Source organism: Rhizobium sp. BK619 (assembly GCF_014195245.1).
GTDB classification, from domain to species: domain Bacteria; phylum Pseudomonadota; class Alphaproteobacteria; order Rhizobiales; family Rhizobiaceae; genus Rhizobium; species Rhizobium acidisoli.
In genome coordinates this window covers 1-57,391 of sequence record NZ_JACIBH010000009.1, presented here as the reverse complement: position 1 = coordinate 57,391, position 57,391 = coordinate 1, and the positions used below count along the sequence as shown (strand labels likewise).

Here is a 57,391-nt window from a genome sequence, read left to right as displayed (position 1 = left end):
TGCCGGCTTTGCCGCCGTCGAATATCTCTTTCCCTACGAAGCTGCGCCGGAGGCAATCGCCGAACGGCTTGCCCGCAACAATCTGCAGCAGGCCTTGTTCAACCTGCCGCCGGGCGACTGGGCGGCCGGCGAGCGCGGGATCGCGGCGCTTCCCGGACGGTTCGATGCGCTGAAAGCGGATGTCGAGCGGGCACTCGACTATGCGGCTGCGACCGGCGTCAGGCGGTTGCACCTGATGGCAGGCATTGCCGACCCTCGTGACGAAGACGCCTCCTCATCATACCGGCGCTCCGTCGCTTATACTGCCGGGCGGCTTGCGGAAAAAGGCATCGATCTCGTGCTCGAGCCGATCAACGGGCGAAACATGCCGGGATATTTCCTCAACGACTTCGGCGCCGCCGAAAAGCTGATTGCCGAATCCGGCCTGGCCAACCTGAAACTCCAGTTCGACATCTATCATCGCCAGATCATCCATGGCGACGTCACGATGGCGTTGCGGCGCCTGCTGCCGATCACCGGTCATATCCAGATCGCCAGCGTGCCGTCTCGCAACGAGCCGGACGGGGAGGAACTGAACTATCCCTACCTTTTCGGCGAAATCGACCGCCTGGGTTACGACGGTTTCATCGGCTGCGAATACATCCCGCGCAGCCACACACTGGACGGCCTCGGCTGGTTCAGACCTTTTGCACGGAGCTAGACAATGGCCATTTTGCTCGGATCAATTGCCGACGACTATACGGGCGCGTCCGACCTCGCCAATACGCTGACGAAGAACGGTCTGCGCACGGTGCAGACGGTCGGCATCCCCGATCCGTCGCTCGCTTTGCCTGACGTGGACGCTGTCGTCGTCTCCCTGAAGATCCGCTCCCTCCCCCCTTCAGACGCCGTAACGGCCGCAACCAGCGCCGAGCGATGGTTGCGCCGGCGGGGCGCGAGCCACGTGCTCTACAAGATCTGTTCGACCTTCGATTCCACCGATGCCGGCAATATCGGGCCGGTCACCGAGGCATTGAGCGATGCGGCGGGCGGCGGCATCGTGCTGGTGACACCAGCCTTCCCGGAAACTGGCCGCACCGTCTATCTCGGCCATCTCTTCGTCGGCGGACAGCCGTTGAACGAAAGCCCGCTCAAGGACCACCCCCTCAACCCGATGCATGACGCCAATCTCGTGCGGGTTCTCACCCGGCAATCGCATGGCGCTGTCGGGCTGATCGATCTCACCGCCATCGCCGCCGGACCCGGCACCGTCAAAACGAGGCTCGAGGCCCTCAGCGCGGCCGGCGTCACCGCTGCCATCGCCGATGCGATTTTCGAGCGGGATCTTGAAACGCTTGGCGAGATCGCGCTCGAAACCCCGGTGTCCACCGGCGCCTCCGGGCTCGGCCTCGGCCTTGCCCGCGCGCTCGTCCGCTCCGGTCGGATATCGTCCGGCCGCGCAGCGCCGACGGATGCCATTCGCCCGGTCGGCGGACTTTCAGCGATCGTTGCCGGCAGTTGTTCCAAGGCAACGCTGCGCCAGCTCGAGGTCGCCGAACGGTCGATGCCCGTGCTGCGGCTCGACCCGGAACGACTGCTTGCCGGTCCGGATGAGATCGCCGCGGCGATTTCCTGGGCCGGAGACCGCATCGCCGCCGGCCCGGTCGTGATCGCCGCAAGCGCTGCACCCGAAACCGTGGCCCGGCTGCAATCCCTTTATGGACGGGAGGCCTCCGGCCACGCGATCGAGACCGCAACCTCGATCATCACAGCCGAACTGGTGGCAAGAGGCGTGCGGCGGCTCGTGGTCGCAGGCGGCGAAACGTCGGGCGCAGCGGTCGACAGGCTCGCCATTCCGGCATTTCTGATCGGACCGGAGATTGCCGCCGGCGTGCCGGTGCTACGCACGGTCGGCAATGCCCAGGGCGACATGCTCCTGGCATTGAAATCAGGCAACTTCGGAGGCGAGGATTTCTTTGCGGCAGCGCTGGCGATGATGCACTGACCTGTCGCCAGCCTGTGCCGGCGAAACGGACCCGCCGGCACCGCGGATCCCCCTTCAGCACGGCGCCAGAACGCGCGGGAGTCGACCTCGTCATCTACCGCCTTCGGCAACGGCGTCCTTGCCATGCGCTGCCGCGTGCCGCCTGGAAACGGCAGACATAATCATCGAGCCCGCCGGCCTCCGCTCCGAACAAAACATGAACAATACTGACCAGCGCGCGGGCGATGCAAGCCTCAGAATATCGCGAAACGGTCAGATTCGGTATTTTGTGCCGCCATATGACGCCTTTCAGGAGAATCCGGCGCGGTGCAGGTGACACACTACGGTCACTGAAGGGCTCGGATCCCGGCAAATACGAAGGCCTTCCATAGAAGAGCGGGACAATGATCCTGCCTGCGGGAACAGAATATTCTTCTTCACCGTGCTCCCACTGGGGCCGAACACTGGGGAATTCACGTGAGCAAGAGCCTTCCGGAATTCAAATATATGACATTCGATGTCGTCGGTACGCTCATCGACTTCGAGAGTGGCCTCAAGACCTGCTTCGCCGAGATCGCCGCCGAGGCAGGTACGACCGTCGACGGCGAGCAGGTGCTGAGCCTCTACCGAACAGCCCGCTATGCCGAGGATGCCGATCTCTTTCCCGACGATCTTGTGCGCGTTTACCTCGCGATTGCGCCGAAGCTTGGCCTGCCCGCCGATCAAAAATATGGCGAGCGGCTGCGGGACTCGGCGAAGAACTGGAAGGGTTTTGCAGACAGCGCCGCAGCGCTGGCCAGACTTGCGAAGGATTACCGCCTCGTCGCGATGACCAATGCCCGCCGCTGGGCATTCGATTTGTTCGAGAAGGAACTCGGCAATCCCTTTTATGCCACCTTCACGGCCGACGATACCGGCACCGAAAAACCCGATCCCGTATTCTTCCAGGCGGTCTTTGCCTATGTTGCCGCGCAAGGCCATTCGAAGGACGACATCCTGCATGTCGCCCAGAGCCAGTACCACGATATCGGGATTTCCAGGGAACTCGGGCTGGCCAATTGCTGGATCGAGCGGCGACATGCCCAGAAGGGTTACGGCGGCACGATCGAGCCGGCCGAGTTCACCAAACCCGATTACCATTTCACGTCCATGGCAGGCCTTACGGATGCCGTGGCTGCTGCACGCGCCTGATTTTAAAACCGGGTCGGGCCTGCCCGAAACGGGCAGCCCGCCACAGAAGAAAAGGGGAATGAGATGAACAGCAAGATTACCAACTGGACCAGCTCCGACGACGCCATGATCGAAACCGCCATCCGTCGTGGCGCGACCCGTCGCGAGCTGCTGCATATGATGCTGGCGGGCGGTGTGGCCATGTCCGCCGGCGGCCTTGTGCTCGGCCGCGCCGGCAAGGCGCTTGCGGCGACGCCGGTTTCCGGCGGTTCGCTCAAGGCAGCCGGCTGGTCGTCCTCGACGGCCGATACGCTCGACCCCGCCAAGGCTTCGCTCTCCACCGATTATGTCCGGTGCTGCTCCTTCTATAACCGCCTCACCATCCTCGACCAGAGCGGCAAGCCGCAGATGGAGCTTGCCGACGCGATCGAGTCCAAGGATGCGAAGACCTGGACGGTGAAGCTGAAGAGCGGCGTCACATTTCATGACGGCAAGCCGCTGACATCAGACGATGTGGTTTTCTCACTGAAGCGCCATCTCGACCCCGCGGTCGGCTCGAAGGTCGCCAAGATCGCCGCCCAGATGACCGGCTTCAAGGCAGTCGACAAACAGACCGTCGAGATCACGCTCGCCAGCGCAAACGCCGACTTGCCGACCATCCTGGCGATACACCACTTCATGATCGTCGCCGACGGGACGACCGATTTTTCGAAGGCGAACGGCACCGGTGCTTTCGTCAAGGAAGTCTTCGAACCCGGCGTGCGCTCGGTCGGCATCAAGAACAAGAACTACTGGAAATCAGGCCCGAACGTCGATTCCTTCGAATATTTCGCGATTAGCGACGACAATGCCCGCGTCAACGCGCTGCTTGCCGGCGATATCCACCTCGCCGCCTCGATCAATCCGCGCTCGATGCGCCTGATCGAAGCTCAGGGCGATGGGTTTACCTTGTCGAAGACGACCTCCGGCAACTATACCAACCTCAATATGCGGATGGATATGGAGCCCGGCAACAAGCGGGACTTCATCGAAGGCATGAAATACCTCGTCAACCGCGAACAGATCGTCAAGTCGGCGCTGCGCGGTCTCGGCGAGGTTGGCAACGACCAACCCATTTCACCGGCGAACTTCTATCATGATGCGGACTTGAAAGCGCGGAGCTTCGATCCCGAAAAGGCAAAGTTCCACTTCGAAAAGGCAGGCGTCCTCGGCCAATCGATTCCGATCATCGCTTCGGATGCGGCGAACTCGTCGATCGACATGGCCATGATCATCCAGGCCGCCGGCGCGGAAATCGGCATGAAACTCGATGTCCAGCGGGTACCGTCCGACGGCTACTGGGACAATTACTGGCTCAAAGCGCCGATCCACTTCGGTAATATCAACCCGCGGCCAACCCCTGACATCCTGTTTTCCCTGCTCTACTCCTCGGATGCTCCGTGGAACGAAAGCCAATACAAATCGGAGAAATTCGACAAGATGCTGATCGAGGCGCGCGGTATGCTCGACCAGGAGAAACGCAAGGCGATCTACAACGAGATGCAGGTTATGGTCGCTCAGGAAGCCGGCACCATCATTCCGGCCTATCTGTCGAATGTCGATGCCACCACGGCCAAGCTCAAGGGCTTGCTACCCAGCACGCTTGGCGGCCAGATGGGATACGCGTTTGCCGAATATGTCTGGCTCGAAGCCTGACAGGCATAGGGGCCGGGGCTGCAGTTGCGCCCCCGGCCCCTCCATTTAATTGGTCAAACTCAACTCGAACGCCAAAGGGAGCCGCGCGTGAACAACCAGGTCTTGTCCCTTGTGCTGAGCAGATTGCTCATCGCCTTGATCACCTTGGTGATTGTCTCCTTCGCCGTGTTCTTCGCGACAACGCTGCTGCCGGGAGACACGGCGGCGATCCTGCTTGGCCAGGCGGCGACGCCGGAAGCCGTCGCAGGTCTTCGCCAGGCCATGCATCTCGACGAGCCGGCGCTCTTTCGTTTCCTGCGCTGGTCCGTCGGGCTGCTGCAGGGCGACCTTGGCACGTCCTATGCCAACCAGATGCCGATCGCCGAGCTTATTGCCGGCCGCTTCGTCAACACGCTGAAACTCGCCGGCGTCACCGCACTCTTCTCCGTGCCAATTGCGCTGACGCTCGGGATCACCGCGGCGATGCTGCGCGGCACGCTTTACGACCGGATCGTCACGGTGATCACCATCGGCGTCATCTCCGTGCCAGAGTTCATGGTCGCAACCTCCGCCGCACTGATCTTCGCCGTCTATCTGAAATGGCTGCCGGCGCTGTCTTTCGCCAATGAAATCCACAGCCTGGCCGACATGTTGCGCGTCTATGCGATGCCGGTGATCACGCTCACCTTCGTCGTCTCGGCGCAGATGATCCGCATGACGCGCGCGGCCGTCATCGAGACGCTCAACACACCCTACGTCGAAATGGCCTTGCTAAAGGGTGCCTCCCGGCCGCGCATCGTCTTTCGCCATGCACTGCCTAATGCCCTGGGCCCGATCGTCAATGCGGTTGCGCTTTCCCTGTCCTATCTGCTCGGAGGCGTCATCATCGTCGAGACGATTTTCAATTATCCCGGCATCGCCAAGCTGATGTTGGATGCGGTCGCCACCCGCGACCTGCCGCTGATCCAGAGCTGCGCGATGATCTTCTGCCTGGGCTATCTCCTCCTGATCACCATCGCCGATATCATCGCCATCCTTTCCAATCCGAGGCTCCGATGACCATGAGCAGTTCCGAAACCACGTCCGGCCGGCTGTCCGGAACCTCGTTTGGCTATCGATTCAACATCGTCGGAGCGATCGGGCTTGCCGTCATCCTCTCCTGGGCTCTCGTCGCGATCTTCGCGCCGTTGATCATACCCTATCCCGTTGGCGAAATTGTCGATCTCGACTATTTCGGCCCGATGAGCCGGGAACTCTGGCTCGGCTCCGATTATCTCGGCCGCGACATGCTATCGCGGATTCTGATGGGCGCGCGCTACACGGTCGGCATCTCGCTGGCTGCGGTAACGATCGCCTGCTTCAGCGGCGTCGTGCTCGGCATGATCGCAGCGGTCGCCGGCGGCTGGCTGGACACGATTCTCAGCCGCTTCCTCGACGCCCTCAATTCCATCCCGAGCAAGCTGTTCGGTCTGGTGGTTGTCGCCGCCGTCGGTTCCTCGGTCCCGGTTCTGGTCCTGACGCTGTCGGTGATCTATATCCCGGGCGCCTACCGCTTCGCCCGGGCGCTCGCCGTCAACATCAATGCGATGGATTTCATTACGGTGGCGCGCATCCGCGGCGAAAGCACGTTCTATCTCATTCGCTCGGAAATCCTGCCCAATATCGTCGGGCCGGTGCTCGCCGATCTCGGCATCCGCTTCGTCTTCATCGTTTTGCTCCTTTCCGGGCTTTCCTTCCTGGGCCTTGGCGTCCAGCCGCCCTATGCAGACTGGGGTGCGCTGGTGCGCGAAAATATCGGCGGGCTGCCGTTCGGCGCGCCGGCCGTGATGTTTCCCTCGCTTGCGATTGCCAGCCTGACGATCAGCGTCAACCTGCTGATAGACAACCTGCCGCAGAAGATTCGCGACCGGAGCGTGTCATGAGCAATTTCATTGAAATCCGCGACCTGAAGATCGAGGCCACCACCGATTCCGGCCGGCGTCTCGAAATCATCAAGGGTGTCAGCCTCGACGTTGCCGAGGGCGAGATCGTCGCGCTGATCGGCGAAAGCGGCTCAGGCAAGACAACCATCGCCCTGACCCTGATGGGCCATACCCGTGCGGGCTGCCGCATCACCGGCGGCAGCGTTTCGGTCGGCGGCAAGGACATGGTCACGCTCACCGAGAAGCAGCGCGCCAAGGTGCGCGGCACCGAAGTCGCCTATGTCCCGCAATCAGCCGCCGCCGCCTTCAACCCGGCCACAACGATCATGGACCAGGTGATCGAAGTCACCCGTATCCATAAGCTGATGTCGCCGGAGGAGGCGCGCGCCCGGGCGGTCGAACTCTTCCGGGCGCTGTCGCTGCCGGAACCCGAGACGATCGGCAGCCGTTACCCGCATCAGGTTTCCGGCGGCCAGCTGCAGCGCCTGGCGGCGGCCATGGCGCTGATCGGCGACCCGACCCTCGTCATCTTCGACGAGCCGACGACGGCGCTCGATGTGACGACCCAGATCGAAGTGCTGCGCGCTTTCAAGTCGGTCATGAAGAAGGGCGGCATATCAGGCGTCTATGTCTCGCACGACCTCGCCGTCGTCGCGCAGATCGCCGACCGCATCGTCGTGCTGAAAGGCGGGGAGACCCAGGAAACCGGCACCACCAATGAAATCCTCAACAATGCGAAGCATCCCTATACCAGAGAGTTGCTCGCAGCCTTTGAGCCGAAATCGCGCGGTGCGGCAGGACTGGCCACAAGTGCGACGGCGCCGCTTCTGAAAATCGAAGATCTCGTCGCGGGTTACGGACAGCGCCAGGCGGATGGCTTGCCCCTCGTTCGGGCGGTCGAGCACGTCAGCCTGAAGGTGGAGAAAGGGCGAAATCTCGGCATTATCGGCGAATCCGGTTGCGGCAAGTCCACACTTGCCCGCACCATCGCCGGCATCCTGCCGGCGGCAATCGGCAAGATCGTCTTCGACGGCACGGAACTGCGCCGCAACGCCCGCGAGCGTTCGCGCGACCAGTTGCGCGAGATGCAGATCGTCTTTCAATATGCCGATACCGCGCTCAACCCGGCAAAATCGGTCGAGGACATTCTCGCCAGGCCCCTGGTTTTCTACCATCGCATGGATCGGCAGGCGCGAAATGCCCGGATCGATCAACTGCTCGAGATGGTGCGGCTACCCCGCAGCCTGCGCCATCGCCGGCCGGGGGAGCTCTCCGGCGGGCAGAAGCAGCGCGTCAATTTCGCCCGGGCGCTCGCCGCCGATCCGAAGCTGATCCTCTGCGACGAGATTACCTCGGCGCTCGACACGGTGGTTGCCGCCGCGGTCATCGACCTGCTCAAGGAATTGCAGCGCGAACTTGGCCTCTCCTACATCTTCATCAGCCACGACCTCTCGGTGGTTGAGGCGATCTGCGACGAAATCGTCGTGATGTATGGCGGCCGGAAGGTCGAGGAAATCACGCCCTCGACGGCGAAGGCGCCGACGCACCCCTATTCGCAACTGCTCTTCTCCTCGGTGCCGACACTTGATCCGGCCTGGCTCGACGGTCTCCAGCAGGATCCTGAACTGGTGCGGGCCTATTGTCGGCAATGAGGGTCGCCGTGGCGATCGTTTGTCCGGCAACGTTCCGCCCGGGAATCACGTAAAAATAAAATGTTAGAGAGGTTCTGCGCTTTGGTGAAAAGCTGAACCGCTCTAGAGGATGAAATGGAGACACCGCCATGCCTGCACCGCTCGACCGTGTCGATACGACGCCGGACCTCCCCGCTGCCGCCGATGCGGTGGTGATCGGCGGCGGCATCGTCGGCATTTTCGCGGCCTATTATCTTGCCCGGCGCGGATTGAAGGTTGCCCTCGTCGAGAAAGGCCTTGTCGGGGCGGAGCAATCGAGCCGCAACTGGGGCTGGTGCCGGCAGCAGAACCGCGACGCCCGTGAACTGCCGATGTCGACGAAGAGCCTCGATCTGTGGGAGCGCTTCGCTGCCGAGACTGGGGAGGATACCGGTTTTCGCCGCTGCGGCCTCTTCTATCTCAGCAATAGCGACGAGGAACTTGCCGGCTGGGCGCGCTGGCGGGATTTTGCGCGTTCGGTCGGCGTCACGACGCATATGCTGAGCGGCGCAGAGGCAACCGAACGCGGGCGCGCCACCGGCGCGTCGTGGAAAGGCGGGGTGTTTTCGCCGACCGACGGCACTGCCGATCCGGCACGCGCCGCGCCCGCCGTCGCGCGGGCGATCCTGAAGCTCGGGGGCACGGTGCATCAATCCTGTGCGGCCCGTGGCATCGACATCGAAGGCGGCAGGATCGCCGGCGTCGTCACCGAACACGGCACGATCCGGACAAAAATCGCGATCCTGGCTGGCGGCGCCTGGGCCTCCTCCTTCTGCCGCCAGCTCGGCATTCGATTTCCGCAGGCATCGATCCGCTCGTCGATCCTTTCCGTTTCGCCTGGAGCAAGCGGCCTGCCGGACGCGCTTCACACATCCGGTGTCTCCGTTACGCGTCGCAGCGATGGCGGCTACACGCTGGCGATCAGCGGCCGCGGCCGCGTCGATCCGACCGCGCAGCAGTTCCGCTTCGCCCGAGAGTTTCTGCCGATGTTCGCCCGGCGATGGCGCAGTCTCGCGCCCGGCGGATTGGAGGGATTTCGTTCCGGTCACGAGTCTCTTGCACGCTGGCGGCTCGACAGGCCGACGCCGATGGAACGGATGCGCATCCTCGACCCCGCGATCAATCGGGCGACCATCCGCCTCACGCATTCGCGCGCGCTCGAGCTTCTACCCGCCTTGAAGAAAACCGGCATCAGCGCGGCCTGGGCAGGCTATATCGACAGCACGCCCGACGGCGTGCCGGGGATCGGCGAGATCGCCTCCCTTCCAGGCTTCATCCTTGCTGCGGGCTTCAGCGGCCATGGCTTCGGCATCGGCCCGGGCGCCGGCCATCTGATTGCCGATATCGCCACGGGCGATGAGCCGATCGTCGATCCCCAGCCCTATCATCCGGACCGCTTCGGGACATCCGCCTGGGGCAAAGTGGCCGACTTTTGATTTCGGCTCGGCCGGAGGGACCTTGCATGAAAAACGCTCACAAATTCTATATCGGCGGTGAGTGGGTCGATCCCGAAAGGCTGAGAGAGCTTCACGTGATCGATCCGTCGACCGAACAATCCATCGGAACGATAGCGATCGGCAGTATCGCCGATGCCGAGCGGGCGATCAAAGCCGCCCGCGCGGCTTTTCCGATCTTCTCACAGACGACGAAGGCGGAGCGGCGGGCGCTCCTTGAGCGAGTTCTGATGATCCTGAAGCGCCGTCAGCACGAGATCGGCGACATCATCTCCCGCGAAATGGGTGCCCCGCTGGCCATGGCACGGGCGGACCAAGCGGGGATGGGTGCGGCGCATTTCGAAGAGACAATCCGGGCTTTCGATGCGTTCGACTTCGAATATATGCAGGGCTCGACCCAGATCGTTCACGAACCGGTCGGCATCGTGAGCATGATCACGCCATGGAACTGGCCGATCAATCAGATTGCCTGCAAGGTGGCTCCGGCGCTGGCGACGGGCTGCACGATGGTGCTCAAACCGTCTGAGATCGCGCCCTTCAACGCTCTCGTCTTTGCCGAAGTCATGCATGAGGCGGGTGTCCCGAAAGGCGTCTTCAACCTGGTTCAGGGTGACGGACCGACAGTCGGCGCGGCACTCGCCGGCGATTCCGATGTCGATATGGTCTCGTTTACCGGATCGACGCGGGCCGGGATCGCCGTCGCGCAGGCAGCGGCGCCGACCGTCAAGCGGGTGCATCAGGAACTCGGCGGAAAGTCGCCGAACATCCTATTGCGAAGCGCCGATCTTGGTTCGGCGGTCGCAGCCGGCCTACGCCGGTGCTTCGCCAATTCCGGCCAATCATGCAATGCGCCGACCCGGATGCTGGTGCCGGCCGAGCGCATGGATGAAGCGAGTGCCATCGCGGCAAGGGCGGCAGCATCGCTGACGGTCGGACCACCTCATGACCCGGGCACTGATCTTGGTCCGGTGGCGAGCGCTGCCCAATTCGCCAAGATCCAGGCGCTGATCGAGAAAGGCATTGCCGAGGGCGCGGAATTGGTGGCCGGCGGTCCCGGGCGCCCATCGAATTTGAACGCGGGCTATTACGTGCGTCCGACGGTATTTGCGTGCGTGAAGAATTCGATGACCATCGCACGGGAGGAGATTTTTGGCCCCGTACTCTCGATCATCGGCTACGACACCGAGGACGATGCTGTCGCGATCGCCAACGACACACCTTACGGTCTCGCCGCCTATATCCAAGGCGACCCGCAGGAGGCACGGACGCTCGCTCGTCGGCTTCGCACCGGCATCGTGCGCCTCAATCAATCTGCATGGGATAGCGCAGCTCCGTTCGGCGGCTATAAGCAGTCCGGCAACGGCCGCGAATACGGGAAGTTCGGATTGCAGGAATTCACCGAGATCAAGGGCATTGTCGGGCACGCAGATTAGGCATGCTCTGACGCGCCTGCCGGCTCGATATTCGATGCAAAATACGGCGAATGCGCTGCAACCAGTGCATTCTGCCGCACCCTTTCCTTGATACTGCCGGCTATCATTCACCTGAGGCCGCCATGTCCCCTTTAATCCACCACATCAGCAGCGATGAAACTCTACCCACGTCATCAGATGTCGTCATCATCGGGGGCGGGATTGTTGGCGCCAGCGCGGCCTACTTCTTGGCACGGCGCGGCCTATCGGTAGCGCTTGTCGAAAAGGGATATGTCGGCTGCGAACAGTCGAGCCGGAACTGGGGCTGGTGCCGTCGGCAGAACCGGGATGAACGTGAATTGCCGCTTGCCAATCTGGCGTTGCGCCTATGGGAAGAGCTGACCGTAGAGATCGGGCATGACCTTGGCTTTCGCCGTTGCGGGCTCCTCTATGCAACCGCTGATCCAAAGCAGCTCGGTGAATGGGAACGTTGGCGCGAGGTTGCCCGAAGGTTTGACGTCAATACGAGAATGCTGACGGCCAGCGAGGCCGCCGCCGCTGTTCCAGCGGCCGGCGGCCGTAAATGGCTGGGCGGTGTCCACGCGGTGGACGACGGCAAGGCTGAGCCCTGGCTCGCCGCTCCTCGGATAGCCGAGGGCGCGCGCAAACATGGCGCGACCGTTCATCAGAACTGCGCGGCGCGCGGCCTGGATATCACCAATGGCCAAGTAAGCGGCGTCGTCACCGAGAAAGGCCTTATCCGCACCAACAGGGTGCTATGTGCCGCCGGCGCCTGGGCTTCTGCTTTTCTGCGCATGCATGCGGTTTCCCTGCCGCAGGCTAGTGTCCGTCAGACCGCCTTGCGGACCGGTCCTGCACCCGATTTTGGAGGCGCAATCTATACTTCTGATTGCGCCCTGACGCGCCGGATCGATGGCAGCTACACCATAGCCGTCAGCGGCAGAGCGACGCTCGAGCTCACGCCGCAGAGCATCCGCTATGCTCGCCCGTTTCTGCCGATGTTCCTGAAACGACGGAAGGCCGTCGAGATCGGCATAGGCCGCTCTTTTTTCCAGGGTCCGGAAACACTCGGTCGCTGGCGTCTCGATAGGCCGACCCCCTTCGAACGCATTCGCGTACTCGATCCTGCTCCGGACATTCGGATGACGGCTACCATAATGGCGCGGATAAGAGCCTTGCTCCCCGCCGTTGCCGAGGCCGGCGTCACGTCTGCTTGGGGTGGATATGTCGACTCCACCCCGGACGCCATACCCGCGATTTCACCGGTGGACAGTATCGGCGGAGTGTTTGTCGCCGCAGGTTGTTCCGGACACGGCTTCGGCGCCGGCCCTGGCATTGGCCATCTGGCGGCGGATCTGGTCGCAGGCGATACGGCAATCGTCGATCCGACACCATTCCGCCTGTCGCGTTTCAGGGACAGATCGAAAATTGAAGTTGGCGCCATCTGACGCAATTCATTGGCGTGGAAGGACAGGCACAGAGCGATTGCGAGTTGGCGCATTTCTATGGGGTCAAAGCGCGATCTTGCCCGATCCGTAACCAGAGAAGGATCGCACACCGAGTTAACGTGACGAACTGCCGTACACTTCCCCCAATCAGATTCCAACACTCGGATGGAAAATCATATGTCAATTCAAACTGCCAGTGCCTCTGTCAGAAAGCTGGCTTTCATCCACACGGTGTCCGATCTTGTTTCGGAGTTTCGGGCCCTTGCTAAAGAACATTTGCCCGACTGGAAGCCGTTCGCGATCCTCGATGAGAGCCTGTTGAGAAATACCATCGAGCGCGGGTCGTTATCCCATCTGACGAAACGAAGGCTTGCCACCTACGTATGGTCGGCAGTCGATGCCGGGGCAGATGCGATTGTCGTCACATGCTCAACGCTTGGGCCGGCGGTCGATGCCATCGCGCCGCTTTGTCCTGTGCCGCTGTTCCGTATTGACGAAGGCATGGCCAAAGCCGCTGTCGAGCACGGAAACTGCATAGGCGTCCTGGCCACGTTATCTACAACGCTGGTGCCGACAGCAGATCTGCTGAGGCGCCAGGCATGCGAGGCGGGCAAAAATGTCGTGATCGACGATGTGCTGGTTCACGGAGCGTTTCAATTCCTCGCCGATGGGAACGTCGAAGCCCATGACGCGGAAATCCGCCGAGCGCTGGAAGAGCTGTCGCAGAAGGTCGACGTGATCGTTTTTGCGCAGGCCTCGATGGCTCGTGCAGTGCAGGGCATGGACCAAGGTCTTCCAGTTCTGACAAGCCCGGTACTTGGGATCGAAAACGTGAAACGGCGTTTGGTCGCGCCAAAGGACCAGGGCGGAACCTAACGGGGTCGGGGTGCGGTGTAGCGGAAAATGACACCTCGACGGTCAGCGTCGACGACGCCTGATCACCGTGCGGAAGGCCTCCGAGGGAATCCCTTTAGGAGACCGCGGCCATCCGCACGATGCCGGCAGGCGAAGTCCTGCGGCCGTCGGCGGTCTGAAAGTGGGAAATTCTTTCGTTCAATAGTTCCACCTGCTGGCGAAGCCTGTGAATTTCCGCGGTGTTTTCCTCCACCATGGCGGCGTTGTGCTGGGTGATATGCTCGACGTCGCGAACAGCGTTGTTCACCTCGTCAATGCCCTTGTATTGCGTGGTCGTGGAAGCAGAGATGACCTGCACCAGTCCGTTGATCGAGGTGAAGTGCTCCATGATGGCAGAAAGCGCATGGCCGGTTTCCTCGACGAGCGTGACGCCCGCGCCGACCTGCGATGCGCTGTTGGAGATGAGGTCCTTGATCTCGCGGGCAGCCTTAGCGCAGCGCTGGGCAAGCTCGCGCACCTCCTGCGCAACCACGGCAAAGCCTCTGCCGGCCTCTCCTGCGCGCGCCGCTTCCACGCCCGCATTGAGGGCAAGAAGATTGGTCTGGAAGGCGATCTCGTCGATCACGCCGATGATGCTGGTGACCTTCTCGGATGAACGGTTGATGGCGCCCATGGCATCGACGGCTTTCGCCACGACGGCTGCGGAATGCTCCGCCTGGCGGTGGGCTTCCGCGACCGAAAGCGACGTCTGCCGGGCGTTTTCAGCGGTCGTTCGCACGCTGTCGGTCAGTTCACCGAGCACCCGCGAGCTCTCCTCGAGTGCTGCGGCCTGCTGTTCCGTGCGCCGCGCCAGATCGTCGGCGGCTCCTGAAAGGTTGGTGCTGCCCTCGGCGATCTCGTAGGTCGTGTTGCGAACCTCGGTGAGCGTCAGGCGCAGCGCATCGATGGCATGATTGTAGGTTTGCGCCATGGCGACATAGTCTGCGGCCAGATCCTCGCTCATCTCGGCGGCGAGATTGCCATTGGCAAGCTTGCCCAGCATTTCCGACAGCGCTGTCAGAGCCTCGCTCTGTTCCGCCTCGATGCGTGCCTGCTCGGCGGCGCGGCGGGCCTGTTCCCGCTCGTCGCGCGCCCTGTTTGTCTCGGCCACCTCTTCGAGCCTGGTCTTCTCAAGCGCCTGATCGCGGAAAACGGTCACCGATCGGATCATGTCGCCGATCTCGTCGCCGCGCTTGCCGTCGCCGATGGCAACGTTCAGATCGCCGGCGGCAAGCCGCATCATCGTCTGGGTGATCCGCTTCAGCGGCCCGCGCAGAGTTTCGATCAGCATGAGGCCGCCGATGATCGCAAGCACGGTGCCCGCAATCATTGCCGCGAGCGACATCGTCGCCGAGCGCTGGCTGATTTCCTTTCCGCTCTCCTGCGCCGTGCTGACAAACTGTTCGAGCGTGTGGCTTGCGTCGGCCACAAGTGCGGTCGCCGCCGCCTTGTCCGCGCGCCACCGGTCGGCGATCGAGATCAGAAGCGACGTGTCTTTCTCGATCGTCGCAAGGGATGGCTCGATCTTCTTGGCAAGATCCTGCAGCGCGGCATTTTTACCGCTCAAGGGGACAAGCTTTGCAGCGCTTTCGCGCAATGCCTTAAGATCCGCGAGAACCGCATCCCGCGACTCTGCATCCACCCGCCTGTTCAGTTCGCTCAGGTGCAGGCGCAGATCGTCGATCGATTTGAAAGCGGCATTGACGATCGCCACCATCGAACGAAGCGTTGAGATGCTCGCATCCATGCCGGTAAAGCGCTCGATCGCCGTGTCCGCATTGCCGGAGGCGAGTTTTGCAAATTGGTCCTGCAGGCCCTGCAGATCTTGATCGACCGGAGCGTAAGCTTCGAGCGTCAAGCTGCTGTCCTTGGCCATGGGGGCGAGCTTGTCCAGGACCGGCTTCAGCGCAGCGATCTGGCTCTGGGCCTTGTCGGAGGCAAGAGCCCCGCTGTCTCCGACCTCTTTGACGAGCGGCGGCAGAAGGCTGCCTATGGCCTGGCCGAGCTTTTGAGGGTCGGCTGCCGCTGCGGTCGCCTTGCGCAGTTTGGCAATGCGTCCCGCGAGATTCTTATAGGCCGAAGCATCGAGAAGCAGCGCCCGGACGAAGGCCTCCTTGCCATTCGCTTGATCCTGGAGAACGTCGAGCTGTTTGCGCGCCGTCTGGCTTTCCTTAAACAGCCCGGCCACCGCGTCGTCGATCGCCTGTTCGGTATTGACGCGCTCCTGCGACACGGCCCAAAGCGCGTCGGCGCCGCCCTGCATCTTAGCCCCGAGTTCGCGCACCGCAGCGATCTGCTGCTTTTGCGCAGGATCGATCAACATGGCATCGAGCGTCGCCGCACCCTTCTGCTGATCGGAGATGCTGGCGATCAATCGATCGCGCGTGGCCGCTGTCGGAAGGTCGGTAAATGCCGTCAGCGAGGATCGCAGCTGCTGAAAACTGGAAAGCGTATCGATCGTCTGCCGCGTCAGTGTCATCTGGCCATTGAGCGTGCCGGCGGTGAAATAACCGAAAAGACCGATGCCGGCGATGAGAACGATCAGCGGCACGACGAAGAAGAGTACCTTCGTCACGATCCGCATCCGCTGCAACAGTCGGTCAATCAACGCCATAAGGAAGCCTCACCCCAGGAAATTGCCTGCTTCTCCGGCGCAACCAATCACATCGACAACAGCCTCAGCGGTCATGTCGAGGCGACCGCAATCGGCAGTCGTCGCACCAGCTTGTCACGATAGCCAGAACTCTTAAAAAAATGGTCAATGGTGTCGAGTTTTTCGAAGTATGCGAAACGGCGATCGAGGGCGCATATGCGCGCCCTCGTCTCGTTTTCTCAACCGATCGCCATAAGGCTGGCATTGCCGCCGGCTGCCGCGGTGTTGATCGATGTCGACACCTCCTCCAGCAGCCAGTTCAGGCAATAGGCCTCGGGATCGTTCGTCAATTCCTCGCTTGTCGCGGCCTGGACCAGCAGAAGCGGACCGGGCAGTGCAGCAATCTTCCGGTTGACGATCAGAACCCTGTCGCGATCCCCTTCGACCAGTGCACCCGAGAACGGCCCGTCCTTTTCCCAATCCGACGTCCAGGAAACCCGGCTGGCGACAGCCGCCGGCAGATCCGCCAGGGCCGATTTCGGCAGGGAACCGGCGTCGACGACGACGTGATTGCCTGTCGACAGCACTGCAGCGATCTGGCGATAAAGCCCGCTTTCGGTCTGCGGCACGGCAAGAATGCGGCCGCGGGGATGGAGCGCGTAGAGATTGAGTTCTCCGACCGGGCCCACCAGTTCCCGCTCGAGTCCGAGCGCCGAACGGCTCGCATATCCGCGCGCCGCCTCCCCTTCGGCCGGCAAGCCCTTCCTGTCGAGCCAGACGATATAATCGCGAAGGGCGAGGTCCGTATGGACGGAATCCTGCTGTGGCGGCACCGGTGCACGCTGCACCAGCCGCCCGATATAGAGCGGACCGCCGGCCTTCGGACCGGTGCCCGACAGGCCGCGGCCGCCGAAAGGTTGCACGCCGACGACGGCGCCGATGATGTTGCGGTTGACGTAGAGGTTGCCGGCCTTGATGCGGCTGGTCACATGCGCGATCGTTTCGTCAAGCCGGGTGTGAAGCCCGAATGTCAGGCCATAACCCGATGCGTTGATGTCGTCGATCAGGCGATCGAGGCCGTTTCGCTTGAAGCGGACGACATGCAGGACCGGCCCGAAGATCTCCCGCGTCAGGTCCGACAAGGCCTTGATCTCGATGATCGTCGGCGGAATGAAGGTCCCGGCCGCGGCACTTTCGGGCAGCGGCAGCTGATCGACCTTGCGGCCGGCGCCGCGCATCTGCTCGATATGCTGGTCGATCTCGGCCTTTGCGCCATCGTTGATGACAGGCCCGACATCGATGCTCAGCCGGTCGGTACGGCCGATCGTCAGCTCGCGGAAGGCGCCTTTCAGCATGTTGAGGGTCCGGTCGGCCACATCATCCTGCAGGCAGAGGACGCGGAGCGCCGAGCAGCGCTGGCCAGCGCTGTCGAAAGCCGAGGCGATGACGTCGGCCACCACCTGCTCGGCGAGCGCCGAGGAATCGACGATCATGCCGTTCTGGCCGCCGGTTTCGGCAATCAGCGGGATCGGCTTGCCTGATGAAGACAGCCGTTCGGCCAGCTGCGCCTGGATCATACGGGCGACTTCGGTCGAGCCGGTGAACATGACACCGGCTGTTTCCTTTGCACCCACCATGCCGGCGCCGAGGCGGCCGCTGCCGGGTACGAACTGCAAGGCGCCGACAGGCACGCCCGCCTCATGGAGGATCTTGACGCTTTCCGAAGCGATGATCGGCGTGACGCCGGCAGGCTTCGCCAGCACGGGATTGCCGGCCACCAGCGCCGCGGCCACCTGCCCGGTGAAAATTGCCAGCGGGAAATTCCACGGGCTGATGCAGACGATGGGGCCGAGAGGCGCATGAGACGGTCCGAGGGTCTTGCGCGCCTGTTCGGCGTAATAGCGCAGGAAGTCGATCGCCTCGCGCACTTCGCCGACGGCATTGGCCGCGGATTTGCCGGCTTCGCGCATGATGATGCCCATCAGCGTCTTGATGCGGGCCTGCATGATGTCGGCCGCCCGCTCCAGGCAAGCCGCCCGATCGGCCGGCGGCACCGCCGCCCATTGCGGCGCATAGTCGGCCGCCATCGCCACGATACGGGCGGCCTCTTCGACCTTCAGTTCGGTGACCGTGCCGACCACGTCGCGGTGATCGGCAGGATTGAGGACATCACGCGTCACCCCGTCCGTCGAGCCGTCGGCGAGGATCGGAAGCGCATGCCACGGGCTTGCAGCCGAGGAGGCGAGTGTCTGCGCCAGATCAGAAAGGGTCGTCTCGTTCGAGAGATCGAGACCGTCGGAATTGGCTCGGGCACTGCCGTAAAGCGCCTTCGGCAAGGCGATCTGCGCGTGGGCGGCGCCGATGACCGGCATGGCGGCAACGGTTTCGGCGGGATCGGCGATCAGCGCCTCGACCGAGACGTTCGGATCGGAGATGCGGTGCACGAAGGAGGAGTTGGCGCCATTTTCCAGGAGACGCCGCACCAAATAGGCGAGCAGCGTCTCATGCGTTCCCACAGGCGCGTAGATGCGGCAGGGCCGGTCGAGCTTTTCCTTGCCGACGACTTCGTCGTAGAGAGGTTCGCCCATGCCGTGCAGGCACTGGAACTCGTATTTGCCGACAGCGAAATCGGGACCGGCGAGATGATAGATCGTCGCCAGCGTCTGCGCATTATGGCTGGCAAACTGCGGGAAGACGGCATCGGGCGCGTTCAGCAGCTTGCGCGCGCAGGCGATGTAGGCGACGTCGGTGTAGATCTTGCGGGTATAGACCGGATAATCGTCGAGACCGTCGAGCTGGGTGCGCTTGATTTCGGCATCCCAATAGGCGCCCTTGACCAGACGCACCATGACTCGGCGGCCGGAGCGGCGGGCGAGATCGATGACATAGTCGAGCACGAAGGGGCAGCGCTTGCCATAGGCCTGCACCACGAAACCCAGCCCGTTCCAGTCGGCGAGATCAGGGGCAAAGCAAAGCTCTTCGAGCAGATCGAGCGAAAGCTCCAGCCGGTCGGCTTCCTCGGCGTCGATGTTGAGGCCGATATCGTAACCCTTGGCGAGGACGGCGAGCGCCTTGACCTTCGGCAACAGCTCTCCCATCACCCGGCCGGCCTGCGCCCTCACATAGCGGGGATGCAGGGCGGAAAGCTTGATCGAAATACCAGGGCCGTCATAGATGCCGCGTCCGTTGGAGGCCTTGCCGATGGCGTGGATCGCCTTTTCATAGTCCTTGAAATAACGTTCGGCGTCGGCAGCCGTCGTCGCGGCCTCGCCCAGCATGTCGTAGGAATAACGGAAGCCGCGCGCTTCGAGCGGCCGGGCGCGCTTCAACGCCTCCTCGATCGTTTCGCCGGTGACGAACTGCTCGCCCATCATGCGCATCGCCATATCGACGCCGCGGCGGATGACCGGCTCGCCGGCGCGCGCGATCAGCCGCGTCAGCGCCGCCGATAGGCTGCGGTCGTTGACCGTCGAGGTCAGCTTGCCGGTGACGACGAGGCCCCAGGTGGCGGCGTTGACGAACATCGATTTGCCGCCGCCGATATGCGAGGTCCAGTTGCCCTCGGCGATCTTGTCGCGGATCAGCGCATCGCGGGTGTCGGTATCGGGAATGCGCAGCAGTGCTTCGGCAAGGCACATCAGCGCCACGCCTTCCTGGCTGGAGAGCGAATATTCCTGCACCAGCCCCTCGACGCCAGTGCCCTTATGCTTGGCGCGCAGCGCCTCGATCAGCGTGCGGGCGGTGCTGCGAATGTCGTAGCGTTTCGCCTCGGAGACGCGCGCCGCGGCAACGAGCGGCGGCAGGCATTCGGTTTCCGGGCGGCGATAGGCCGCGGTGATGGCCTGGCGAAGCTCGGATTGCGGCCGGATCGGCGGGGCAAAGCCGGAGAACGGCGCCCCGTTGGCGGGATCATTGGAGGATACGGTGTCGATCGCTGCGTTCAACATGGGAGTCCCTATCAAATCTTTGTCAGGTCTAACGGATAAATGGGACACCGGGCTCGTCGTCCCAGGTGGCGTCATCCGTAAAAGCTGGGCCGGAATATTCCGTCTCGCGAAGCGGGCGCGCATCCGGCTTGTCACGCTTGAGGGTGAATGCCGCAGCCACGGCCCTTATCGCCACCGGCCTGTAGTGAGCGAGCAGGTCCGGCTTCTGATCGTCATCCGGTTCACTCCTGTGCATGCATGATCCCCTTTTTGAGCGCGGCGCCAATGCCGATCCGACAATATGCCGGGCAGCTGCGCCCTTCCTCCGATTGCCGCTGTGTAAGGTATCACACTCGCCAATCGTGATCTCACTTGATTTTTTCAGTTTATAGGCTGTATGAACTTATTTACTCATTCGCGAAAGTTCACATGGCTAGCGAAACTGAAATCTTTAGTGAATTAGACCAATTCGACAGGAAGATCCTCGCCGCGCTCGCCGAGGACGGCAGACTGTCGATCACCGATCTCGCAGCAAAAGTCGGACTGTCGAAGACGCCGTGCCAGATCCGCTTCAAACGGCTGATCAGCGACGGCTATATCGAAGGCTTCAAGGCCGTCCTCAACCCCGCGAAAATGCAGCTCGACCACATCGCCTTCGTCGAGGTGAAACTCTCCGACACCCGCGAGGATGCGCTGAAAAGCTTCAACGACGCCATCAAGAAAATCCGGGAAGTCGAGGAGTGCCATATGATCGCCGGTCGGTTCGACTATCTCCTGAAGATCCGCACCCGCGACATCGGCCGCTACCGCCGCGTCCTCGGCGAACGCATCTCGACACTGCCCCACGTTGCCAGCACCTCGACCAATGTCGCGATGGAGACGGTCAAGGAAGCCTGGGACAAGTTCGGGTCTAGTCTTTCGTGATCATGATCCGCAGCAGATTATAACTGCCGGCGATGACAACACAGATTACGAGCAACGAATTACAAATGACCGTGGCAGTTCATCCAGCATAGGCGAAATAAACCTTACCCCGACCCGGATCGACGATCGTGACGCTGCCGCCCTCTCCGTAGGAATAAAACGATCCACTTGACTGGATCGACCGGTCGGCTTCGGAAGCGCGGCGCTCTTCGATCGGGATCGTGAAGCCGTACTTTTCCAGATATTCAAATATTGTAGGAGGGTGGCGCTGAGGACGATCTATCGTCATCATCTGCGGATCATGGTCGTAGTGATGCCATTGGCTTATCGCGGCTTCGTCGCCCCTGTCGTCGACCGGTGTTTCATGCCACGCTCCTTTTGCTCCCGAAAGCATATTCCCCAGCTGGCTGCCCTGTTTCCGTGCCCAGTCTGCGCTGCCATTGGTCAGTCGATAGACAACGAAACCGGTCTCGTTGTCTCCGGGCATGAAACCGACACCCCAAGATTCTTCCAAGCGGTATTCGATCTCAGCCACTTCAAGTGGTTCGGGAACACGTGCGAGAACGTAGTTTCGCTCGCCAACTTTGTTGGCAACGTAGGGCAATGCGATAGCCCCGAGACCACAAGCTATGATGACGCTTCTTAGAACGAATTGGTTGGGCTGCGTCCGCCGCCAGATACGGCGCAGCCCAAGAAAGAAAATTGCTATGGCGGCTATGAACAGCAAGGCGCAAATGGCGAGCACGACTAGTGTAAAGACGATGAAGCTCATACGCACTCGCAGGTCGTCGAGGACATGATTCGGATTCTTAAGATACGTGCGGACATTGAAATTGAGTATGCCTAACAACGTTCTACAATGGAGGCAATGTCCGCTTGTAGGGCATCGCTGCCGAAACTGAGATGAGGATCGAGATGGATCACACCAGCAGCCCGCAAACATTGGCGAGCGAACAGAGGGAAGCGCGCAGACTGCAATATCTTCCCTGGGAACGTATTGCGTCGGACCTCGATCATCCCGCTCACCTCGCCCGCAAGGTGGAGCTTAGGCGGACCTGCGGTGCGGAGCTGGCCGAGACATCCTATATCGCCGAAAATGCCGCGATTTTCACCGAGAACCTGACGATGGGCGAGCGCTCCTGGATTGCGGGGCACGCGCTCGTTCGGGGCGATGTGATCCTTGGTGACGACTGCACGATCAATCCCTATGCCTGCGTGTCGGGCAAGGTGACGTGCGGCAATGGGGTGCGGATCGCTTCACATGCCTCGATCGTCGGCTTCAATCATGGTTTTGACGATCCCACTCGTCCCATCCACCGCCAGGGCGTCGTCAGCCTCGGCATCGTCATAGGCGACGATGTCTGGATCGGCGCCAATTGCGTGATCCTTGATGGCGTCACGATTGGAGATGGCGCGGTGATCGCCGCCGGAGCGGTGGTCACGCAGGACATTCCCGCCCTGTCGATTGCCGGTGGCGTACCGGCAAAAGTGCTGCGGAGCCGAGGCGCGCCGGCCAGGAAATCCGACACTGCGGAAACCGAGGACCGATTGCTCAAGCTTGGCCAGAAGGCGAAAGAGCAATGGCCTGACATTCTTGCACGGTGGAAAACGTCGGAAGCCTATGAATCACTGGAGGCGGAGGGCGTCAGGCGGCCGGCAGTCCGGCATCTGTGCGATGCGATCGAGATCGCGGCCGGATTCGGGCATCTGCCATCTGGGCTCGATCCGTCGCAGACCGTTGAGAGTCTCCAAGGCCTTCAGGATAGGGAGACCGGGCTTTTCCCGGAAGAGCATTCGCGCGTAGATGGCCGGGCGATGAGGGAGGATCCGAAGGCGCTCTACAATGTTCTTTCGGTCGGCTATGCGCTCGAACTGCTCGGCTCCGGGCCACGGCACCCGATCCAGGCGGTGCAGCTAAGTGCTGAAGAGCTGGAGGAATGGCTGAGCGGCCTGCCCTGGTCGAACCGAGCGTGGCACGCCGGCAGCGCGGTCGATGCCATCGGAACTGCGATGTACTTCAATGCGCGGTATTTCGGCATCAGAGGCCCACGCCAGGCGCTTTTCGAGTGGCTGAGCCGTAATGCCAACACCGTCTCGGGCCTATGGGGCGAACCGACGGCGCTGGAAGGATGGCTGCAGCCGGTGAACGGTTTTTATCGCCTGACCCGCGGCACCTACGCGCAGTTCGGCGTTCCGCTTCCCCATCCGCACGCCTCACTCGAAACGGTTCACCTCAACTGCCGCAATCACAAGGGTTTCGTCGGCGCGCAATACAATGCGTGCAACCTACTCGATACGATCCATCCGCTGCTGCTGATTGCCCGGCAAACCAATTACCGGCGGGCCGATGGCGAGGCGATCGCCCGCAATCTGATATCGAGGGCGCTCGATCGATGGCGGGATGGCGAGGGTTTTGCCTTCGCCGATGGCGGTGAACCGAGCTTGCAGGGAACGGAAATGTGGCTTTCGGTCATTCACCTGGCGGCCGATTTCCTGGATCTGTCGGATCGGTTCGCGTTCGTCCCGAAAGGCGTGCACCGAACGGCCACGCCTGGGCTCGGCTTGTGATCAACCGTGCAGCGATGCCGTCAGCCAGGCGGCGGCGAGGTCGCGGGCATTGCTTCGCTTGGCTTTGACGGGCACGATCACGTTGTAACGATCTTCCGCGGCGAGCTCACTTTCCTCGGCCGGCACCAGGGTTCCGTCCTCGAGAAAAGTGCCGATCAGCAGGCGCCAACCCAAGGCAATCCCCTGCCCGGCGCGCGCGGCGGCGATTGTCTCGGTATAATGGCTGAACCGAAGCGACGGCTTGACCGCGATATTGGCGCCTGTGAACGAAACCCATTGCGACCAGCTATACCAGGAACGGTCGACAACATCCGTTTCGATGAATTCGTCAGCCGAGCCGAGCGGCCCATCTCCCCGACGCCGGAGATAGTCCGGAGAGCAGACGGGGGAAATGACATCGCCGCGCGAGGCGATGACCGTTCCGTCGCTGAAGGGAGGCAGGCCGTAGCGGATCGCCACGTCGACCTCACCGCCGTCGAGCGCAATCGGGCTGTCCTGGGATATCACCCGCACCAGAATGCCTGGGTTGGCTCGGCGGAACTCAGCCAGCCGCGGCAGCAGCCAGAAGGACGAGAATGCGACGGTTGCGCCGATCGTTACCACGTCCTGACTGCGTGACTGGAGCGCTTCCACACTCTCGGCGATATCGGCAAAACTCTTCGCCAGTGTTGCGCCAAGGCTGATGCACGCCGCCGTCGGTTCGATCGCTCGATGCTTGCGCACGAAGAGGGACTGGCCGAACTCCTCCTCCAGCAACGCAATCTGCCTGCTGACCGCTGCCTGGGTGACGCCGAGTTCGGTCGCAGCCAGGGTGAAGCTTTTCCTACGCAGCACCGCCTCCAGGGTCACCAGTGCGGTCAGCGATGGAAGCCGTCTTCGAAATTGCATCTTGGAGGCCTTTTCACATGAGAAAAGATTATGCGAACGTGATTTTTTATGCCGTTGAAAGCCCCGCACTGCAAGATCAATCTAGGGAAACTCTCACATAAGAGGTTCTCATGCTAAACAGGCTCCCATCTACCATTTCGGCGCTGCTCGACTCCCGTTCTGAAGGCCATTCGCTGCCGGCCGGCCTCTATGTCAGAGAAGACGTGTTCGAAGCAGATATCGACGTCTTCTTCCACAAGCACTGGATCTGTGTCGGCCTCGACTGTGACGTTCCCGAAGCCGGCGACGCCACCGTCGTCGATATCGGCAAGACGAGCCTGATCCTTCTGCGCGACGACGACGGTGAAATCCGCGTCCTGCACAATGTCTGCCGCCATCGCGGCTCCCGCCTTCTCAATCCGGGCAAGACGATCGTTTCGAAGCTCGTCTGTCCCTATCACACCTGGACCTATGAGCTGACGGGCGAGCTCAGCTACGCCCCCCATATGGGCAAGGAATTCGACAAGGATTGTCACAGTCTCAAGCCCGTTACCTTCAAATCGATCGGCGGCCTGATTTACGTCTGCCTGTCCGACAATCCGCCCGAGGATATTGCCGGCCTCGAACAGGCGATGGTCGAGCGCCTTGCTCCCTACGATATCCGCAATGCCAAGATCGCCCACCAGACCGACGTCATCGAGGACGGCAACTGGAAGCTGACGATGGAGAACAATCGCGAGTGCTATCACTGCTCCGCCAACCACCCGGAACTCTGCGTCTCCTTCGTCGATCTCGACTTCGGCTTCGATCCGGAAACGCTGAGCCCCGAGGATCGTGAGCAGGCCGAGGAGCACTTCCGGATGTACGAGGAGCGCACGCAGGCATGGGAGGCCGACGGCTTCCCCTCGGCTGCCGTCGAGCAGCTCGCCGACTGCGCTACGAACTTCCGCACGCAGCGGCTGATCATATCAGGTGCCGGCGAATCCCAGACCCACGACGCCACCGCCGCATCCTCCAAGCTCCTCGGGCAGATGACCCGCAAGGATCTCGGCGACACGCATCTCTGGGGTCATAATAGCTGGAACCACTTCATGGGCGACCATGCCGTGGTCGCAACCGTCATCCCGCTCTCGGCCGGCAAGACCCTGGTCAGGACCAAGTGGCTGGTGCACAAGGACGCCGTCGAAGGGGTCGATTACGATCTCGACAAGCTGACGGATGTCTGGGTCGCCACGACCGATCAGGACGCCGATCTCGTTGCCCGTTCCCATGCCGGCGCTCTCGATCCCGCTTATCAACCGGGCCCCTATTCCCGCTTTTCCGAGACGAACCTCGACAAGTTCGCCAGCTGGTACATCGACCGGATGCGCGCTCATGGATACTAGGACCCCGCAAGTGCTGCTCGCAAAGGCCGCCCGTCACGACGTCTGGAACCCCGAGGAAGACGATGCGCTCGTCTGTCTCGACGTCCAGCAGGAGACCCATGACGTCAAGACCTTCACTTTCGCATCCCCTGACGGGAAGCGGTTCGCCTTCAAGGCCGGACAGTATTTTCTGTTCGACCTGGAGCACAACGGAGAGCCGGAAAGCCGGTGCTACAGCATCTCCTCTTCGCCGCATCGCACGAACGCCTTCTCCGTCACGGTGAAGCGCGTTCCGGGCGGCAAGATCTCCAACTGGCTTCACGACACGCTCGTTCCGGGAGCATCCGTCAAGGCGAACGGCCCGCTCGGCCATTTCGTCCGGCCTGAGGCATCGAAGCCGAAACTTCTGCTGCTCTCCGGCGGCTCCGGCATCACCCCTGTTATGTCGATTCTGCGTGAACTCGCCGACAGCTGCGATCCCGCCGACGTCGTCTTCATGCATGCCGCGCGCACGCCGCAGGATCTGATCTTCCGTGACGAGCTCGCCTGCATCGCCCGCAGGCTAAAGGGCCTTCGCCTGCACTTCCTGCCGGAGACCGTTGCCGGCGAGGCGTCCTGGCCCGGCCTCACCGGCCGTATTTCGGCGGACTATGTCAGGCTTGCAGTTCCGGATATTGCCGATCGGACCGTGATGTGTTGCGGCCCCGCCCCATTCATGGCGGCAGCACGCAGCATTTCCGCCGAGCTCGGCGTCCCCGCCTCGCATTATCTCGAGGAAAGCTTCGACGCCGCGGTCATTGACGAACCCGAGATCCCCGCGATCCAGGAAGCGAAGGCCAAGGTCTTTCAGGTCACTTTCTCGAAGCAGGCCCGCAGCATCGAGGTAACCGGCGACCAGAGCGTGCTCTCCTGTGCGAAGAAGACGGGCGTCAGGATTCCATCTTCCTGCGCCAACGGCGTTTGCGGCACCTGCAAGTCGAAGCTGACCTCAGGCACGGTTGACATGAACCACAATGGCGGCATCCGCCAGAGGGAAATCGACGCCGGCTTTTTCCTGCCCTGCTGCTCGAAGCCGCTCAGCGATCTCGTCATCGAACGCTGAGCGACACCGCATTACTTATCGACAATAGGGATCACCCGGATGTTGCGAGACGAAAACGAATCCGTCGAGCTGGCCGGCTCGACCGTCTTCAAGGACGAGCGGAAGCAGGCTTACCTCAATCCCGATGGAGCGGACCGGCCTCTCATCAGTCCTGTGCCGGCCACGACACTCGACCGCGCGCGCCGCTACCGGCTGGAGCGGCTGCGCATCAAGATGCGCGAATGGGATTGCGGCGCCCTGCTGCTCTACGATCCCGTCAACATCCGCTACGCCTTCGACTCGTCGAATATGAGCATCTGGACGATGCACAATCCGTCGCGCTACGCGCTGATCCTGGCCGACGGCCCGGCGATTATTTTCGAATTCGAAGGCGCCGAACACGTCAATTACGGACTGCCCGGCATCGACGAGATCCGGCCGTCGAAATCCTGGATCTTCTTCACCGCAGGCAACCTCGTGGAACCCCGCCTGAAGGCCTGGGCGGACGAGATCACCGACATCGTCAAGGGGAATGGCGCCAACAGGCGCATCGCCGTCGACAGGCTCGAACCATCAGGCGCGTTCGAACTCACGGAACGCGGATTTACCCTTCTCGACGGCCAGGAGCTGGCCGAACGGGCGCGGTCGATCAAAAGCGCTGAAGAAATCGAGCTGATGCGCTGGACGATCCGCGTCTGCGAAGCGGGAATGGCGCGGATGTACGAAGTATCCGAGCCGGGCCGCACCGAGCGGGAAATCTGGGCCGAGCTCCACTTCGAAAATGCGCGCAGCGGCGGCGAATGGCTGGAAACCAAACTGCTGACCGCAGGCCCCCGAACCAATCCCTGGTATCAGGAATGTTCGGACTACGTCATCAAGCGCGGCGAGATGATCTCCTTCGACACCGATATGATCGGCCCCTACGGCTATTGCGCCGACCTCTCGCGCTCGTGGACATCAGGCCATGTGGCGATGAACGCCAAGCAGAAGAAGCTTTACGCGGCAGCCAGGGACCAGATCGAACACAATCTCTCGGTCATCCGGCCGGGCATGACGTTCCTGGAGTTCAACGAACTGTCCTGGCAAATCCCGGAGAAATACCAGCCTTATCGCTATACGCTCGCTCTGCACGGCACCGGCATGGCCGACGAATGGCCGGGGGTGCTGCTGCACCCGGATTTCGATCCCGATTTCAGCGGCATCATCGAGGAGAACATGGTGCTCAACGTCGAGAGCCTGATCGCCGAAGCCGGCTCCGAGAGCATCAAACTGGAAACCCAGGCCCTGATCACATCAAAGGGCGCGGAGCGGCTGGATAGCTTTCCGTGGGAGGATATCTGAAACCTCTTCGCGCCAGGCGTCTCGGTCAGTGTGCTCTTAAAGCTGCCGCGCGATGCTGCGACGGGGTCTGCCCGAAGGTCCGCTTGAACGTTCGCGTGAACTGCGAGGCGTTTTCGAAACCGACATCGAGCGCGATCTCGATAAGCGGCGCCTTCGACTGGACCAGGATCGATTTTGCCCGCTCCATGCGGACCCGATTATAGGCCTTGGCGGGAGACATTCCCGTCTTGTCGATGAAAATTCTCTCCAGCTGCCGCCGTGACAGCCCAACCATGCCGGCAAGCTTCTGGATCGATATGCTGCCGTCGACGAACTGTTCCATCGTAATCATCGCCGCCTTGACGCGGGCGTCGTCATAGTCGTCATACAGCGGACGGCGGGGCTGGATGTCCGCCGGCGCCCGGGCCTTCTCGATCTGAAGCACCTCAAGCGCATTTCGCTCGGCATCCCGGCTGATATATTTCCTGACCAGCAGCGCCGCCATGTCGGCCGAACTGCTGCCGCCGGCGCAGGATCCGCGCTGGCGGTCGAGATTGAAAAGCCGGTCGGACCGAACGCCGAGGTCCGGAAACCGCTCGCGAAATTCCTTGTAATGCAGCCAGCTCACGCAGGACTCGTGCCGCTTCATCAGGTCCGCCGCCGCAAGAATGAACGACCCGGTGCAGACGCCGATCAGCGGCACCTTCTTGGCATCCGCCTGCCTGAGAAAATTGATGGTCTGCTGGTCGACAGGGTTTTCCACCGTCAGAAGCCCGCCGACGACGACGATATAGTCGAATTTCAGCGGATCGACGAAATCGGAGGTCGGAGCAACCTGGACCCCGCAGCTCGAGGTGATCAGATGCCGCGTGCTGCCGATGACCTGCCAGTCGGCAAGCACCCTTCCGGATCGATCCTGCTCGTCACTGGCAAGCCGCAGCGTGTCGACGAAGAGTGCGAAGGCCGACAGCGTAAATGACCGCGACAGCACGAACCCCACCTTGAGCCGGGAACTGGATTTCGCGGCGCTGTCTCCCTGTCGTTGCTGCTCCGGTCGCATTGTCATCTCCTTGCCGCCTCGCAAAACTCAGAAAACGCGCTCATCGAATTTGAAAACCGTGCGCCAGCGGATCGCGGTCGTCAACGAAAATGGTGTTGTGGCCGATGACCCGCGCCCAGCCGCCGATGCTGGGAAGAATCCCGCGATAGGGTCCGATCCTTGCCTCGGCTTCGACCCGGCCCTCGAAAATGGTTCCGATCAGGCTTTCATGGCGATATCTCGACCCGACGGCGAGCCGCCCCTTCCCGTGGAGCTGGGCCATGCGCGCCGAGGTGCCGGTGCCGCCCGGGGACCGGTCGATCGCCTTGTCGCCATAAAAGACCGCGCAGCGTCCGTCCGAGACGTCGTTCACCGGGCGGTCGCACCAGATCGCATGATGTACGCCGCGGATCCTGGCATCGTCGGGATGCACGGGATCGCAGACATCGGCAAGTGCTGATCTGAGCTTCTGGCTGCAGCCGACGATGTCGGAGGCGCTCATGCCGTCGAGCCCGCTCCAGTTCTCTTGCGGTTCGGCGACCGCATAATAATTGCCGCCATAGGAGATATCGACGCGCAGACGGCCCATACCAGGCACATCGACCTCGACATCCGCCTCATGCAGATAGCTCGCCACATTGTGGAGACGAACGGAATCGACATATCCGCCCTTCTCCTCATAGGTGACATCAACTCTGCCGGCCGGCGTTTCGATGGCGACCCGACCCGGCTCGCGCGGCTTGACCAGTCCCTCTTCGATCGCTGCGGTCACGGTGCCGATCGTGCCGGCGCCGCACATCGGCAGGCAGCCGCTGACCTCGATGAAAAGGACGGCGAAATCGCAGTCCTCCCGATACGGGGGATAGATGATCGAACCCGACATGATGTCATGCCCCCTCGGCTCGAACATCAGCGCCTTGCGGACCCAGTCGTGGTCGCGCACGAAGATCTCGCGGCGCTCGCCCATCGGCAGGTGCGGAAGCAGCGGGCTGCCGCCGGCAACGAGGCGGACGGGATTGCCGCAGGTATGTGCATCGATGCAGAAGAAACTGTTTCTCATCCTCGGATCCTCCTCATCTCGCCTTCGGCAGCCTGTCACGGTCGAGCAGGCCGCGCGACAGCCGGTCCAGCAGAAGGGCGACCGCGACGATCGCCAGGCCGGCCCTGAGACCAAGCCCCATCTCCATGCGCGTCAGCCCGCGCGTCACCTCGGCGCCGAGGCCGCCTGCGCCGACGAGGCCGGCCAGCACGACCATAGCCAGCGACAGAAGAATGCACTGGTTGAGCCCGACCAGCAGCGTCTGCTTGGCCAGCGGGATTTCGATCTTCCAGAGGATCGAGCGCGGCGGCGCGCCGATGGCGCTGCCGAGTTCGATGAAGACTTTCGGCACCTGGTTGAAGGCCAGCGTCGTCAGGCGCAGCATCGGCGGAATGCCGTAGACGATGGTGGCGATAATCGCCGGCACGCGCCCAAGGCTGAAAATCATCACCGCCGGAATGAGATAGACCCAGGGCGGCACGGTCTGCATCACGTCGAGAATTGGCCGAACCACCGCTTCCAGCGTCTTGTGCCGCGAGCACAGGACGCCGATCGGGAAGGCGATGAGCACCGAGATCACGACGGCGACGCTGACCAGCGCAAGGGTCTGCATCGATGCCGTCCACAGCCCGACAAGCAGGCAGAAGCCGAGGCAGAGGCCGGCAAGGATCGCGGCGCGCAGGCTGGCGGCAAAAAATGCCACGACGACGACGATCGCGATCAGCGCATAGGGCGGCACGAAGAGCAGTGCTGCCTCGATTGCCGAAAGCACCGTTTCCACCAGATAGCTGATGGCCGCAAACAGCGGGTGAAGATTGGTGTTGAGCCAATCGACTGATGGAGCCAGGAAGGCGCCGGGCGAAAACTGCAAGGTCGAAAGATTCATGCTTTCCTCCCTGTTCCCAAGCGAGCGGCATTCTGGGTGATCCGGTCAATCACCATGGTCAATACCACGATGGCGATCGCTCCATTGATAGAGGTGGCGATGTCCAGTGTCCTGATCGCGCCGTAGATCGTCTCTCCGAGCCCGCCGGAGCCGACGATGCCGGCGATGACCACCATGCCGAAGGCCATCATCAGGCTCTGGTTGATGCCCGCCATGATGCTCGGCAGGGCAAAGGGAAGACGAATCTTGAAGAACATCTTTGCCGGCGTCATCCCGAGCGCCTCCCCAAGTTCAATGAATTCCTTGGGGGTCATGCGGATGCCGAGCGAGGTCAGGCGGATTGCCGGCGGCACCGCGACGATCACGGTCGCGATCAGCGCGGTCGCCGGCCCGTAGCCGAGCAGGGCGATCGCCGGCAGCAGGTAGATATAGGGCGGAAGCGTCTGGATCAGATCGAGGCCCGGCTCCATGAAGCGATCGAGGGCGGTGAAGAAGCCGGCGGCGATGCCAATCGGGATGCCGATCGCCAAGGCGATCACAGTCGCGGTCAGAACCAGAGCCAGCGTGCTCATCGTCTCCGGCCAGAGCCCCATCGAAAAACAAAGCGCCAGCGCGACGCCGCTCAGGAGAGCGAACCAGACATTGACCAGCCGCCAGCCGATCAGCGCCACCACCAAGGCGATCACATAGAAGGGCGGAAGCTGCAGGAGCCAGAGGATGCCGTCATAAAGCCCTTCGAGAACCTGTCTGATATAGTCGAAGAGGGTTTCCCCGTTGTCGCTCACCCATTCGAGCGCCGAGTCCGTCCATTCGTCGAAAACATCGGTGAAGGCTGAACTATCCATGTCAATCACCTCCAGTTGGGGTCATGCCGCCGTGAGATCGGGGGCAGACGTTCCCTTGACGCCCATCAGCAGGCTGCGCGGCGTGACCACGCCGACGACCTGATCATTGTCGACGACGGCGATGGCGTCGCGTTCCGACTGCATCGTCAAAGAGATAAGCTCGTCGATATCGGCGTCCGGCGTCGTGCGCGCCAGCGACGCAATGTCGAAGTTCGGCGCGCTTTGCTGGAATTCGGCAACGCTGCGCATGACGGAATGCGCCTTGATCAGGTGAAGGCGAGAGATGCCCGCGACGAATTCGGCGACATAGGCATCCGCCGGGTTGAGGATGATTTCCTCCGCCGTGCCGGTCTGGATGATGACGCCGTCCTTCATGATCGCGATGCGATCGCCGATGCGGATCGCCTCGTCGAGATCATGGGTGATGAAGACGGCGGATTTGCCGAGTGCTTTGGTCAGCTGGCGGAATTCATCCTGAAGCTGACGCCGGATGAGCGGGTCGAGCGCGCTGAACGGCTCGTCCATCAGAATGATCTCGGGGTCGGAAGCGAGCGCGCGGGCAAGCCCGACGCGTTGCTGCATGCCGCCGGAAAGCTCGTTGGGATAGCGGCTCAGCCAGTCGGCGAGGCCGACCTTCTCGAGGGCGGCAGAAGCGGTCTTGTTTCGCTCCGCCTTCGCAATGCCCTGGACTTCGAGGCCGAAGGCCGCGTTTTCCAGGACCGTCCGATGCGGCAGCAGCGCGACGCTCTGGAACACCATGCCGATGTTCTTGGCGCGCATCTGCCTGAGATCGGCCGGCGACAGGCTAGCAAGGTCGCGTCCCTTGACGAGGACCTTGCCGGCGCTCGGCGTGATCAGCTTGTTGAGAAGGCGGATGAGCGTCGATTTTCCGCTTCCCGACAATCCCATGATGCAGAAGATTTCGCCGCGCCGGACCTGGATGCTCGCATCGGAGACGCCGACGACGCAGTTGAATTCCTTGAGAACCTCGTTCTTGCCGAGGCCGCGCTCCTTGATCGACTTCATCGCGGCAGCCGACTTGCCTCCGAAGACCTTCCAAAGGGATTGGCAGTCGATCAGGACATCCTTGGCATCGATATTGACAGCTTTCATAGCGATCCCCTTTGAGCCAATGGCGCTGGCTTCTTCCTTAGGTTTCAAGGTGGCCGCCCGGCGGTGCGGGCGGCCACGAGGTGCTTACTTCTTCTTGATGTTTTCCCAGCGCTTGATCAGGTCGGCATGGGCGCCAATCCAATCCTGCACGGCCTGATCCATGGTCTTGCCGTCCTTGACTTCACCGTTGATGGTGGTGATGTCGGCGATCGGCACGTAGACGCTGGCCATGACTTCGCGGGCGTGCGGGTTCTCTTCGGAGAAGCCCTTATGGCCGATCCAGTAGTAGCTCTGCGGCGGCGGGAAGACGCCCTTCGGATCCTTCAGGTACTTGACCTCGTACTTCTGGACCATCCATGACGGCTCCCAGATCGTCACCGCGATCCACTCCTTGCGATCGTAGGCGGATTTCAGCGCCGCCGTCATCGCAGCCGTGCTGCCTTCGACGAGCTGGAGCTTGAGGCCGTAATCCTTGACCGCATTCGCCGTATCGCGCATCAGGCCGGCGCCCGGTTCGATGCCGATGATCTTGCCGCCGAATTTATCGGCATTTTCATTGAGCTGTTCCAGCGAATCGATCGGAACATATTTCGGAACGGCGACGCCCTGATAGAGGCCGTGCGAAACCGGTGAAATCTTTTCGAGACGGTTCTTGTTCTTGTCCCAATAGTCCTGGGCGACGTAGTCGGTCTGCGAGGTGAGAGCCTGGATGTCACCCTTGGCGAGAGCGGCATAGGCGATACCCCATTCGGAGAACTCGGTCACCTTGACGGTGTAACCGGCGTCTTCCAGAACCTTCTTGGTGATGCCGGTGATGGGCGTCAGGTCTTCCCACGACATCGTGCCCAGATTGATCGTCTTTTCCTCAGCGCGGGCGGGAAGGATACTGATCCCGATCACCGCAGCGGCGCAAAGCGCCTTCCACAAAGTCTTCATTTTTCTTACTCCTGGTTTTCGTTCCCATTCTCATTGAAGTCTGCGGGCGGCAGTCTTCATATTGCGCGGCCGAGGGATCATCCCTCGCGGCCTGCACGCAATTCCTGAAAGCGGATGACCGAGTTGACGCCGAGCCACGCGATGGGCTCGGGCGGCAACCTGGTCGGTTCCGGCTGATTGCTGTATCGGTCGAGTTCGGGGCTGCGGGCGCCTGTCGCGAGATCCGCGGCCATCATGCCCGCAAGCGTGCTCTTGACGGTGCCGAGGCCATTTTCGCAGCAGGCCGAAAAAAGCCCGTCTTCGACCTCGCCGAATGCCGGCACATGATTTCTGCTGAGGCAGAGCGCACCTGCCCAGCTATATTCCAGCGGCAGGTTTTCCAGCCCGGGAAAACGGGCGTCGAACGACCGCCGCTGCTCGGCGGCAATGCCGGCGACACGCTTTTCCGACACCTTGAGGCCCGGATCGTAGGTGAACCTCGTCCTGACGACGATCCTCGAACGGCTATCGGTGGTGACCTTTCTGAGCGTCGCTCCCATCGGGTCGGCCGGCAGCAGTGCCCAGCGATCCGCCCCGGTCACGTCGCCGCCGAACTCGTTCTGGGAAAAGGCCGCTGTCATCGACGCATAGGTGAAAATGTGCATCAGCCGTCCGCGGAAATGACCGAAGCTTTGAATATGGCCGTTCACCCCCAGAATGACCTTCGACGCCGAAACGGAGCCGCGACCGGTCTTCGCCTTCCATGTCTTGCCTTCGCGCGAAAGCTCCAGCACCGGCGAGTGCTCGTGGATGGCGACTTTGGAGGAAAGTCCGCGCGCTAGGCCGCGAATATAGTCGGCAGGCTGGATCATCACCGCGCCCGGCGTGTAAAGGCCGCCGCGATAATAGTGCGAGCCGGTCATCTCCCGCATCTGGTCGGCATCGAGAACGCGATGCTCCTCGCCGATCTTCTCGAGCGATTTCCGGTAATTGTCGTTGAGCCCCATTCCCCGATCGGAAGCTGCGGCATTCACCTTGCCCGAGGGGTCGAATGTTTCCCGGGACAGGCCGTATTCGGCCGCGGCATCGGCTGCGAAAGAGATCGCCAGACGGTTCTGCCGGATCTCGTCCTTGGTCGCTTCCTCGTCGGCCACCGAATACTCGCCCGAGGACAGATTGTGCGGCACGTCGATCATGAAGCCGGAATTCCTTCCGGCCGGACCCTTGGCGAGTTCGCGGGCCTCCAGGACGACGATCTTGTCCTGAGGCCGCGACTGTGAGAGGCGGCGCGCCGCCGACAGACCGGCAAAGCCGCCGCCGATGATCAGCCAGTCGGCAGTAATGTCGTGTTCAAGCGCCGTTACGGGAAAGGCGCGTTCGCTGGTCGCCTCCCATCCCGAAACGCCGGTATCGGTCGGCAGGTGCTTGATCACATGACGGGTCATCGGATCGTCTCGTCCACCGACCGCTCCGAGATATCGATCCAGATGGTCTTGAGCTCGCAGTAATTGTCGTGGGCGAAGACCGACTTGTCGCGGCCGCCGAAACCGGACTCCTTGTAGCCGCCGAACGGCGTGGTGGCGTCACCCTCGCCGAAACAGTTGACGGTGATCAGGCCGGCTCGGATGTCGCGGGAGAGCCGGATCGCGTTGCGCAGACTGCCGGTATAGATCGACGCGGTCAGGCCGTAATTGGTATCGTTGGCAAGTGCGGTGGCCTCGGCCAGGTTTTCGAAGGTGGTGACCGAAAGGATGGGGCCAAAAATTTCCTCCTGGAACAGCCGGCTCTTCGGCGTGACGCCGTCGACCACCGTCGGTTCGATGAAGGCCCCTTCAAAAGTTTCGCCGCCATGGGCAAGCGAGAGTTTTTCGGTCTTCACATCATCGAGGAAAGATTTCACCTTCTCGAAATGGCTCTTGCTGACCAGTGCACCGATGCGGTTTTCCGGGTTCAGCGGGTCACCCGTCTTCCATTCGCGCATATAGGCGCCGATACGCTGCAGCAATTCGTCCTTGATGCTGGCATGGACGATCAGGCGCGACGTGGCCGAGCAGTTCTCGCCCATGTTCCAGAAGGCGCCGTTGACCACCTGCTCGGCGACGAGATCGAGGTCTTCGGCATCCGCCAGCACTACCGCCGGATTCTTGCCGCCGCATTCGAGCACGACCTTCTTGAGGTTCGAGTCCGCGGCGTAACGCAGGAAGCGGCGGCCGGTCGGCGTCGACCCGGTGAAGGCCACCATATCGACGTCCATGTGCAGGCCGATCGGTTCGCCCACCTCCCGGCCGGAACCGGTGACGACGTTGAACACACCAGCAGGAATACCGGCCTCATGGGCAAGCTCAGCGACGCGCAGCGTCGTGAGCGTCGTTTCCTGCGCCGGCTTGACGATGACCGAGCAGCCGGCGGCGAGCGCCGGGCCGATCTTCCAGGCCAGCATCAGCAGCGGGAAGTTCCACGGCAAAACACAGCCAACGACGCCGATCGGCTCGCGCACCACCATGGCCAACGCATTGGCGCCGACATTGTTTGTGTTGTCGTAGATTTTGTCGATGAGCTCGGCATGCCAGCGGATCGTATGAATGGTATCGGGAACATCTACCGTCTGGCATTCGCGCACCGGCTTGCCGCTGTCGAGGCTTTCCAGGACGGCGAGTTCGTGCCTGTTCTGCTCCATCAGCTTAGCGAGCTTCAGCAGCACTTCCTTGCGCTCGCCCGGCGAGCGCAGCCGCCAGCGTCCGTCGTCGAACGCGTCCTTCGCCTTCTGCACCGCGTAGTCGACGTCGCTGGAATCGCAGGCTGCGATTTCGGCAAGGACCTCACCTGTCGCAGGGTTCGTGGTGGTGAAAGTCTTGCCGGAATTTGCCGGACGAAATGCGCCGTCGATGAAGGCGTTGGTCGGAAACTGCAGTTCGGCGGCAATCGCCTTGTATTCGGCTGCGGTCAAGGGTTCATGCATGATTGGCTCCCGACGTGATCTGGGCGACCGTGCGCTTCAAGGTGGCGACAACGGTCTCAAGGGTTCTTTTCTCTTCAGAGTTCAGTCCGCGCAGCGGCGCCCGCACCGGGCCGGCTTTGAGGCCGACGATCTCGCAGCCGTGCTTGATCGATTGGACGAATTTGCCGCATTCGAGGAAATCCATCAGCGGCAGCATCGCGCTCATGATCGCGCGGCCCTTGTCGAAGTTCTTCTCGAGGACGCAGGCCTCGTAGAGGGCGACATGCTCGCGCGGCAGGAAATTGGAGCCGGCGCAGACCCAGCTCTTCGCGCCCCAGGCGAAGAATTCGAGCGCCTGGTCATCCCAGCCGCAGGACAGGGCAATGTGCGGAAACTTCCGGGCGAGCCGGTGAAGATTGCCCATGTCGCCGGAGCTTTCCTTGATGGCGATCACGTTCTTCGACTTGCCGACGCGGGAGAAATACTCCTCGCCCATCACCACGCCCATACGGGCGGGATAGTTGTAGAGCATGATCGGCAGGTTGGCGGCGCGATCGACCGTCAGGGCGTGAACCGCATTCTCGCGTTCGGTCGGCAAAGCGTAGGGCGGCGACGACACCAGGATCGCATCCGCGCCGATTTCCTTCGCCGCCTTGGCGTATTCGACCGAATCTTCGGTCCGCGTGGCGCCGGTGCCGATAATCAGGGGCAGCCGTGTGCCGATGACTTCCTTCGCATAGGCCGCGAGTTCGTGACGTTCCTGGCTGCTTTGGGCGTAGTATTCGCCCGTCGAGCCGCCGACGATGATGCCGTGGACGCCCGCCTCGATCAGCGACTCGAGCACGGCGGCAAATCCGGCCCGGTCGATCTGACCATTCTTGTCAAGCGGCGTCACCGCCGGCGTATAGATCCCCTCAAACTTCACGATGACTTCTCCAATACTTGCGTGGCCGGACCGCCGAGGAAGGCGTCCGCTTTCAGGCCTTGCGGGGCGATGAACATCTCCATGTTCTCGCGGGACAATTCCCAGTGTTCGAAAACGAGATCGACGACGGCATCCTCGTCGTGAGCGCCGAGCGCTGCGATGAAGCTGTCATGGTGGTCGACCGCCACCTGCAGCCGCCGCCGCATGTCCTCGTTCCTCGGCCGGAAGAACGTGTGACCGATGCGCGCGTGATCGATGAGCAGCCGGCCGAGGCTCGGCTGCAGATAGACGTTGCCCGACATCTCGCCGAAGATTTCGTGAAAGCGATTGTTCTCAAGAACCATCGCCAATGCGTCCATGTTCTTGCTGGCAGCACGGAACCGCTCCTGCGTCTGCTTCAGGTCCGACAGCTGAGCAGGCTTGAAGTTCTGCACAGCGAGACGGCCGATCGCCGCATAGATCATCGGGGCGACGAGAAAGAAATTGCGAAGCGTGGAGTGGTTCATCGGGATGACCCGCGCACCCCTGTTCTCGCGGATGTCGATATAACCCTCGCCGGCGAGGCGGCGGAATATGTCGCGCACCGGCGTCCGGGAAAGCCCGTATTTCTCGCTCAAACTGGCCTCGTCCAGATCGGCGTCCGGGTCCAGTTCCATCGTCAAAATCTGGCGCTTCAGGTCTTCGTAGAGATTGCTCTTCGGTGTCTTCGCCATCGTCGATCTCCGGCCAATTGTTGCTCTACGTCCTTAAGATGGCATGCCTTTTGGGAGGAGTCAATTATTGTGTACTTTGCGTACACAATAATTATTCTCAGGATACACAATAATCCGCAGCTGCGAGAGGCGAGCGGCTCTCCTGAAGGCAGGAGACTTGATGCGGCTGATGGTGTGAACACACATCCACAGCGGAAAGCTCCGCGGCCACATCTCCGGTTTCTTTCCGGGCGGGTAATCGTGGCAGGTCGGGAGAATTCTCTTCAACCGACATCGATGCGCTCTTTGCATTCATCGATCATTAGGCGTCCGAGTCTGGCCGCCGGCAAGCCGGCGGTGCGCGGCCATCGCGGGGCTATATCGATATCCGGACAGCGGCGGGGGTCGGGGAGCGCCGAGGTCTGCGCTCCCCTATGGATTACGAGGCGAGAACGCCGCTCTTCTTGGCGGTCCAGGTGGCGATATAGTCCATCAGGCCAGGGTTGAGGCAATCGTACGGCTCGATCCCGGATGCCTTCAACTGCGCTCCGACGGCGTCCATTTTCGCAGGATCAAAGCCGCTTTCGATGATCGACGACACGACGGCGGCAAAACCGGGCTTCGCCCAGCCGCTTTCCTGGAAGCGCTCCGGAGGTGTCCAGCAGGTGGTTTTCGTGGACATGGGGAACCAGTTCCTCGCGTTAAGCCGCGGCAGAAAGCAAGAGCGTGACACTTACTACTTCGGCCTCGCTGTGAACGACAGATCGATCGTCATGGGCCTTGCCACCGCGGGGCCCCGAACCCGGAAGGCCGACCGTTCAACTTTCTGAACCCTTGGAGAAACCATGGCGAATCGTCGAGTGCCGCAACGTCAATGGCCGCCTTACTGAAGGCGCTGGGCGTCGCCGCCGACAAGACCGAGATCGCGAAGGAAGAAATGCGGCAGAAAGGAATTTGTATGCCAAAATATATCACGATCGGCTATGGCGATCAGATCGGTTATGACCGTACCGCGCCAGCCATCCGCGATGCAGCAGCGGACATGGCTGGTTTGGATTTCATCGCAGTCAGACCACTATTTGCTTTTGGTCTCACCGCTCTACCTCAATCGACAGAGACAGCGGAGGAAGTAGCAGTGCGGAAGCCGATCATACTCTTTGCCATAGGCGCGTTCGCCTTGCCCGCAAATGCGATGGCGCAGTCGCCTGAGCTCGAGGATACCTGCAAATCCGTCGCAAAGAGCTTCTTCATGACGGATCAGCTCACTATCGGCACCGTGCAATCCTTTCCCGAGTTGAAGCCGCCGGGCGTCCGCATGTCGTATTCAACGCGGCAGGGAACGCCGCCGGCCGAAATGACCGACATATTCGAATGCGAGTTCGACAAGGCGGACAAGCCGCACAACCTGGCGCGCTTCTGCGTATCGAGCACGTGCTATTCACCGAACGGCGATGACGGTGACCGCAAGCGGCGCTTCGATGAAATGCGAATTCTTCTCAACCGCGCTGAAAAATAGGATCGCGCCGTGCTCGGGCCGAATGCCGATCACACCGGCTGAACATTGGCCTTCGCTTCGGAGCGACGCCGGTAGGATGCGGTCGGCGGCAGCCTGGTCGAAACGGGTTCGCTCTCGCGTCCGGAACAAGGCCGTCTTCAGCCGTTCGAAATGCACGGCGTCGCTCAGGCCCCTGTAACCTTCGGCGATGCGGTCGTCGGGGGGCGAAGTGTCCCTTGCTATGGTGCACAGCCGCCCCTACCCGGTGACCGCTGACGGCAGGTCGACATCAGTTGGAACGTTGGCAATCTATGGATTTCTTCGGCCGGTCTCCTCTCAGGATTTTCCGAGCGAAATCCTGCCGAAGCCACTCCGGCAGCAGGTCGCTGCAGTCGCAAAATGCACTACACTGTGCTTGCAGCGTCACGGCATCGGCCGCTTGCTGGATGTCGACGGCGACAGGCCGGCGAAGAAGAAGTTCAAGAGCTACCCGATCGGCTACTCCACATCGACATTGCCGAGGTGCGCACTGAACAAGGCAAGCTGCATATGTTCGTTGCCATCGATCGCACCAAAGTTTGCCTTCGTCGAACTGCACGAGAAGGCCACCACCTCCATCTCGCGCGAGTTCCTCCTGCGCTTGATTGCAGCCGTCCCCTACAAGATCCACACCGTGTTCACCGACAACGGGATCCAGTTCACTACGCCCGGCGCTGGAGGGTCCGCTGTGCCGCTGATCAAGAAGCGATCGCCAATGGCGAACGTATCTGGGTCCATGCTTTCGAATACACCTGCGCCACCAATGATATCGAACACCGAGGGGCAGTTGGGCGAAACACCAGAGTTGCAGCGCATCATGCGGCAGGAACTGCGATCGCTCTGGGCCGATCGATCCAACCGGTTTAGGTCCCGCGCGTTCCGCACCATTCTAGCTTTCATATAAAGAGCCGCACCAAGGATTCCTCGTCCTTCACCCCATGTCGAAATGACTGGATAATCCGGCTCGCCAATTCCTCACGCTCGGCGTCTCTCGTAACACGTTTCAGGGAGCTAACACGGTCAAATACGCGCTGACAGAGAGCTAACTCGACTTCATCAAATACGTGTTGCGCGGTCTGAAATGGAGCCACCGTCGCCCTCTTTCCGCGAGGTAATTATTAAAGATCAGCGGCCACCCAACGCACAGGAGAAGTAAATGCTTAGGGTTTAGCAGATCGCTGAGCGGCCGATACAGTAATATCAGAAATTGAATGACCACCGTCTGGTGGTACGAAACCGCACCCTTTCTTCATAAGCACTTGGGCAGATATATATTTTAGCCATCCCTAATTATTGCAAAATGAGGAAAGATCGGTCAAAATGGAGGTTGCGTCGCCACAGGCGCAGCGAAGAAACCACCCCCCTCACTATCCCCGCTCAGGCGGGGTCTTCCTCTGGCGAGCATGGAGCGGTCGTTGCTCCAAAACCGCAGACGCACGCCATTTCGCGCCGCCCGTAAGCCCCCGGGTTCGCCGACAGCTACTTGCTAGTCGCGGCGTCAAGGGCCCACCAACGCTCGCGCGACCAAGCGAGTGCAGTCTGGCGCGCCTGATCCCAAGGTTCTGCCCGAACTTCATCCAGCCTCCGATCCTGCCCGAAGTGAGTCCCAAGATCGCCAGTCGGACCTAAGTCCATCTTTCCCCCCGCGCGATCCCGCTTAGATTTTCCTAATCCTCGTTCAAAGGACACCAGGGAGGGTTTAGCAATGTTGCTGTCTCCAGTCAGAACCTCCCTGGTGAAGCTTTATCAATCGATGTCGGGCGTCGCTCGAAGCGCTGGTCGGATACCGAAAGCACCCTGGCCGTATGTCGTCCAATCATCTGCAAATGGGCAAAAGCGCGTTGGAGGTCGTTCGGCGCTCGCTGGCTGCAAATCCCCAACTCCCTCTATGCGGTTCGAAGTGCAATGGATGCCACTCATAATTTGCGTTTTGGGAATTCCGACAGAGTCAAAGAACTTACTTTTCACTCGTGGCGATGCAGTCAATTTTCCGGACCGACCCAATTTTCGTGCTTCTGCTTGTTCTCCAGAAGGGTTTGCGCCGGCTACGACATTGTCTTGGTCGCGGGATGACGGCGGCGAAAGTTGAAGATCCGCGGCGAATGAATAGGTCGAAAACCGGCTATCAAATCGCTGCTTCGGTTCTGGATCACTCGAAGGCGACGCCAAGGTTGCGACGTCGCTTGACGCGGCTGGCTGAAGTGGATGCAAGTCTTATTCAACAGTTGGTCCCGAGCGAACGGAACCTGACGCGAAGGAGGGTGGAACGATAGAGGCATCGCGGACTCGGCAGCGGGCCCGCGAAGCTTTCAAGGTTATTTGATGACTTCAATTACAGCGCGGGTCTTCGGATTGACGAGAACACGCTTTTTGTTGACCACCACATAACCGTAATCAGGTTGATCGGGGATGGTGTGGATCTCGACCGTGTCAGGAAGCGCCGTACCGACTGCGACGTCGCCTTCAAAGGTGACGGATGGCGTGTCCTGTTTTTCGACATAGGTTTTGACCTCGCCAGGAACCACGACCGTCGTGGTCTGAGCTACCGCCGCTCCTCCGAGGGACAGAAGTAGGAATGCGCCAGAGATGACCAGTATTTTCATATTTTCCTCCCAGGATCATGAGTGTTCCGGCTAAACGTTGCCGATAAGCCATAGTTCCTCCGCTGCACGGACTGCATGTCGCTTCCAACGGGCAGACCATCAAGATCTACGATCACGAATCTACCTCTTTGGTACGAAAGCGCGCGGGACCTAGGTCCGGGCTTACACGCGCTCACCAACTGGCATAGCGTCTGGTGTCCACCCCCTGATGGACGATGGAAGGAAGGCGCAGCTGGATATGTTATCGGTTCCTTCTGAGCCTTCCTTTCCCGGAAGGCTATTTTGGCAAACTGAAAGTCATACAGTTTGGCTGCCCGTGCGGGCCGTTGGTCCGCGACCGCTGTTAAGAGATGGCATTTACGTTACCAGCTCAGAACTCGGCACATTTGGCAAAGGATGACGCCCCATCCCTCCGGCTGCTTATCGAACCCTTGAAAAAAGATATTGCGCGTGGGAACTCTGATCGTAAAGGCAAGTTAAAGCGCGAGGAAGCGCTGGGTCCGTTCCCATTAACTTGGGGCAACCACCTTTCTATGCACGCTACTAACTAGCCCCGCAAATAGCGGGGCTTTTTTTAGTGCGCCCAGCATGGGCGCACCCTTGTGGGTGGAAGTCCCACCGTAAGCTGGTCATGGCGAACGAAGAGAAGCGCAACTGCGAGAGGGTGACCGATCGTGGGGAGGAAGCGTGGATCGCAACTGCGGGCCGATGGACAAGAATCGGATATGAGGCGGTGCCGACCAGGGCGAGCGGGCTAAAAACCGCGAAGCTCTTGTGACCAAGGGGCGGTGGCGTAAATCCGGCGGTCGTGCAGTGAAGAAGTGCGTTCTTGCCTGGTGAGATCTCGCCTTGTGCCTGAAAGGGCGACGGTGTCGAGCCGGAGCGAGAAGTCAGCAGAGGCCGTAGTAGGGAGCGCCTTGGTGCGAACGAAGGGCCGAACGAGAGAGAGTGAAGTTCCTACCGAGGATGAGCAAGGCCATGCGTCAGATGCCGGGAATGTCCTGGAGATCGGAGAGGCCGTCGGGTGATGCCTGCCGGTGCTGCGATCTTGACGAAGCCGCGCCCCGCCGCGATCCGGGAATGACACAGGTCAGGGCTGCTTGAGGCGGCCCTGATGCGAGAGAACCTTCTGCGGGCCTGGAAGCAGGTGCGAGCCAACAAGGGTGCTGCGGGTGTGGACGGCCTGGACGTTGGCAACGGCGCTCTTGACCTCGTTCACCGTCAGGTGAAAGCCGGCCATAAAGGCGCCGCAGCAGAGCCATCATGCGGGAAATTCCCGTCGCTGGTGGCGCAACAGCGCCAAAGTCCTCAACACCGTCCTCACGATCAAATGGGCCGACCAACTTGGAATGCCCAGACTCGCATAAACCTCAATCTCTCGAACCGCTCGGTGCGGACCCGCGTGCCGGGTGGTGTGGCAGGGGTGCGATCACATCGATCGCCCCCTATGCCGATCTGTGTTAAGGCGCGCTATTCCAAGCATTTCGAAATCAGCGAGGAAGCGGTTAGCTGGCTCGCGGAGAAAACCTCGTTATTACTTGAGCTGGTCAAGGTTGTGTGTTCCGAACATCTGGCTAGGCTCAAGGGAAACGAGGGATAGCGGCATGGCCCGCGATCTCCCTCAATTTCAGTTTCAGCGATGCGCGTCATACCGGCCTAGAGCCGGTAGCGGGCACCTCGATCTCGATAAGCAGGCCGTCATCCAACCAGGTTTTCTCGAACTGCCCCTTCAGTTGCTTTTCCACCATTGCGCCGACGATCACCGTGCCAAAGCCTCGTTTGGTTGACTTGGGCGGCGGGCCAGAACCGACCTCTTTCCATCTCAGCCTGAAGCCGTCATCCGACTGTCCGGGCGCCCAGTCAATCGATAGCTTTCCGAGCGGCTTGGCAAGCGCACCATGACGGGCCGCGTTGACGGCGAGTTCGTGAAGCACGAGCGCGACCGGTTGGACAACTGTCGCCGGCAGCCTGATATCAGGCCCGTTCAAAGCAACGCGGGTGGCTGCGAACGGCGTCACCTGTAGCCGAACGAGTTCCTCGACCGAGATATTCGCCCACCCTCGCTCGGCCAGCAAATTATGTGCTCGGGCTAGCGCCTGCACGCGATGCTGGATAGCAGCGGCATAAAGGGCCGCATCGTCGGCGTTGCTGAGGCGAACGATGCTGTCAACGATGGCGAGGACATTCTTCGACCGGTGGTCGACCTCCATGAGGAGGCGATGCTCGGAAGCCTCAAGCGCCTCAACCCGCCGGTACTCCGTCATGTCGATTTGCGATCCAAAGACATACAGGATCCTTCCGTCATCCCCATGGATGGGACTCAAGTGCAGGCGGTTCCAGAATGGCTCTCCACTTTTCTTATAGTTGAGGATCTCGACGCTGACGTCACGCTCCTCGGCGATGCTGGCGCGAATTTCGGCAACAGCAATCGGTGAGGTCGCAGGCCCTTGCAGAAATCGGCAATTGCGACCCACCACCTCGTCGGCTGCATACCCTGTCAGATCGAGAAATGATTTGTTTGCCAGAACGATCGGTAAATCGGGTTTGCGTGCGTCCGTGACAACCATGGGCATCCGTGTGCGTTCGAACGCGACCGCCGCTAATTCTTTCCGATCGGCCAAGGCTGTTTTTGACGATGCCGAAGGCTCCCCGTGTAGTTTCTTTGTCGAGTGAGTCGTCATGCTTCTACGCTTCATCAGTCATCGGCTGATAACGTCGCCCGCGTTCCTTTGTTTCCCGACGATCGCCTACTTGCCTTACTTCAGAGGCTTTGCGGACACCGTGCCGCATAAGCATCACGCGCGATGGCAATACGGCAGCGTCAGGTATAGGATTGGAGGTAAGTCCATTCTCATGTGATCTGAACAATCAGGCGCGGAACAAGAACATGAACCGCTTTTCGCATCCCAGTCGGGCTCGGGAGCGCTTTCTCGAAGCCATCCTCCAGAGTGCCATCGAATATGCGATCATTGCCGTGGATCTCGAAGGTCTCGTCACCACGTGGAATGAAGGGGCACGCCGGATCTTCGGTTGGGAAGACCCCGAAATTATCGGTCGGCCCGTGGCCGTGATTTTCACGGAGAACGACCGTGAGGCCGGGGCCCCTCAACGGGAAATGACCGCCGCTTTGACGGACGGCCATGGAGACGACGAACGCTGGCACGTGCGAAAGGATGGCTCGTTATTCTGGGCGTCGGGCCAGATGATGGCGTTGAGATCGGATGATGGCGAACTGGAAGGCTTCCTGAAGATCCTCAGGGATCGAACCGAGCAGAGAGAAAATGAGGAGCGCCAGCGCGTCCTGATGCACGAGCTCTCCCATCGCATCAAGAACACGCTGGCCGTCGTTCAGGCGATCATTAGCCAGTCCTTTCGAAGTGCGAGCAGCATGGCGGAAGCCGAGCAGTCAATCTCGGCGCGCATCAATGCCTATGCAAACGCCCATGATATTTTACTGCAGAAGAACTGGCTATCGGCGACCATGGATACGATTGTCGAGGCGACAGCAACCAATCTCGGACTTGAGCCGGACCGTATCGAGGCAAGTGGTCCCGACGTTCATCTGAACCCCCAGGCGGCGCTTTCATTCTCCCTCGTGCTGCACGAATTGGTCACGAACGCGACGAAATACGGGGCTTTGTCGGTGAATACCGGATCTGTCAGAATCGAATGGTCGGTGCTGCAAAACGCCGGCGACGATCGCTTTCACCTGCTTTGGCAGGAACGCGGCGGACCGGTTGTTGAAAGCCCCAAGAAAAAGGGCTTCGGCTCGCGGCTCGTTAGAGCGAGTCTCGCCGCGTTCGGAGATGTCTCTCTCGATTATGCTGCAACGGGTATCGCCATCAGACTCGACGCGTCGCTTCAGAAGCTGCAAGCCAAAGGTTGTTCCGGCTCCCAGCCGTAAATATGGGGTGGGCGGGTCGTTCGAATCGGCGCGATACCGAGGGCTTTGTACGACTTAGCATGCGGCACGAGCGGGGTGCGGCCACCGTTCCAACGCGGACGGGCGCTGAAGACGTCACGACGCTCGAACGCCTATCACGTTAGTCCGTCCAACTGCCTGGCATCTGCTTTGATGACTTTGGTGGCAGAATCTTGGACGAGGTCCCGTTTTGCGGGTGTCCCGGTTCCCTTTCGCCTGCGCTGATGTCTGACGCACCCCCTGCCCTCCCGGGCTGTGGCGCAAAAAGTTTTTATGGAACACACAAACCCACCGGGAACAAAGCTGGAAGATCGAGGTTCGGCGCCCACAAAAGGATCGGATCCAGGGAGGCTCTCGATGATAAATGATTTTTCCGCTCCGGCAGGAGAACGCAGTCCGTCTGCGAATGTCCCACCAATCACTGATCTCAAAAACAAGCTCAGCGAAGATGTCGACTCGACGAGGGAGATGATCAAGGAGAGCTCCGGCGCCGTCATCAAGAAGGTCGACGAGGTTGTTTCCGACCAGACGCACTATGCCGCCCATCAGGTGAGGGGCGTGGCGAAAGCTCTCGAGAAGGTCGGGGCAGAATTAGAGGGCGCTGATCAGCCACAGGTTGGCCGCTACGCGCGCGAAATCGGCCAGAGCATCGCAAATGTTGCCAGAAGGATTGAAGGCAAGGACCTCGGTGAAATGGCAACTTTGGCCGAGGATTTCGGGCGCAGGCAGCCAATGGCATTTCTTGGAATCGCAGCACTCGCGGGCCTAACTGCAAGTCGTTTCCTGATCGCCTCTGCAAAAAGGAACGATCAAACCCGACCGACCGGGCCATCGCAAGCGGTGAGATCAGTTTCCGGAAGCGAGGGCAATTTAAATGACTAAGATCTCGGAAAACACGCCGCTGTCCGAATTGATCAGCGGACTTCTGCGCGACGTCACTGGTCTCTTGCGAAAAGAAATCGACCTGGCCAAAACCGAAGCGGCCGAGAAGCTATCGGATGCTTTGGGCGGTGTCGAAATCCTCCTGATCGGCCTGGTTCTGGCGATCGGTGCGGTCGGCGTCCTGTTGAGTGCCATCGTCAGCGGTGTCGCCGCATTCCTCGTGGCTCAAGGGTTTGCCGAGCCGACTGCCAATGCGCTGGCGTCCGCAGCCGTCGGCGTCGTCATCGGGCTGATTGCATGGATCATGATCGCGCGTGGTCTCGCGGTCTTCCGACGCAACAACCTGACGCTCGAACGAACCACCACTTCGCTTGGCCGCGATGTGCAAACCGTGAAGGATAAACTCTGATGGAAACCTCGACAGACAAAACATCGGCCGAGCTGCAGCGAGAAATCGAGCGAGATCGGCAACGGCTTGGAGATCGATTAGACGCTATCCAGGAGCGAATGTCGCCGGGCCAGCTGGTGGACGAGGTTCTTGCTTACGCGAGGAATAGCGGGGGCAGCGAGTTCGTCGGAAACCTTGCGCGAACCCTTAAAGAAAATCCCCTGCCGGTGGCGCTGATGGGCGTCAGTCTGGCCTGGCTGATGGCCAAAGGTTCCCCTTCGACGACTGCACCCGATTCTCGGGAGCCGGAATATGATCTCTACCCTGTTCAGGGGCCGGTCCGTCGACTTGGTCCGCCCACATCGATCGGGGGCGTGCGATACAGTCACTTCAGCGATGGCTCTGGCAGGCAACTGAAAGCACTCACCGACGAAACGGGACGCCGCGCCGGCCATTTTATGGACGACACAGGTAAGACCTATCGCGGTTTCGTCGATGCCAGCGGAAAACAGGTCAATCAAATCCTCGACGAGACGGGGGCGATCTTCGACGCGGCATCCGGCTGGGCTGCGGAAAAATGGGAGCAAGTTAAGACGACAGCGCACGATATAGCAGAGAGCGCGGCGGGGACGGCAAGCTCGCTGACCAGCCGAACGACATCTGCTGCGACAAATCTGCAGGAACAGGCCACGGACCTCAACACCTTGATCCTTACCCAGTTTCGCGATCAGCCGCTGGTTGGAGGCGCGCTGGCATTTGCTGTCGGAGCTGCTATTGGCGCAGCCCTTCCTAGCACGGAGACGGAAGACGAATTGGCAGGAGAGGCCTCAGACGCCGCCAAGGACGCGTTGGGCGCTCAGAGCTCCGAGCTTATCGATCGAGGGAAAGCTGTTGCAGCTGACGTCCTTGAACGTGCTGTTGGAGTGGCATCGGACGCACACGACGAGATCAAAGATCGCCTATCTGAGGAGGTTGATGCATTGAAGAGCGGCGCAGCAACTGGACGAAACATCGCGACTCCGAGCTGACGATATCTTTGACGCTAAAACGTGCACCTGGCGAAATATGTGGTTCCGATTTAGCGATCCAGAGGCTCTCGTCCGATCCAGACCAGACTGCCGCGTGACAGCAGCTCTGCTGCGCTGCGGACGCGCTTGGCGACCTCCGCTTTTCGCCAAGCGAACGACTCTTCCCGATAGCCTCGATCTGTTGGCCGCTCGTCCTCCTGCTCGGCGGGCAACACATTCCTCATAGGATGGGTTGCCCATCCTTGGCGAGGATAGCCACCTTTCTCGCCAGGGAGGCGGGGCGCTAGCCTACCGATTAAGAGAGATTGGCGGCGGAGGTCGCGATCTCAAAGGCTTAGCGACGGCCGATTTCCGCTTCGACCTTCTTGCGCGAATTGCCTGCGCTCTTCACAGCCGTCTTAACGGTGTCCTTTGAAACGCCTTCCTTCTTCGCCTCGTAGCGGACTTCGTGATCCTGTCCGCCGGCGACCTTTGCGCGATCCTGAGCGCGGCCTCGGGAAGTGGTTGCCATGATATTGCCTCCTGTTGGTTTCCGATCGTCGCAAAACGCACGTCGATTCAAGAAGTTCCCGGTTTTGAGGGAGTCAGGTATTTGCACTCCCGGGCAATCCGATCGACCAGCCGGCGCGCGAACTCCGTCACGAGCGGACGCCGGCCGCCACGAAAAGCGACAGCTACTTGTTTTCGGACGCAAGCTCCCCCGGCTTGACACTACCGGGTTCGTTCGCCGAGGAAGGTTCCGAAGCGCCGGGCCCTCGGAAGGCGGATTGACACCGCCTCCATGATCGGACGACCACGTTTGGGGAACGCCGGTTGATTTCGACCGGACTTCTTCCTCGGCCTCCCGCCAGTGGCGCTCGTGCTGCCCTTTCGGATGCCCTTCGTCTTCCCATCGCTTGTAAGCGGCCTTGCGAATTTCGTCGTCCATGTGATCTCCTTGCGTTTAAAGCTGCTGCGCCTGATCTTGCGCCTGCAACCGGGCCTTCCGCAGCCGCTCGGTCTTAGCCTCGCGTCGAAGTCGCTCTTCGGCGAGCGTCTCGCGGGCCGCGGCGTTCGTCCGCTCCATGACTGAAAGTCGTTCGGCACTCGTCGTGGAATTCCTGGTCCTGACATCGTCGCTCATGGTAGCGTCCTCCTTTAGAAGAAACGCGCGCAATGCCGTAAACGTCAGTACGCTTGCGGACCAACGGATGATCGCCGATGCTTTTTCTTGCCAAGCTGGTCTTCGACCTTCCTGCAAAAATTAGCGGGGGCTAGAAGGCCTTCTTGACCACGTGCTTCGACACGCCCTACTTAGCCCGAATTTGGCCTCATGATCCTGACCGCCAGCCGCCTTCGCACGGTCCTCATGCTCGGCCTCGTCGCGTCGTCGCCATGTGTTCCTCGTCCGTCGCGACGCCATTCTTCTTCATAAGGGGTCCTGCCGTCGGTCTCGGAGGCAAGCCATCGGTCGATGCGCTTTCGGGCCGTCGTGCGGGGGACTATCCAGCCCTGCACGCAATCGCCATCCATTGGAAAGGTCTCGTGAAACAGCGCGGGGGTCATTGTGTCGAACAGACGGCGCGCCACCTGGAATGCTTGTCGGTTATCGATGGAAAATGATCTGTTGTTTGCTCTGTTGCACCTAAAGCAGCGACTTCTTTAGGAAAGATAGCGCCTTCTGCGCGCCGGAGGTGGAAATCGTGTGTCCTGTCCCCCGTTCGACCTCCAGTTCGGCCTTGAAGCCGGCCGTTGAGAGCTGCGCAGCGGCGAGCCGTGAGGCCAACGGCGGGATGGTCCTATCGTTCTCGCCATGGACGAGAAGAACGGGCGTGTTCTTACTCGCTCGCGAAACCGGTTGCGGCGGAAGGAGGCCGGAGAATCCGACGAGCGCCCCGATCTGCCAGCGTCCGGAGGCAACAGCCTCAAGCGCAACAACCGCTCCCTGGGAGACGCCCACGAACGCGATCTGGTCATGGGCGTTCTCAAAGCCTTCCCGCCGGGCAACGGCGATGATCACCTTGTCAAATGCTTCCCTGACAGCGACAATGCGTTCCGGGGCAAGCGGATTGCCCTCGACGCTGAACCACTGATGACCGTAGCGGTGATGAAAGGGAGCGTCGGGTGCCGCGAAGCGGGCGTTCGGGAGGCTTGCGCGCCAGGAAGAAGCCAATGGCGCAAGCTGGGCCCCGACGCGCCGATGCCGTGGAGGAAGATGATCAACGAGTGTTCGCTCAATTGCCCTCGCTCACGGTTGCCAGACAAGCGAGGGCGCTCGAACCCACATGGCAGAGCACCCTCGTTCACCCACACGGCCGGAGCCGCGCGAAATCATTTGCGGCGGCAGCTTGTCGTTGGTTCGCGTGGTAATCCTTCAATGATGTTTCAGGTGTCAAGATCAGAGCGTCTTCGCTGTCGTCTCCATCCAGGACCTATGCTTCTCCTCGTCCTGATGAGCCTTCATGAAGAAGGCTTTCGAGGCTGGGATCGCATCCTCGTGGCGGACAGCCCGCTCGTAGGCGGTCACCGTGTCGTCTTCGTTCGTCTTCATTGCTTTCAGGATCGCGGCGTCGCCCATGAGGTCGGCCAGTGCGATCTTGCCCGTCGTCAGCATCTGCTTCATATCGCCTTCTGTTGGAGCTTCGATACCGAGTTCCCGTGCCATTGCAGTCAGGACCTGGACGTGCTGCAGATGGTCTTCCTTGAAGACCGAAATCTGGCCGGCGAGTTCCCGGCTGTCGAGACGCTCAATGCAGGAGTCGTACGCGGCGATCGCGTCGTGCTCGAGGTAGAGCAGGTTCTTGACGAGATCCTTTATGTCCGCCTCGTTACCTACCATCGTGACCATGTCTTTCTCCTTAGGGTTAGGGAGATCGGGGAACGGGGTGCGCGACGTCTTGTTCCAGCCATAGGCAGAGCGTCCAGTACCGTACAGTCATATCCGTCATGGGGTGGCCTTCACGCTGGAACTTCGACCGTTCGGATGGGTTTCGGACGCGACGTTCCCGTCAAAACTTCAGCTAAAAAATGGAGAGATCATGACCCTCGAAGGCAAGAAGATCGCTGTCCTGATCGCCCCGCGCGGCACGGAAGAAGCAGAATTCACAAAGCCTAAGGAGGCCGTCGAGGCTGCCGGCGCGGACGTGACAGTCGTCGGCATCGAGGTCGGCGAGGCTAAGACCAACAATGGGGACCTCGATCCGGGCGGCAGCTACGACGTCGACAAGGCCAGCCTGAACCAATCGTCGATACGGTCCGGGCGCGGAGTGATCCGCGCCCGTTGAGCACACTCGGATGAAGGATAGGAAAGTTACTTCGAGTTCTTGTGGCTCTGCTCGCCTGCCTTGACGTGCTGCTCGTGCGAACCGCCCTGCTTGCCCGACGAGGTGCCTGTCTTTGCCGACGAAGCGCCCTTGGCTGCGCCCGACTTCGAGCCGCCTTTGGAATGCGATGTATCTGCTCCAGTGGATGCCATGATTGTATTCCTCCTTGAGAGATCTTGATGATCTCGGGGACTGAACTTTGATTTGAGGATCAAGTTCCGAATAAACGTCCACTAGACGCGAGTTAGTCGCCGACGTTGCTAATCAGGAGCCGCCGCCGAGGTGAAAGTCGTTCGCCCCACCCCTTTTTTCTTCCGCCGTGGAATTTCGGCCGAGGCATGTTGTTACCGCGGCGACGTCGGCGGCCTGCCTCCTGCTGTTGGCGACTAGTGATCTGGCCCTCGAGGCGGCCTCCGTCCTTTCAGGTCTTCTAAGCGCGTCAGCGGGGTCCTCGGGCCCGTCTGGTGGAAATGACGCTGGCGAAGGTTCCCGGCTTGGCAGAGCCCGCGGAAATTGGACGCGGCCTACCGGATTTTTTCTGTGCCCGCCGGCGTCGTAACCTGTGTCGGGCCACCACCGTTACCGCTCGGGCTCGGAGACCGGTCGGTGGCCTCGGGCGGACGGCTGCTGCCGTCGGCAGCATTATTGTCAAACGTACCCGGCCCGGAAGGCTGCGCGTTGATCGGATCGGGCGTCGTAGAAGCGGTCGGTTTCTCATCTCGATCGATGCTCTCGCCCCATATTTCGACACCTCCCCACGCCAGCAACGCGAGTAGAATCCCGCAGACAAGAACGGCAAACACAGGTTTCCCGTAGCTCGCTTGCCTTGCCTCGGTCGCGGTTTCGGTGACCCTCGGCTCGCCGGGGTCGTTGCGGTTGGTGACCATGTTATATCTCCTCAAGATACGGCCCTGGACGTGTCGATCTCCTCGAGAACGAGCCTGATTTCTCGGATGGGGTTGCGTTGTGCGTCGAAGACTTCAACGCACAGCATGTTGTATTCGGTGGATGGAAGACCGTCGGCCGCCATTTCGGACAGGGCCGTTCGCGCCTCTTTGATCGCTGCTTCGGTTGAATCGAACTCGTACGCCATTTCCGTGGGACGAACGCCTTCATGATCGAACAGTTGGAAATAGAACATCGCCATCGCCGGCCTCAATATCCGCCGACGATCGGCAAAATCTCGCCGGTGATGTAGCTCGACATCTGCGGGGAGGCGAGGAAGACGTACGCGGGCGCAATCTCCTCGGGCTGCGCCGCACGCTTCATTGTTGTCTGACTGCCGAATTTGGCAACGTCATCGGCCTGCTTGTCCGAAGGATTCAACGGCGTCCAGACAGGCCCCGGCGCGACAGCGTTGACGCGGATGCCCTTTGGAACGAGTTGGCTTGAAAGAGCCTTGGTGAAAGCATGGATACCACCCTTCGTCATCGAGTAGTCCAGCAGTTCCTTCGAGCCTTCCAGTCCGGTGACCGATCCTGTGTTGATGATCGCCGATCCGTTCGTCAGGTAAGGTATTGCCGCCTTCGCCATGTAAAAGTAACCGTAGAGGTTGGTTTTCAGCGTCTCATCGAAGTGCTCGTCGGTCAGGTCCTCGATGTCAGCGGTGTGGACCTGGAACGCTGCATTGTTTACAAGTACATCAAGGCGCGAGAAATGCTCGGTAGTCCTTTGAACAGCTTCCCGGCAGAACTTCGGATCCTTGACGTCGCCCTTGATGACGAGGCATTGGCGGCCCTCCTTTTCGATAGCCGCCTTCGTGTCCGCCGCATCCTGATCCTCGTCGAGATGAACAATGGCGATATCGGCACCCTCCCTTGCGAACAGGATCGCAACGGAGCGACCGATGCCGGAATCGCCACCTGTTATGAGGGCAATCTTGTCCCTTAGCTTTCCCGAGCCCTCGTAGAAGGGTGCGTCACACATCGGGGCGAGCGGAAGATCGGCTTCGGAGCCGGGCTTGTCTTGATGAACTTTCGGGAATGGTGGTTCAGGATAATGCCGAGCGCCAGCCTGCATGGCGCCGGTCGCCTTCAATTTCGCTTTCTTGTCGGCCTTTTCGACCTGAGCCTGGATATCGCGCTGCTTCACGGCGGTGGCTTTCGATGACATCTTGCTCTCCTCGTTTCGTAGGATGACAACGTTAACGATGCAAAAAGGTCCCCGCGGCGGCAGCAAAAAGACCCGCAGCGGCCGCGAGCCCTCCGACGGCTTTTTGCCATGCAAACTCACATGGTCGAAGTCACAACAGGCTTAACAAGGGTTCAGGGATCGAAGACCGTCCGGAGTGGGCTCGGCTTCCAAAACCATCTAACAAGCCGGTTGAAGCGGCGGTTGCGATCCGAAGAACGCCGACGAGGACGATTCCGATGAACTGGCGAAGGCGTTCGCCCGTCCCGAGCATGGCACCGCGTGATTACCCGCATGGACTGCAAAAAACATTCCGCGCACAAACTCAATGGGTCGAGCTGATCCAATTCAATCGTGGGAGACTGTCGGCGACGGGACTGAAAGCGATCACTGAGGCGAAAGCCGCCGGCTGCGGATATGCGGGAGCTCCGCGCGTGCGACGGATGGGAATCCAACGGTGGGAGAAGGTTGCGATAACGTCCAACGGCGCATCGAGCGTTTTCGTAATTCCGCTTACCCACTCAGGAAGCCAACGATGGCTTTCGCAAGATCGCCCGGGTTCTCTTCGGCCACATGATGTCCGCTGTCGATGCCGTAGCCACGCACGTCAATCGCCCAGTTCCTCCAGATCGCAACCGGGTCGCCATAGATTTGTTCGAGATCGTCCTGCAACGACCACAGACATAGCATCGGACAGCCGACTTTCCGACCGGCGTCGCGATCCGCCCTGTCATGGACGTGGTCGATCCGAATCCCGGCGCGGTAGTCCTCTATCATACCGTGGACCGTCTCGGGTCGATGAATGGCCGCACGAATGTCCTCATAGGCTTCCTCGCCCATGAGGCTTGGCGAAAGCTTGTCGTACCATCCTTCCGGATCGGCAGAGATCACGCGTTCGGGCTTGTCGGGCTGGGCGAAGAAGAACCAGTGATACCAGTCTCGAGCAAACTTCCAATCGGCCCGCTCAAGATGTTCGAGTACAGGCAGACAATCGACCAGGATCAATTTGCGAACAGCCTGACGATGGTTTATTGCCATGCGAAAAGCCGTCAGGCTTCCTCGATCGTGGCCGACTAGGAAGAATTCATCATGGCCCAACCTGTTCATGAGCTCCATCATCGCCGCTGCTTTCGCATCTTTCGACGAGTGGCGACTATCGGAGGAATCGGGGGGTACGTAGGACTCCCCGAAACCAGGGAGATCCGGACAGACAACCGTAAACGACGGCGCCAGCCGATCTGCCACCCTGCCCCAGGTCATGTGCGTGCGCGGGTGGCCGTGTAGGAGGAGAACAGGCGGCCCGCGTCCTCCAACGCGAACTCGAATGTGACCAGCGTCCACATCTATCATTCGTAATTCGAAACCATGGAAAGACATCTAATTGCCTTTGTTCGGACGAAAGACCACCCTCGCGCGTCCGTCGGACGTGTCTTGGACGTCTTTCGACGCGCCGGGTCAGCTCTGGTGACAACGAAGGACGGATCGGTTTCGCCTTCGACGATATCATAATCGCTTCGAGATACTGCCGCACGGAGATGCGCCTTTAACCCAAAGACGTCGGGATCGTTCCGGTCACAGGCTTCAAACAGCTAGAGCGCGAGTTCAGAATTCCCGCACGCGGGCGCTGCCGGCGAGCAGCTCGCACGCCGTTTAGCGCTGGCAGGCAGGCTCGCCCACCCCTCCCCTGCGGTAGTCCTTGATCAGGCTGTGGTCAGAGAGCGCAGCCCAGGCCCGACCGTACGGGGCGCGTTCAGCCCGCCAAGCCGTGGAGGCGGGCAAAGTGCTTGGATCCGGATCAGCGGAGAATTCTTCAACGGCTCCGTAGGAGCTGCACGGCATAGCTGACGATCCATCACATACTGGGGTTTGGTCCGATATCGTACTGCAACGAAGATCATTGATGCCGCTTTCCTTCTTATCACAGGAGGGAAACATGAAGTCCTCATTCCCAACAAGCACCGCATCTGACTGCAGGAAACCGTCGGCCATCGAAATGGAAATCGTTCAGTTGACACCGGCGTTACGCGCCTTTGCTCGAAGGTTCCTGCGCAGCGAAGACGACATCGATGACCTCGTGCAGGAAACCCTGGTGAAGGCACTGCACTCTCTGCACCTCTACCAGCCCGGCACCTCTCTTAAGTCCTGGTTGTTCACAATACTCAAAAACACTTTTTGCACGATCTACCGCCGACAGAAACGTGAGCCAACGGCAGTGGAGGCGGCTTTGGAAAAAGTCGCAATTGCGCCGAGCCAGGAATGGGCACTGCGCGAGCGCGAGCTGCAGCAAGCTTTGACGAAACTTCCCGACGACAGACGCCGCGCATTGATATTGGTGGCGAGCGGCACAAGCTATGAGGACGCTGCAAGGCTGTGCGGCTGCCGGCTCGGCACCCTGAAAAGCCGGGTCAACCGGGCACGCGGATCCTTGCTGTCGATGCTCGGAAACAATTTGGTCGACTGATCCCATCTGCCGTGATCAGCCGAAAAGTGATATGGACGTCTGATATTGAGAGACCGGCGCCCGACCGGTCGAAAGCAACCCTGCATGTTGCTCAGTCAATGGACGCTCACACTTAAGTTTCCCGCCTCAAATGCCGCGAAGCTATCGCATGGAACAGTTGGGCTCTGTCGGAGTTCGGCGTGACGGAGCGTCGGTCAGATTTTCTTCGCAGGACGTGTCGAGAGGCGAAAATGTCAGCCAGAGCGAAAAATCACCCCAAAATCGGTAAGGGCAGCCATGCAGCAGGCGGATGGGGCGCCGCGAGATCGACTGGAGAAATTCTTCTGCGCGAGCATGTGCCGCGATCGGGACCCTCGCTGCTTGCCCATCAAAACAAGGCCGACGGCTATATGTGCGTCAGCTGCGCCTGGGCCAAGCCTGCCAAACCTCACCCCATGGAATTCTGCGAGAACGGCGCAAAGGCGACCGCCTGGGAAAT

At 60.8% G+C, this 57,391-nt stretch carries 49 protein-coding genes and 7 pseudogenes (1 of these 56 cut by a window edge); 27 read left to right on the top strand and 29 right to left on the bottom strand.

Annotated features, from left to right (window positions below):
• The 11 genes from otnI to FHX14_RS17980 form a co-directional block, all read left to right on the top strand.
• A protein-coding gene (otnI, locus tag FHX14_RS18030) for a 2-oxo-tetronate isomerase (RefSeq protein ID WP_184377966.1) crosses the window boundary here: on the top strand, positions 1-700 show its 3' portion. The gene continues 77 nt to the left of window position 1, outside the view; only the last 700 of its 777 coding nucleotides appear in the window; its start codon lies beyond the left edge, outside the window; it ends in the stop codon at positions 698-700.
• A 3-nt stretch (positions 701-703) separates the two neighbouring features.
• Positions 704-1,984, top strand: a complete 1,281-nt coding sequence (gene otnK / locus FHX14_RS18025) for a 3-oxo-tetronate kinase (protein ID WP_184377965.1) — start codon at positions 704-706, stop codon at positions 1,982-1,984.
• A 456-nt stretch (positions 1,985-2,440) separates the two neighbouring features.
• Entirely contained in the window at positions 2,441-3,154 is a 714-nt protein-coding gene (locus FHX14_RS18020; protein WP_184377964.1) for an HAD-IA family hydrolase, read from the top strand.
• A gap of 63 nt (positions 3,155-3,217) precedes the next feature.
• Entirely contained in the window at positions 3,218-4,828 is a 1,611-nt protein-coding gene (locus tag FHX14_RS18015) for an ABC transporter substrate-binding protein (protein ID WP_183692265.1), read from the top strand.
• An 87-nt stretch (positions 4,829-4,915) separates the two neighbouring features.
• Positions 4,916-5,866: an ABC transporter permease gene (locus FHX14_RS18010; RefSeq protein ID WP_184377963.1), complete on the top strand. Its 951-nt coding sequence runs from the start codon at positions 4,916-4,918 to the stop codon at positions 5,864-5,866.
• Positions 5,863-6,729: an ABC transporter permease gene (locus FHX14_RS18005; RefSeq protein WP_184377962.1), complete on the top strand. Its 867-nt coding sequence runs from the start codon at positions 5,863-5,865 to the stop codon at positions 6,727-6,729. Before FHX14_RS18010 ends, FHX14_RS18005 begins: the two co-directional genes overlap by 4 nt.
• A complete protein-coding gene (locus FHX14_RS18000) occupies positions 6,726-8,381 on the top strand; it encodes an ABC transporter ATP-binding protein (protein ID WP_184377961.1) in 1,656 nt (551 codons plus the stop codon). Before FHX14_RS18005 ends, FHX14_RS18000 begins: the two co-directional genes overlap by 4 nt.
• A 128-nt stretch (positions 8,382-8,509) precedes the next feature.
• Entirely contained in the window at positions 8,510-9,835 is a 1,326-nt protein-coding gene (locus tag FHX14_RS17995; protein WP_184377960.1) for an FAD-binding oxidoreductase, read from the top strand.
• Positions 9,836-9,861: 26 nt separating this feature from the next.
• Positions 9,862-11,286, top strand: coding sequence for an aldehyde dehydrogenase family protein (locus tag FHX14_RS17990; protein ID WP_184377959.1), 1,425 nt, complete (start codon positions 9,862-9,864; stop codon positions 11,284-11,286).
• Positions 11,287-11,408: 122 nt separating this feature from the next.
• On the top strand, positions 11,409-12,734 hold the full coding sequence (locus tag FHX14_RS17985) for an FAD-binding oxidoreductase (RefSeq protein ID WP_184377958.1): 1,326 nt from the start codon (positions 11,409-11,411) through the stop codon (positions 12,732-12,734).
• Positions 12,735-12,911: 177 nt separating this feature from the next.
• Positions 12,912-13,610: an aspartate/glutamate racemase family protein gene (locus FHX14_RS17980; protein ID WP_184377957.1), complete on the top strand. Its 699-nt coding sequence runs from the start codon at positions 12,912-12,914 to the stop codon at positions 13,608-13,610.
• 94 nt (positions 13,611-13,704) lie between these two features.
• Here FHX14_RS17980 and FHX14_RS17975 read toward each other — a convergent pair whose 3' ends face one another.
• From FHX14_RS17975 to FHX14_RS17965, 3 genes are all read right to left on the bottom strand, one after another.
• Positions 13,705-16,242 carry a methyl-accepting chemotaxis protein gene (locus FHX14_RS17975; protein WP_184377956.1) on the bottom strand — a complete coding sequence of 846 codons (2,538 nt, stop codon included), beginning with the start codon at positions 16,240-16,242 and terminating at the stop codon, positions 13,705-13,707.
• A gap of 218 nt (positions 16,243-16,460) precedes the next feature.
• Entirely contained in the window at positions 16,461-20,168 is a 3,708-nt protein-coding gene (gene putA / locus FHX14_RS17970) for a trifunctional transcriptional regulator/proline dehydrogenase/L-glutamate gamma-semialdehyde dehydrogenase (protein WP_184377955.1), read from the bottom strand.
• Between the two features lie 28 nt (positions 20,169-20,196).
• Positions 20,197-20,403 (bottom strand): hypothetical protein, encoded by a 207-nt coding sequence (locus FHX14_RS17965; protein ID WP_012556127.1) that lies wholly within the window; start codon positions 20,401-20,403, stop codon positions 20,197-20,199.
• Between the two features lie 173 nt (positions 20,404-20,576).
• Between FHX14_RS17965 and FHX14_RS17960 the strand changes: the two genes are divergently transcribed.
• Positions 20,577-21,071: an Lrp/AsnC ligand binding domain-containing protein gene (locus FHX14_RS17960; protein WP_012556126.1), complete on the top strand. Its 495-nt coding sequence runs from the start codon at positions 20,577-20,579 to the stop codon at positions 21,069-21,071.
• A 79-nt stretch (positions 21,072-21,150) separates the two neighbouring features.
• Here the strand turns inward: FHX14_RS17960 and FHX14_RS17955 are convergent, their stop codons facing one another.
• Entirely contained in the window at positions 21,151-21,843 is a 693-nt protein-coding gene (locus tag FHX14_RS17955) for a hypothetical protein (protein WP_184377954.1), read from the bottom strand.
• Between the two features lie 143 nt (positions 21,844-21,986).
• Here FHX14_RS17955 and FHX14_RS17950 point away from each other — a divergent pair, with 143 nt between their 5' ends.
• A complete protein-coding gene (locus tag FHX14_RS17950) occupies positions 21,987-23,639 on the top strand; it encodes an acyltransferase (RefSeq protein ID WP_184377953.1) in 1,653 nt (550 codons plus the stop codon).
• Here FHX14_RS17950 and FHX14_RS17945 read toward each other — a convergent pair whose 3' ends face one another.
• Positions 23,640-24,527 (bottom strand): LysR substrate-binding domain-containing protein, encoded by an 888-nt coding sequence (locus FHX14_RS17945; protein ID WP_184377952.1) that lies wholly within the window; start codon positions 24,525-24,527, stop codon positions 23,640-23,642. It abuts the gene before it with no gap.
• Positions 24,528-24,637: 110 nt separating this feature from the next.
• Between FHX14_RS17945 and FHX14_RS17940 the strand changes: the two genes are divergently transcribed.
• The 3 genes from FHX14_RS17940 to FHX14_RS17930 are packed head-to-tail and all read left to right on the top strand — an operon-like array spanning position 24,638 to position 28,292.
• Entirely contained in the window at positions 24,638-25,891 is a 1,254-nt protein-coding gene (locus tag FHX14_RS17940) for an aromatic ring-hydroxylating dioxygenase subunit alpha (RefSeq protein WP_003591107.1), read from the top strand.
• Positions 25,881-26,972 carry a hybrid-cluster NAD(P)-dependent oxidoreductase gene (locus tag FHX14_RS17935; RefSeq protein WP_184377951.1) on the top strand — a complete coding sequence of 364 codons (1,092 nt, stop codon included), beginning with the start codon at positions 25,881-25,883 and terminating at the stop codon, positions 26,970-26,972. The genes FHX14_RS17940 and FHX14_RS17935 overlap by 11 nt, the downstream gene beginning before the upstream one ends.
• A gap of 39 nt (positions 26,973-27,011) precedes the next feature.
• Positions 27,012-28,292: a Xaa-Pro peptidase family protein gene (locus FHX14_RS17930; protein WP_184377950.1), complete on the top strand. Its 1,281-nt coding sequence runs from the start codon at positions 27,012-27,014 to the stop codon at positions 28,290-28,292.
• A 25-nt stretch (positions 28,293-28,317) separates the two neighbouring features.
• Here FHX14_RS17930 and FHX14_RS17925 read toward each other — a convergent pair whose 3' ends face one another.
• The 11 genes and pseudogenes from FHX14_RS17925 to FHX14_RS17875 form a co-directional block, all read right to left on the bottom strand.
• Positions 28,318-29,331, bottom strand: a complete 1,014-nt coding sequence (locus FHX14_RS17925; protein ID WP_184377949.1) for a GlxA family transcriptional regulator — start codon at positions 29,329-29,331, stop codon at positions 28,318-28,320.
• 40 nt (positions 29,332-29,371) lie between these two features.
• A complete protein-coding gene (locus tag FHX14_RS17920; protein WP_184377948.1) occupies positions 29,372-30,370 on the bottom strand; it encodes a 4-hydroxyproline epimerase in 999 nt (332 codons plus the stop codon).
• A 13-nt stretch (positions 30,371-30,383) separates the two neighbouring features.
• Positions 30,384-31,235, bottom strand: coding sequence for an ABC transporter permease subunit (locus tag FHX14_RS17915; protein WP_184377947.1), 852 nt, complete (start codon positions 31,233-31,235; stop codon positions 30,384-30,386).
• Positions 31,232-32,080: a proline/glycine betaine ABC transporter permease gene (locus FHX14_RS17910; RefSeq protein WP_184377946.1), complete on the bottom strand. Its 849-nt coding sequence runs from the start codon at positions 32,078-32,080 to the stop codon at positions 31,232-31,234. The genes FHX14_RS17915 and FHX14_RS17910 overlap by 4 nt, the downstream gene beginning before the upstream one ends.
• 21 nt (positions 32,081-32,101) lie before the next feature.
• Positions 32,102-33,193, bottom strand: coding sequence for a glycine betaine/L-proline ABC transporter ATP-binding protein (locus tag FHX14_RS17905; RefSeq protein ID WP_184377945.1), 1,092 nt, complete (start codon positions 33,191-33,193; stop codon positions 32,102-32,104).
• A gap of 84 nt (positions 33,194-33,277) precedes the next feature.
• Positions 33,278-34,129, bottom strand: a complete 852-nt coding sequence (locus FHX14_RS17900) for a glycine betaine ABC transporter substrate-binding protein (protein ID WP_184377944.1) — start codon at positions 34,127-34,129, stop codon at positions 33,278-33,280.
• A gap of 77 nt (positions 34,130-34,206) precedes the next feature.
• A complete protein-coding gene (locus FHX14_RS17895) occupies positions 34,207-35,553 on the bottom strand; it encodes an FAD-binding oxidoreductase (protein ID WP_184377943.1) in 1,347 nt (448 codons plus the stop codon).
• Positions 35,550-37,067: an aldehyde dehydrogenase gene (locus FHX14_RS17890; RefSeq protein WP_184377942.1), complete on the bottom strand. Its 1,518-nt coding sequence runs from the start codon at positions 37,065-37,067 to the stop codon at positions 35,550-35,552. Before FHX14_RS17890 ends, FHX14_RS17895 begins: the two co-directional genes overlap by 4 nt.
• On the bottom strand, positions 37,060-37,971 hold the full coding sequence (locus FHX14_RS17885; RefSeq protein ID WP_184377941.1) for a dihydrodipicolinate synthase family protein: 912 nt from the start codon (positions 37,969-37,971) through the stop codon (positions 37,060-37,062). Before FHX14_RS17885 ends, FHX14_RS17890 begins: the two co-directional genes overlap by 8 nt.
• On the bottom strand, positions 37,968-38,684 hold the full coding sequence (locus FHX14_RS17880; protein ID WP_003591088.1) for a GntR family transcriptional regulator: 717 nt from the start codon (positions 38,682-38,684) through the stop codon (positions 37,968-37,970). Before FHX14_RS17880 ends, FHX14_RS17885 begins: the two co-directional genes overlap by 4 nt.
• Positions 38,685-39,102: 418 nt before the next feature.
• Positions 39,103-39,315, bottom strand: a pseudogene (locus tag FHX14_RS17875) (aldehyde-activating protein); the annotation flags it as partial.
• Positions 39,316-39,798: 483 nt separating this feature from the next.
• Here FHX14_RS17875 and FHX14_RS33080 point away from each other — a divergent pair.
• From FHX14_RS33080 to FHX14_RS17865, 3 genes and pseudogenes are all read left to right on the top strand, one after another.
• The gene (locus FHX14_RS33080; RefSeq protein ID WP_054183966.1) at positions 39,799-40,179 is read left to right on the top strand and encodes a hypothetical protein; all 381 of its coding nucleotides are present in this window, start codon (positions 39,799-39,801) and stop codon (positions 40,177-40,179) included.
• Positions 40,180-40,375: 196 nt separating this feature from the next.
• Positions 40,376-40,534, top strand: a pseudogene (locus FHX14_RS32800) (aldehyde dehydrogenase (NADP(+))); the annotation flags it as partial.
• Positions 40,535-40,570: 36 nt separating this feature from the next.
• Positions 40,571-40,861 (top strand): annotated as a pseudogene (locus tag FHX14_RS17865) (DDE-type integrase/transposase/recombinase); the annotation flags it as partial.
• A gap of 232 nt (positions 40,862-41,093) precedes the next feature.
• On the opposite strand, the gene FHX14_RS33470 reads toward FHX14_RS17865, so the two are convergent.
• Complete coding sequence (locus FHX14_RS33470) at positions 41,094-41,288, bottom strand: hypothetical protein (RefSeq protein WP_003591085.1); 195 nt, start codon at positions 41,286-41,288, stop codon at positions 41,094-41,096.
• 1,224 nt (positions 41,289-42,512) lie between these two features.
• Positions 42,513-42,800, bottom strand: a complete 288-nt coding sequence (locus FHX14_RS17860; RefSeq protein ID WP_003591081.1) for a DUF1236 domain-containing protein — start codon at positions 42,798-42,800, stop codon at positions 42,513-42,515.
• 1,459 nt (positions 42,801-44,259) lie between these two features.
• Between FHX14_RS17860 and FHX14_RS17855 the strand changes: the two are divergent.
• Positions 44,260-44,400 (top strand): annotated as a pseudogene (locus FHX14_RS17855) (nucleotidyltransferase); the annotation flags it as partial.
• Positions 44,401-44,446: 46 nt separating this feature from the next.
• Here the strand turns inward: FHX14_RS17855 and FHX14_RS17850 are convergent.
• Positions 44,447-45,481: a PAS domain-containing protein gene (locus FHX14_RS17850; RefSeq protein ID WP_184377940.1), complete on the bottom strand. Its 1,035-nt coding sequence runs from the start codon at positions 45,479-45,481 to the stop codon at positions 44,447-44,449.
• A 206-nt stretch (positions 45,482-45,687) separates the two neighbouring features.
• On the opposite strand from FHX14_RS17850, the gene FHX14_RS17845 reads away from it, so the two are divergent.
• The 4 genes from FHX14_RS17845 (at position 45,688) to FHX14_RS17830 (ending at position 49,020) form a co-directional block, all read left to right on the top strand.
• Entirely contained in the window at positions 45,688-46,704 is a 1,017-nt protein-coding gene (locus FHX14_RS17845) for an HWE histidine kinase domain-containing protein (protein WP_184377939.1), read from the top strand.
• A 375-nt stretch (positions 46,705-47,079) separates the two neighbouring features.
• Positions 47,080-47,604, top strand: coding sequence for a nutrient deprivation-induced protein (locus FHX14_RS17840; protein ID WP_184377938.1), 525 nt, complete (start codon positions 47,080-47,082; stop codon positions 47,602-47,604).
• Entirely contained in the window at positions 47,597-48,013 is a 417-nt protein-coding gene (locus FHX14_RS17835; RefSeq protein WP_184377937.1) for a phage holin family protein, read from the top strand. Before FHX14_RS17840 ends, FHX14_RS17835 begins: the two co-directional genes overlap by 8 nt.
• Positions 48,013-49,020, top strand: a complete 1,008-nt coding sequence (locus FHX14_RS17830) for a DUF3618 domain-containing protein (protein ID WP_184377936.1) — start codon at positions 48,013-48,015, stop codon at positions 49,018-49,020. The genes FHX14_RS17835 and FHX14_RS17830 overlap by 1 nt, the downstream gene beginning before the upstream one ends.
• A gap of 334 nt (positions 49,021-49,354) precedes the next feature.
• On the opposite strand, the gene FHX14_RS17825 is transcribed toward FHX14_RS17830, so the two are convergent.
• The 5 genes and pseudogenes from FHX14_RS17825 to FHX14_RS17805 all read right to left on the bottom strand — a co-directional run bounded on the left by FHX14_RS17825 (position 49,355) and on the right by FHX14_RS17805 (position 51,847).
• Positions 49,355-49,531, bottom strand: a complete 177-nt coding sequence (locus tag FHX14_RS17825) for a DUF3606 domain-containing protein (protein ID WP_003591071.1) — start codon at positions 49,529-49,531, stop codon at positions 49,355-49,357.
• Between the two features lie 360 nt (positions 49,532-49,891).
• A pseudogene (locus tag FHX14_RS33075) lies at positions 49,892-49,948 on the bottom strand (DUF2934 domain-containing protein); the annotation flags it as partial.
• Between the two features lie 15 nt (positions 49,949-49,963).
• On the bottom strand, positions 49,964-50,143 hold the full coding sequence (locus FHX14_RS17815; RefSeq protein WP_184377935.1) for a hypothetical protein: 180 nt from the start codon (positions 50,141-50,143) through the stop codon (positions 49,964-49,966).
• A 501-nt stretch (positions 50,144-50,644) separates the two neighbouring features.
• Complete coding sequence (locus FHX14_RS17810) at positions 50,645-51,172, bottom strand: prolyl oligopeptidase family serine peptidase (RefSeq protein ID WP_246713412.1); 528 nt, start codon at positions 51,170-51,172, stop codon at positions 50,645-50,647.
• A gap of 225 nt (positions 51,173-51,397) precedes the next feature.
• Positions 51,398-51,847: a DUF2383 domain-containing protein gene (locus FHX14_RS17805; RefSeq protein ID WP_003591065.1), complete on the bottom strand. Its 450-nt coding sequence runs from the start codon at positions 51,845-51,847 to the stop codon at positions 51,398-51,400.
• Between the two features lie 190 nt (positions 51,848-52,037).
• On the opposite strand from FHX14_RS17805, the pseudogene FHX14_RS17800 reads away from it, so the two are divergent.
• Positions 52,038-52,226, top strand: a pseudogene (locus tag FHX14_RS17800) (protease); the annotation flags it as partial.
• Between the two features lie 83 nt (positions 52,227-52,309).
• On the opposite strand, the gene FHX14_RS17795 reads toward FHX14_RS17800, so the two are convergent.
• From FHX14_RS17795 to FHX14_RS17775, 5 genes are all read right to left on the bottom strand, one after another.
• Positions 52,310-52,474, bottom strand: coding sequence for a hypothetical protein (locus FHX14_RS17795; protein ID WP_003591063.1), 165 nt, complete (start codon positions 52,472-52,474; stop codon positions 52,310-52,312).
• Positions 52,475-52,846: 372 nt separating this feature from the next.
• Complete coding sequence (locus FHX14_RS17790; RefSeq protein ID WP_184377934.1) at positions 52,847-53,209, bottom strand: hypothetical protein; 363 nt, start codon at positions 53,207-53,209, stop codon at positions 52,847-52,849.
• Between the two features lie 11 nt (positions 53,210-53,220).
• Complete coding sequence (locus FHX14_RS17785) at positions 53,221-53,469, bottom strand: hypothetical protein (RefSeq protein ID WP_003591061.1); 249 nt, start codon at positions 53,467-53,469, stop codon at positions 53,221-53,223.
• Positions 53,470-53,477: 8 nt separating this feature from the next.
• Positions 53,478-54,434: an SDR family oxidoreductase gene (locus FHX14_RS17780; protein ID WP_184378155.1), complete on the bottom strand. Its 957-nt coding sequence runs from the start codon at positions 54,432-54,434 to the stop codon at positions 53,478-53,480.
• A gap of 531 nt (positions 54,435-54,965) precedes the next feature.
• Complete coding sequence (locus FHX14_RS17775) at positions 54,966-55,829, bottom strand: alpha/beta hydrolase (protein WP_184377933.1); 864 nt, start codon at positions 55,827-55,829, stop codon at positions 54,966-54,968.
• A gap of 556 nt (positions 55,830-56,385) precedes the next feature.
• Between FHX14_RS17775 and FHX14_RS17770 the strand changes: the two genes are divergently transcribed.
• Together FHX14_RS17770 and FHX14_RS32795 are read left to right on the top strand one after the other, a co-directional pair.
• Complete coding sequence (locus FHX14_RS17770) at positions 56,386-56,913, top strand: sigma-70 family RNA polymerase sigma factor (protein WP_184377932.1); 528 nt, start codon at positions 56,386-56,388, stop codon at positions 56,911-56,913.
• 230 nt (positions 56,914-57,143) lie between these two features.
• Positions 57,144-57,391, top strand: a pseudogene (locus FHX14_RS32795) (formate dehydrogenase); the annotation flags it as partial.

Coding starts and splice junctions, on each gene's coding strand:
- FHX14_RS17815 (WP_184377935.1), bottom strand. CDS start 50,143: ATGAGCGACGATGTCAGGACCAGGAATTCCACGACGAGTGCCGAACGA.
- FHX14_RS17805 (WP_003591065.1), bottom strand. CDS start 51,847: ATGGTCACGATGGTAGGTAACGAGGCGGACATAAAGGATCTCGTCAAG.
- FHX14_RS17965 (WP_012556127.1), bottom strand. CDS start 20,403: ATGCACAGGAGTGAACCGGATGACGATCAGAAGCCGGACCTGCTCGCT.
- FHX14_RS17905 (WP_184377945.1), bottom strand. CDS start 33,193: ATGAAAGCTGTCAATATCGATGCCAAGGATGTCCTGATCGACTGCCAA.
- FHX14_RS17940 (WP_003591107.1), top strand. CDS start 24,638: ATGCTAAACAGGCTCCCATCTACCATTTCGGCGCTGCTCGACTCCCGT.
- FHX14_RS17860 (WP_003591081.1), bottom strand. CDS start 42,800: ATGAAAATACTGGTCATCTCTGGCGCATTCCTACTTCTGTCCCTCGGA.
- FHX14_RS17935 (WP_184377951.1), top strand. CDS start 25,881: ATGGATACTAGGACCCCGCAAGTGCTGCTCGCAAAGGCCGCCCGTCAC.
- FHX14_RS17895 (WP_184377943.1), bottom strand. CDS start 35,553: ATGACCCGTCATGTGATCAAGCACCTGCCGACCGATACCGGCGTTTCG.
- FHX14_RS17955 (WP_184377954.1), bottom strand. CDS start 21,843: ATGAGCTTCATCGTCTTTACACTAGTCGTGCTCGCCATTTGCGCCTTG.
- FHX14_RS17835 (WP_184377937.1), top strand. CDS start 47,597: ATGACTAAGATCTCGGAAAACACGCCGCTGTCCGAATTGATCAGCGGA.
- FHX14_RS17945 (WP_184377952.1), bottom strand. CDS start 24,527: ATGCAATTTCGAAGACGGCTTCCATCGCTGACCGCACTGGTGACCCTG.
- FHX14_RS17995 (WP_184377960.1), top strand. CDS start 8,510: ATGCCTGCACCGCTCGACCGTGTCGATACGACGCCGGACCTCCCCGCT.
- FHX14_RS17850 (WP_184377940.1), bottom strand. CDS start 45,481: ATGACGACTCACTCGACAAAGAAACTACACGGGGAGCCTTCGGCATCG.
- FHX14_RS17880 (WP_003591088.1), bottom strand. CDS start 38,684: ATGGCGAAGACACCGAAGAGCAATCTCTACGAAGACCTGAAGCGCCAG.
- FHX14_RS18015 (WP_183692265.1), top strand. CDS start 3,218: ATGAACAGCAAGATTACCAACTGGACCAGCTCCGACGACGCCATGATC.
- FHX14_RS17780 (WP_184378155.1), bottom strand. CDS start 54,434: ATGTCATCGAAAGCCACCGCCGTGAAGCAGCGCGATATCCAGGCTCAG.
- FHX14_RS17930 (WP_184377950.1), top strand. CDS start 27,012: ATGTTGCGAGACGAAAACGAATCCGTCGAGCTGGCCGGCTCGACCGTC.
- FHX14_RS17925 (WP_184377949.1), bottom strand. CDS start 29,331: ATGCGACCGGAGCAGCAACGACAGGGAGACAGCGCCGCGAAATCCAGT.
- FHX14_RS18000 (WP_184377961.1), top strand. CDS start 6,726: ATGAGCAATTTCATTGAAATCCGCGACCTGAAGATCGAGGCCACCACC.
- otnK (WP_184377965.1), top strand. CDS start 704: ATGGCCATTTTGCTCGGATCAATTGCCGACGACTATACGGGCGCGTCC.
- FHX14_RS18005 (WP_184377962.1), top strand. CDS start 5,863: ATGACCATGAGCAGTTCCGAAACCACGTCCGGCCGGCTGTCCGGAACC.
- FHX14_RS17830 (WP_184377936.1), top strand. CDS start 48,013: ATGGAAACCTCGACAGACAAAACATCGGCCGAGCTGCAGCGAGAAATC.
- FHX14_RS17795 (WP_003591063.1), bottom strand. CDS start 52,474: ATGGCATCCACTGGAGCAGATACATCGCATTCCAAAGGCGGCTCGAAG.
- FHX14_RS17790 (WP_184377934.1), bottom strand. CDS start 53,209: ATGGTCACCAACCGCAACGACCCCGGCGAGCCGAGGGTCACCGAAACC.
- FHX14_RS17770 (WP_184377932.1), top strand. CDS start 56,386: ATGAAGTCCTCATTCCCAACAAGCACCGCATCTGACTGCAGGAAACCG.
- FHX14_RS17845 (WP_184377939.1), top strand. CDS start 45,688: ATGAACCGCTTTTCGCATCCCAGTCGGGCTCGGGAGCGCTTTCTCGAA.
- FHX14_RS17980 (WP_184377957.1), top strand. CDS start 12,912: ATGTCAATTCAAACTGCCAGTGCCTCTGTCAGAAAGCTGGCTTTCATC.
- FHX14_RS17785 (WP_003591061.1), bottom strand. CDS start 53,469: ATGGCGATGTTCTATTTCCAACTGTTCGATCATGAAGGCGTTCGTCCC.
- FHX14_RS17890 (WP_184377942.1), bottom strand. CDS start 37,067: ATGCATGAACCCTTGACCGCAGCCGAATACAAGGCGATTGCCGCCGAA.
- FHX14_RS17910 (WP_184377946.1), bottom strand. CDS start 32,080: ATGGATAGTTCAGCCTTCACCGATGTTTTCGACGAATGGACGGACTCG.
- FHX14_RS17975 (WP_184377956.1), bottom strand. CDS start 16,242: ATGGCGTTGATTGACCGACTGTTGCAGCGGATGCGGATCGTGACGAAG.
- FHX14_RS17950 (WP_184377953.1), top strand. CDS start 21,987: ATGGATCACACCAGCAGCCCGCAAACATTGGCGAGCGAACAGAGGGAA.
- FHX14_RS17920 (WP_184377948.1), bottom strand. CDS start 30,370: ATGAGAAACAGTTTCTTCTGCATCGATGCACATACCTGCGGCAATCCC.
- FHX14_RS17990 (WP_184377959.1), top strand. CDS start 9,862: ATGAAAAACGCTCACAAATTCTATATCGGCGGTGAGTGGGTCGATCCC.
- FHX14_RS17840 (WP_184377938.1), top strand. CDS start 47,080: ATGATAAATGATTTTTCCGCTCCGGCAGGAGAACGCAGTCCGTCTGCG.
- FHX14_RS17960 (WP_012556126.1), top strand. CDS start 20,577: ATGGCTAGCGAAACTGAAATCTTTAGTGAATTAGACCAATTCGACAGG.
- putA (WP_184377955.1), bottom strand. CDS start 20,168: ATGTTGAACGCAGCGATCGACACCGTATCCTCCAATGATCCCGCCAAC.
- FHX14_RS17825 (WP_003591071.1), bottom strand. CDS start 49,531: ATGGCAACCACTTCCCGAGGCCGCGCTCAGGATCGCGCAAAGGTCGCC.
- FHX14_RS17915 (WP_184377947.1), bottom strand. CDS start 31,235: ATGAATCTTTCGACCTTGCAGTTTTCGCCCGGCGCCTTCCTGGCTCCA.
- FHX14_RS17775 (WP_184377933.1), bottom strand. CDS start 55,829: ATGTCTTTCCATGGTTTCGAATTACGAATGATAGATGTGGACGCTGGT.
- FHX14_RS17900 (WP_184377944.1), bottom strand. CDS start 34,129: ATGAAGACTTTGTGGAAGGCGCTTTGCGCCGCTGCGGTGATCGGGATC.
- FHX14_RS17985 (WP_184377958.1), top strand. CDS start 11,409: ATGTCCCCTTTAATCCACCACATCAGCAGCGATGAAACTCTACCCACG.